Below are 43,393 nucleotides of genomic sequence, written 5' to 3' on the forward strand. Positions count from 1 at the left end.
CCCATGATCAGCGCGGCTTGCTTTAAAATGTCGTTTTCCATCCGCAGACGCTGAACTTCCTTGCGCAGTGACAGCAGTTCATTTTCTTCCGGTGTGCGATTATCCTTAGCCGAAAAGGATCCTGTCTGCTGGCTTTGGCTAATCCACCTGTCCAGGGCGGAGGCCGTTAAACCATACTCCTTGACGATGCTGGACCTCGATTTTCCGTTCTCGAATAGCTGCACCATCTGTTTTTTAAATTCATCTGTAAAGGTCCTTCTGGGTTGGGACACGGCTCATCCGCTCCTTATCGTTTCATCTATTCTACTCCCCCTCATTTTTTCTGTCCAACTTAGTGTAGACGATCCATTACTAAGCGATTAGAGAAGCAGCTTCCTGAGGGACGGGGATTTCGAATGAAAGGAAAATGGGAACGCCTGCTTGAGGTGATTCCTGAGCCGAGGGGATAACGAGGTTAAATCAAGCAAGCAGATGAGAGCTGCCGCCTGAGGAAAAAGGATATCGACGGATAAGCGGATGAAGGACTGCCGGCAGCAAGGCAGCTCCACGAGCAAAAAAAGACGAACCCCTGCGCAAGCGCAGAAGGTTCGTCTTTATTGCCGTGTTCCGATTATTTGAAGTCGCGCAGGTTGTAGAACGCCTTCTTGCCCGCGTATTGGGCGGTGGAGCCGAGGCGGTCTTCCAGGCGCAGCAATTGGTTGTACTTCGCGACGCGGTCCGTACGGGACGGAGCGCCGGTCTTGATCTGACCCGCGTTCGTAGCGACCGCGATGTCGGCGATCGTGCTGTCCTCGGACTCGCCGGAGCGGTGGGAGATGACGGCCGTGTAGCCGGCGCGCTTCGCCATCTCGATCGCGTCGAACGTCTCGGTCAGGGAGCCGATTTGGTTCACCTTGACGAGAATCGAGTTGCCGATGCCCTTCTCGATGCCGGCAGCCAGACGCTCGGTGTTCGTGACGAACAGGTCGTCGCCGACGAGCTGGATCTTGCCGCCGAGACGGTCGGTCAGCAGCTTCCAGCCTTCCCAGTCGTCTTCGGAGCAGCCGTCTTCGATCGTGATCAGCGGATACTTGTCAACCCAGCTGGCGAGCAGGTCGACGAACTCAGCCGAGGTGAAGGACTTGCCTTCGCCTTCGAGATGGTACTTGCCGTCCTTGTAGAACTCGGTGGACGCGACGTCCATGCCCAGGAACACATCGACGCCCGGCTTGTAGCCGGCCTTCTCGATCGCTTCGATGATCGTCGACAGCGCTTCTTCGTTGGAGCCGAAGTTCGGAGCGAAGCCGCCTTCGTCGCCGACGGCCGTGTTCAGGCCCTTGGATTTCAGAACGCTCTTCAGAGAGTGGAAAATTTCCGCGCCCGTGCGCAGAGCTTCCTTGAAGGAAGGAGCGCCGACCGGCAGAACCATGAACTCTTGCACGTCGACGTTGTTGTCGGCGTGAGCGCCGCCGTTCACGATGTTCATCATCGGAACCGGCAGCGTCTTGGCGTTGAAGCCGCCCAGGTAAGCGGACAGCGGCATGTCCAGCGCGTCGGCCGCGGCGCGGGCGACGGCGATGGAGACGGCGAGGATCGCGTTGGCGCCCAGCTTGCCTTTGTTCGGCGTGCCGTCCAGCTCGATCATCTTGCGGTCGATCGCGACTTGGTCGAGCGCGTCGTAGCCGATGATTTCCGGAGCGATGATGCTGTTGACGTTCTCGACTGCCTTCTCGACGCCTTTGCCGAGGTAGCGGTTCTTGTCGCCGTCGCGAAGCTCAACGGCTTCGTGAGCGCCGGTGGAGGCGCCGGACGGAACGATGGCGGAACCGAAGCCGCCGGATTCGAGGGTAACTTCCACTTCCACGGTCGGATTGCCGCGGGAGTCCAATACTTCGCGTGCGTACACGTCGGAAATAATCGTCATGAGTAAACATCTCCTTTTGGAAAAATAAATGGGGTTAAACGTTGCGAACCTTTGCGTTTACTTGATCAACGACTTGCCGGTCATTTCCTTCGGCTGCGGAAGCTCGAGCAGCGTCAGCAGCGTCGGCGAGACGTCGGCCAGAATGCCGCCGTCTCGCAGCGTTACGCCTTGCTTCGTCACGATGCACGGCACCGGATTGGTCGTATGCGCCGTGAACGGACGGCCCGCATCGTCGATGACCATGTCGGCGTTGCCGTGGTCGGCGATGATGACGGCCACGCCGCCCTTCGCGAGGATGGCGTCGACGACTTTGCCCAGGCATTCGTCGGTCGCTTCGACCGCCTTGATCGTCGGCTCCAGCATGCCGGAATGGCCGACCATGTCCGGATTCGCGAAATTGAGGATGATCGCGTCGTGCTTCTCCGCCTCGATCTCCTTCACCGCGGCGTCCGCGACCTCGTAAGCGCTCATCTCCGGCTGCAGGTCGTAAGTCGCGACCTTCGGCGAGTTGATGAGGATGCGCGTCTCGCCCGGAAGCTGAACGTCGCGTCCCCCGCTGAAAAAGAACGTCACGTGCGGATACTTCTCGGTCTCGGCGATGCGAAGCTGCGCCTTGCCCTGCTGCACCAGCACTTCGCCCAACGTGTTGTCGAGCTCCTTCGGCTTGTAGGCGACATAGCCGCCGACCGTCTCGGAGAACAGCGTCAGGCAGACGAAGTACAAGTTCTTCGGGAACTTGTCTCCGCGTTCGAAGCCGCGGAAATCTTCGTTGGTGAATACGTTGGACAGCTGAATCGCGCGGTCCGGGCGGAAGTTGAAGAACACGACCGCGTCCTCCGACTCGACCAGTCCGACCGGCTTGCCGTCCGCTCCGACGATGACCGTCGGCACGACGAACTCGTCCATGACCGATTGCTCGTAGGAATCTTTAACGGCCTTAATCGGATCCGTATAGGCAGGTCCTTCGCCGTAGACCATCGCGCGGTACGACTTCTCGACGCGGTCCCAACGCTTGTCGCGGTCCATGGCGTAGTAGCGGCCTTGAACCGTCGCGATGCGGCCGACGCCGAGCTCCGTGATTTTCTCCTGCAGCTGCGTCAGATAGCCGATCGCGCTGTCCGGCGCGACGTCCCGGCCGTCCAGGAACGCGTGGATGTACACTTCGCCGAGCCCTTCCTTCTTCGCCAGTTCCAGCAGGGCGAAGCAGTGGGCGATGTGGCTGTGCACGCCGCCGTCCGACAGCAGACCGTACAGATGCAGCTTCTTGCCGTTCTGCTTGGCGTGGCGAACCGCGCCGAGCAGCGTCTCGTTCGTGAAAAAGTCGCCTTCGCGGATCGACTTCGTAATCCGGGTCAGATCCTGGTAAACGATGCGGCCCGCGCCGATGTTCAGATGGCCGACCTCGGAGTTGCCCATCTGCCCTTCCGGCAGGCCGACCGCTTCCCCTTGCGCCGTCAATTGCGTGTGCGGATAGGTCGCCCACAGACGGTCGAAGTTCGGCTTGTTCGCTTGGGCCACGGCGTTGCCGTGCGTCTCCTCGCGCAAGCCGAAGCCGTCCAGGATGATCAGCGCGACCGGTTTCGGTGCCGCCATCTTACTTCGCCCCCTCGACCAACGCCACGTAGGAAGCCGGTTCCAGGCTGGCGCCGCCTACAAGGGCGCCGTCGATGTCGGATTGGCCCATATACTCGGCCACGTTGTTCGGCTTTACGCTGCCGCCGTATTGAATGCGGATCTTGCCCGCGACTTCGGCGCCGTACAGCTCGCCGACGACGCTGCGGATGTAGGAGATCGCATCGTTCGCATCCGTCGCCGTCGAGGACTTGCCCGTTCCGATCGCCCAGATCGGCTCGTAAGCGATGACGACTTGGGATGCTTGCTCTGCGTTCAGTCCGGCCAGCGCCGCGACCGTCTGCGTGCGGTTCACGTCGTTCGTCTTGCCGGCTTCGCGTTCTTCCAGCTTCTCGCCGACGCACAGGATCGGCGTGAGGCCGTGCTTGAACGCCGCATGCAGCTTCTTGTTCACCGTCTCGTCCGTCTCGGCGAAATACTGGCGGCGCTCCGAGTGTCCGACGATGACGTAGTCGACGCCGAGGTCCTTCAGCATGATGCCGCTGATCTCGCCGGTGAACGCGCCGTTGTCTTCGAAGTGAAGGTTTTGCGCGCCGACCTTCAGCGACGTTCCCTTGACCGCTTCCACGAGAGCGGGAAGCGCGGTGAACGGAGCGCAAATGACGCTCTCGACGCCGGCCACTTCCGCCTTGCCCTTCACTTCGCCGACGAATGCGACGGCCTCCGCCGCGGTCTTGAACATTTTCCAGTTGCCTGCGATAATCGGTGTTCTGCTCATCGTCTACCTCCGCCTCACTTGTCGTTCAGCGCCACGACGCCGGGAAGAGCTTTGCCTTCCATAAATTCGAGAGAAGCGCCGCCGCCGGTGGAAATATGGTCCATCTTGTCGGCCAGGTGGAATTTCTCGGCCGCCGCCGCGGAGTCGCCGCCGCCGATAACCGTATAGGCGGAAGTGTCGGCGCAAGCTTGCGCCACCGTGCGCGTGCCGTGCGAGAACGGCTCGATCTCGAACACGCCCATCGGTCCGTTCCAGACGACGAGCTTGGAGTTCTTGATAACGTCCGCGTAGATCTCGCGGGTTTTCGGCCCGATGTCGATGCCTTCCCAGTCGGATGGAATGCCGTCCACTCCGACGATATTCGTGTTCGCGCTCGCGCTGAAATCGTCGGACACGACCACGTCGACCGGCAGATACAGCTTCTTGCCGAGCTTCTTCGCCTTCTCGATGAATTCCAGCGTCAGATCCAGCTTGGAATCGTCGCACAGAGATTGGCCGATCTCGTAGCCTTGCGCTTTGAAAAACGTATACGAGAGGCCGCCGCCGATCAGGATGTTGTCGGCGATCTCGATCATTTTGTTAATGACGTCAATCTTGTCTTTGACCTTGGAGCCGCCGACGATGGCGGTGAACGGACGGTCCGGATTGTTGAGCGCTTTGCCGAGCACGTCCAACTCCTTCTCCATCAGCAAGCCGGATACGGCCGGCAGGTGGTGGGCGATGCCTTCGGTGGAAGCATGCGCGCGGTGAGCGGCGCCGAACGCGTCGTTGACGAACACGTCCGCCAATTCGGCGAACGCCTTGGCCAGCGCCGGATCGTTCTTCTCTTCGCCTTCATAGAAACGGACGTTCTCCAGCAGCAGAACGTCGCCTTCGTTCAGGGCGTCAGCTTGCGCCTTCACCGCTTCGCCCGCGGCTTCGTTCGCCTTGGCGACCGGCTTGCCGAGCAGCTCGGACAGGCGGGCCGCTACGGGAGTCAGGCGCAGCTCTTCGACGACTTGCCCATTCGGACGGCCGAGGTGGCTGGCGAGAATGATCTTGGCGCCTTTCTCGATCAGGAAGCGGATCGTCGGCAGCGTCTCGCGGATCCGCGTATCGTCAGTGATGGCCCCGTTCTCGAGGGGCACGTTGAAGTCAACGCGGACAAACACTTTTTTGCCTTTGACGTCGATGTCTCGTACGCTTTTCTTATTCATGGTCGGCTCTCTAACCTCCTGCTAAATTCGTCTGGCGCAAAAACGGATTTAAAGAGGAGCGCGAAGTCTCCTCTTTAATGTTCCGGATATGATTCTGAGGCTTAGAGGCCTTTGCTGGCGACGAAAGCAGCCAGGTCGACGACGCGGTTGGAGTAGCCCCACTCGTTGTCGTACCAGGAGACGACCTTGACCATGTTGCCTTCGACGACCATCGTGGACAGCGCGTCGATCGTGGAAGAAGCCGGATCGCCGTTGTAGTCGCTCGATACGAGCGGCTCGTCGCTGTAGTTCAGGATGCCTTTGAGCGGGCCGTCCGCAGCGGCTTTCAGCGCGGCGTTCACTTCTTCGGCGGTGACGGATACCTTCAGCTCGGCGACGAGGTCCGTAACGGAGACGTTCTTCGTCGGCACGCGCATCGACATGCCGTTCAGCTTGCCCTTAAGCTCCGGCAGCACGAGGCCGATCGCCTTGGCAGCTCCCGTGGAGGACGGGATAATGTTCTCCGCGGCAGCGCGAGCGCGGCGCAGGTCCTTATGCGGCAGGTCCAGCACTTGCTGGTCGTTCGTATAGGAGTGAACCGTCGTCATCATGCCCTTGACGATGCCGAATTGGTCGTTCAGCACTTTGGTGAAAGGAGCGAGACAGTTCGTCGTACAGGAAGCGTTGGAGATGATCGTGTGTTGAGCCGGATCGTACTTGTCGTTGTTGACGCCCATAACGATCGTGATGTCTTCGTTCGTTGCCGGAGCGGAGATGATAACCTTCTTCGCGCCGCCCTTCAGGTGAAGCTCGGCCTTCTCCTTCGCGGTGAAGATACCGGTCGATTCGACGACGATCTCGGCGCCGACGGAAGCCCACGGCAGGTTGCCCGGGTCGCGCTCCGCGAATACTTTTACCGTCTTGCCGTTGACGATCAGCGCGCCTTCAGCGACTTCCACCGTTCCTTTGAGGCGTCCGTGCGTCGTGTCGTATTTGAGCAGATGAGCCAGCGTATTTACGTCCGTCAGGTCGTTGATGGCGACCACTTCGACGTTCGGGTTGTTCAGGGAAGCGCGGAAAACGTTCCGGCCGATGCGTCCAAAACCATTGATACCGATTTTCACCATGATGGTTTCCTCCTTGAAGATCAATGTTTTATTTTGATCTATAGCAGGCGCAAGGATGCGCCAAGACCACTTGTTCCAAGAGGAAGCGTCCGCCGCTACGAGCGGCGAAGCACTTCCTCGGCGGCGGCTTCGTCGGTGACCAGCACGTCGTCGTGCCCGAACCGCATGACCGCCGCGATCGCTTCTCCCTTGCTGCGGCCGCCGGCCAGGCCGATGACGGTCCCGGCGGCTTCGATATCTTCGAGCCGCAGCCCGGCGGTCGCCATGCGGTGCACGACGGCGCCGTCCCGGTCGAAGTAATAGCCGAACGCTTCCGCCAGCGCGCCGTCCTTGACCAGCTCGCGCAACGTGTCTTCGTCGAGCTTGCGCCGTCGCGCCATCGTCGCCGCGTCCCCGATGCCGTGCACGACGATGCGGGCGCCTCGGATCATGTCCACGACTTCCCGCACGTTGGGCTCCTGCATCATCGTCTGATAGGCTTCCTCGCTCAGGTGATCGGGCACGTGCAGCATCCGGTACCGAGCCCCCGTCCGTTTCGCGAGCTCGGAAGCGATCGTGTTCGCCTGATACTCGACGCTCTCGCCCAATCCGCCTCTGGCGGGGACGAACCAGTTGTCGGCGAGCGGCGCGCTCACCTTGAAGTGGGACGCCATGCGGGCCATCGTCGTTCCGCCCATGACGGCGACGATGTCTCCCGGGGACAGCGACTGGCTCAGCACGCGGCTGCCCGCCCGGCCCAGCTCGCGCTTGACCTCGTCCGAGACGTCCGAGTCGCCCGGCACGACGACGACCTTGCGCAAGCCGAAACGGCAGCGAATCGCCTCTTCCAGCTCGGACAGGCCGAACAGGTCCTTGACGATCGGCTCCATCTCTTCGAGCAGCCGCCGGCCCGCTTCGGTAAGCGTCATGCCCGCCGTTCCGGCGTCGAGCAGCCCCTGCTCGCGAAGCAGGTCGAGTTCCGCGCGAAGCGTCCGCTCCGTCAAGTCGAGGCTTGTCGCCAGCGCCCGGCGCCCCATCGTGCCCGCGACCAGGATGCGATGCAGAATATCGTAACGTTTCTGCAGCACCTGCAGCACGTCGGGCACCAGCTGCTTCTGAATGTGAAGGATATTCCGCAAAGTTTGGGCCTCCCTGATGCCGGTTGGCCTCGGCACGATTGCGGGCGGATTGGCTGGACGTGAAACGTCCCGCTACATCCATTTAAGTCCCACGCCTTTATTTTAGCGAAAGTCGCCGCTTCTTGCAAGGGCACATGGTTCAAAATATTGCCGCGATTCCTTTGCGGTATGGGCTTGCTTTTTCCTTCCGTATCCCCTATAATAACTCTTGCTGTCGCATTATCAGTCATGCGCCCGTGGTCCAACGGATATGACGCAGGCCTCCGGAGCCTGAGATTGGGGTTCGATTCCCTACGGGCGCGCCATATGGATTAGAAACCGAAGCGGCTTGATCATCAGGTCGTTTTTTCTTTTGCCGCTTGTTTGACTTTCTTTGACTTTTAAAGACCGATCCATTAGAATGAAGTCACCCCATTATCAAAAGGAGGAATCGCCGCATGAGTTTCGTCCCTATGGTCATCGAACAGAACAACAGGGGAGAACGCGCTTACGATATTTATTCCCGTCTCCTCAAGGACCGAATCATTTTCCTTGGCACGCAAGTCAATGACGTCGTCGCCAACTCGATCATCGCCCAGATGCTGTTCCTGGCGGCGGACGATCCGGAGAAGGATATCAGCTTGTATATCAACTCGCCCGGCGGGTCGATTACGGCTGGCATGGCCATTTACGATACGATGCAATTCATTAAGCCGGACGTCTCCACCATCTGCGTCGGCATGGCCGCGTCCATGGGCGCTTTCCTTCTGACGGCGGGCGCCAAGGGCAAGCGGTATGCCCTGCCCAACAGCGAAGTAATGATCCATCAGCCGCTGGGAGGCGCGGAAGGCCAGGCAAGCGATATCGAGATTCGCGCCCGCCGCATTCTCAAGATGCGCGACAAGTTGAACCGCATCTTGTCCGAGCGCACCGGCCAGCCGCTCGAGAAGATCGAGAAGGATACGGACCGCGACAACTTTATGGAAGCCGAGGAAGCCGTCAAGTACGGACTCGTCGATAAAGTGATCGAGAAGCTGTAAGGAAGCGCGGAAAAAGAAGCGCAGCAACTCAGGGCCCCTTGCCGCTTTAGCCGGCGAGGGGCCTTACCACACCTTGGTCGTCGTGTCAACAGAAATTCGAAAATCTGAATCCCCCCTCTGCGAGACGGCCGCGACATGGTATGCTGGTTTTGGAGAGATTCCATATACAACCATATCTAGCTACGGACTAGAAATCCCGCGAAAGGGGGATCTCCTCATGAGCCGTCTACAATCGATTCGCCTGGTTCCGTCTTCGAAGAGTGCCGGCAACCGAATCCCTTTGGACCAACCGAATATGATTTCCGCCCGCAGCCTAAGCGACAAAGCGTCGTTGCTCCGTCCCCTGAAGGACGAGCATCTGCTGGAAGTATATCGGGAAGCGAAGAGAATGAACCTGTCCGCCGAATTCATCGAATTACTGGAGGACGCGATCGAGCTTCGCCAGCTGGAGCATCCTCTTAAGGCATAAGCAAGAAAGCCGACACCATCCACGCGCCCCCATCGAGGGAGGCGCTTATTTGTTTTTCGACAATAATCTTGCGTTTCTCTCACCATTATACTAATTAACTTAGTACGTTAGAAATATTTACATATAATTTGGATTTAACTAGAATGGACTCACATAACCTTTCTATTTTATGTTAGGTTTTTGTGAGAAGAGAGGAGGATCGATACTTAACAGACTGACGGATAGAAGGTCACCTTTGCTGCCGAAGCAAACGGGATTATCGAGATGTCGAAGGAGGAGCTAAGCTAAAGATGATAAAGAATCGGCATTCATCGTTCGTCTTCCCAAACCGCCTATCGCTCGCACTCGTTCTCACCCTCGCCTTCACCCTGCTGTTCCCGCTAGCCTCGGCCAATGCGGCCGGAACGGCCTCGTCGTTCCCGTTCGAAGAGATTACGCTCGATGAGCTTCAAGCCGGCTACAAGAACGGCGATTATACGACCGAACAGGTCGTGCAGGCTTATCTGGATCGAATCGGCACTTACGAATCGAACTATAACGCCTTCACGACGATGAACTCCAAAGCGCTGGAGGAGGCTCGGGATATCGATCGGCGCCGCGCGGCCGGCGAAACGCTCGGATCGCTGGCCGGCGTGCCGATCGTCATCAAGGAAGCGGTGGACATGGCCGGCTTCCCTTCGACGATGGGCTGGGCGCCGCTCAGCAAGGAGAAAGGCGGCATCGAGCTCATTCCCGAGAAGGACGCTCCCGTCGTCGCACGCCTCAAGGCCGCCGGCGCGATCATCATCGGCCGGACGAACATCCCCGCCTTCAGCAGCTCCGGCACCAGCGCATCGACGAGCTGGGACGGCGATACGTACAACGCCGTCGACCGCAAGCTCGTCCCCGGCGGCAGCAGCAGCGGCACGGCGACGGCCGTCTCGGGCAACTTCGCGATGCTCGGCATCGCGGAGGAAACCGGCGGCTCGATCCAGAATCCCGCCGCCGCGCAAAATCTGGTCGGCATCAAGCCGACGTTCGGGCTTGTGCCCAATGCCGGAGTCGTGCCGCTCGGCGGAAGCACGCGCGACGTCATCGGCACGCATGCCCGGACCGTGCGCGATGCGGCCTTGATGCTGAATGTCATTGCCGGCTACACGCATGAGGATCCGAAGACGGTTGCGTCCATCGGCAACATTCCGGAGGACGGTTACACGTATAAGCTGAACAATGAAGAACTGCAAGGCAAGCGAATCGGCTTGTACGGACCGGGCTGGCGCGATCAGAGCCTGACCCCGGAGACGGAGGCGCTCTACGATCGCGCCATCGAGGAATTGAAGGCGCAGGGCGCCACCGTCGTGACGAATCCGTTCGCCGGCACCGACTTCGCCGCGACGGTAAAATCGGCGGCCAACGGGATCGACTCCGTCTATTACGACATGGAGGACTACTTGAAGCGGCTAGGTCCGAACGCCGCGATCCATTCGGTAGAGGAACTGATCGAGAAGACCGGCGAGACCCCTTCGGTATTCGACCGCTACAAAGGCAAATTGCCGGATCCCGACAGCCAGCCGGACCTGTCCGCCTTCATCGATACCCGTACCCAGCTGCTGCAGATCATCGACGACGTCATGGACAAGTACGATCTCGATGCGTTCGTCTATCCGCAGATGTTCAAGGAAACGCCGCTCCTCTCGAGCAAAGACAACATCGGCGCCACGACCGTCTCCGAGATCAACTTGGCCGGCGTGCCGCTCGTCACCGTCCCGGCCGGCTATTATAAGAGCGGCGCTCCGTTCGAGCTGGCGTTTACCGGCAAGATGTGGAGCGAGGCCGATCTTCTCGGCATGGCGTACGATTACGAGCAAGCGACGAAGTACCGCAAAGCGCCTGTCCTCGTGAAAAAGCCGTAACAAAAAAAGAAACCTCTCGCGAACCGGCCGCCCGTCAGGGCGGAACGAATCGCGAGAGGTTTTTTTGCAGCGTAACCTTCCGGCAAACCGCCCGCCGCTACTTCATCTCGTATTGAACCGTTACTTTGGCATTCACTTCGATCTGGCCCGCCTGCACCGACGTCGAGGCGGCGGAATCGGCCGAGGCCGCGACTTTGGCCATCGCTCCGTACTGAACGACCGGAACCGTATCGGCATCGCCCTGGACGACGTTCAGCACGACGCCAAGCTGCCGGTTGGCGGATGACGCCAAAACCCCGGCCTTCGCGGCGGCGTTCGCCATCGCGTTTTTGAGCGCGTCCAGCTCGTACTGGTCCCGCTTCTCCGTATCGAACGTCACGCCGTTCATCCGGTTCGCTCCGGCCGCGGACAGCGCGTCCATCAGCTTCCCGACGTCTTCCAGCTTGCGATACGTTACCTGCACGTTATGGTCGGCCACATAGCCTTTGAGCACCTGGCCGTCCTTGTCCGTGTAGTTATACTCGGGCTGCACGTTGAAGCCGGTCGTCTGCACGTCCTTCTTATCGATGGAATAGGTCGTGTACAGCACCTTCTCCACCGATGCGAATGCATCCGCGTTCGCCTGTTGCGCTTCCTGCGCCGTCTTGCCTCTCGTCTCGACCGTGAAGTTCACGTAAGCGACGTCCGGCTCCACCTTGACGGAGCCTTCCGCGCCGACCGTGATCGTATTGACCGCCGAGCCTGTCACTCCCGCCATGGCGGACGCCGCTCCCGCGTTCGTCGTCTCCGCCGACACCGTACCGACCTCCCCTTTGCCGCCGCCTCCGAATCCAAGCCAGCCGACCAGCACGGCCGCCAGCACGATCGCCGGCGCTTGCCATCCGAGTTTGCGCATGCTTTTCCCAATCCCCTTTCCATGTTTTGTCTACCCGACGCAAAGGGACGGCCCAATGTTGCAGCCTCCGCCGCAAAACTGCAAAAAAAATGCAAAAAGCCCCCTGCGGGAGCTTAGAGCGGCTTCAACAGCTTTATTGATTCTCGAGTTCTTCCTTGCTGACCAACTGGACCAATGCCGTTACGGCCTGCTCGGCGTCGGACCCTTCCGCGCTGATGGCGACCTCGGTACCCGAACTGATCGCAAGGCTCATGATCCCCATGATGCTCTTGGCGTTGACTTTCTTGTCGTCCTTCTCCACAAAGACGTCGGAGGAGAATTTATTGGCTTCTTGCACGAATAAAGCCGCCGGTCTGGCGTGAAGCCCCGTTTTAAGCCGAACAACCACCGGCTGTTTCGTCATGGAACGGATACCCCCTATCTTTCATTCATTTTCCGCTTAAGGTCTGTCACCTATTATAGCATTGTTGACAACGTTTACGCCAGACGCTTATGCTCCGCCGTTCCGGATTTTTTCCGCCCACTCGTCGATCTTGCGCAAGCGGTGGTTTACCCCGGACTTGCTCACCTGGCCCTTTAGCATATCTCCGACCTCTTTGAGGTTCAGATCGGGATGCTTCAGCCGGATCTCCGCCACCTCGCGCAGCTTGTCCGGCAAGTTTTCCAAGCCGACTTCCTTCTCCAGCAGCTTGATGTTGTCAATCTGCCTCACGGCCGCCCCGATCGTCTTGTTCAGGTTCGCCGTCTCGCAGTTGACGATGCGGTTGACGGAGTTGCGCATATCGCGCATGATCCTTACATCCTCGAACTTGAACAACGCCTGGTGCGCGCCGATGATGCTCAGGAATTCGATGATCTTCTCGCCTTCCTTGATGTAGAAGATGAAGCCTTTCTTCCGCTCGATAAACCGGGCGTTCAGATGGAACTTGTTGGCCAGATCGACAAGCGCTCGGCAATGCTCCTCATACATCGAAGCGATCTCCAGATGGTACGAGGAACCCTCCGGATTGTTGACGGATCCGCCGGCGAGGAACGCCCCTCTCAAGTACGCCCGCTTGCAGCAGGGCTTGCGAACCAGTTCCTTGTCGATGGACGGGTGGAACTGGAAGCCGGAGCCGGCGATCTCCAGTTCCTTCAGGAGCGGCTCGACGCCGGCCGGAACCCGAACCACATACACGTTGTTCTTTTTCAAGCGCATTTTCTTGCGGACCAACAGCTCCGTCGGCACGTCATGATGCCGCTTCAGCAGCGTATAGATCCGCCTGGCGATCGCGGCATTCTCGGTCGAAATATCCAGCACGATTCGCTTGTTGGTGAGCTGAACGGCGCCGTTCATCCGAATCAGCGCCGACAGCTCGGCTCGCTCGCAGCAAGGCTCCGCGTCCACCAGCGTCAGCTCTTTCTTGGTTTGCGCCGCGAAGGACACGGGCACTCACCCCTTTCTTTCCATCCAATCCGACACCAGCTGATAAATGTGTTGACTCAGCTTGGAAGCGTCGTGCCGCAAGTAAGTTCGGAACAGCACGAGCGTATCCGCGATCACTTTGTAGCCCCGGCGGGTCACTTCATCCATGTCGACATGGACGGCTTTGGAACCCTGCTCGGCATACATCGTGTGTACCTGGGTCGGAATTTCCCCGTCGTTGACGATGACATAATCGAATATTTGATGCCCGATATGCGCCTGAATGGCGTCAAGATGATTGCTTACCGTGTAGTTGTCGGTCTCTCCCGGCTGTGTCATCACGTTGCATACGAAAATTTTGACGGCGCAGCTGCGAACGATCGCCGCGGCAAGCTTGGGCACGAGCAGATTGGGAATGATGCTGGTGTACAAGCTGCCCGGCCCCATCAGAATCGCGTCCGCCTGCTCGATCGCTTCCACCGCTTCCGGAAGCGGCTCCACTTCGGCCGGCTCGATGAACACCCGGGCGATCGAACCGCCCGCCTTGGGAATGGAAGACTCGCCGGTCACGACCGTCCCGTCCGCCATCTCGGCTTTGAGCACGATCGCCTGGTTCGCCGCGGGCAGCACGCGCCCCCGGACGGCCAGAACCCGGCTCAACTCCCGAATCCCGGTCACGAAATCGCCGGTAATGTCGGTCATCGCTGCCAGAATCAGGTTGCCCAGACTATGGCCCGCCAATCCCTTCCCGTTGTTAAAACGGTAAGAAAGCATGTCGGCCAGCAGAGGTTCGGCTTCGGCCAGGGCCGCCAGCACGCTGCGTATGTCCCCCGGCGGCGGCATCTGCAGCTCCTCTCGCAGAATGCCGGAGCTCCCTCCGTCGTCGGCGACGGTCACGATCGCCGTAATATCGAGAGGTTTCTGCTTGAGTCCTCTCAGCATGACGGACAACCCGGTTCCGCCGCCGATCACGACGATACGGGGTACCCGTCCCTTGGATTTCGTCAATCCCATCCCCTCACCTCAACCATGTCGCTCGCGATCGGAATCGCGGTGGCTCACCCGCACCGTCTCGGTCTCGCTCGTTCCGAGCATGCGGCCCAGATATTCCGCCAGCGCCACCGACCGGTGCTTGCCTCCGGTGCAGCCGATGCCGATGACGAGTTGGCTCTTGCCTTCCTTATGGTATAGCGGGATGAGGTACTGGAGCATATCGAGCAGTTTTGCCAGGAACGTCTGCGTCTCCGGCCATTTCATGACGTAGTCGTACACGTCCGGATCCTGACCGGTCAGCGGCCGCAGGTTCTCGACGTAGTGCGGATTGGGCAGGAAGCGGACGTCGAAGATCAGATCGGCGTCGATCGGAACGCCATACTTGAAGCCGAAGGAAATCACGTTGATCGAGATCGTGCTGCGGTCCAGGTTGGAGAAACGCGAGATGATCCGTTCCTTGAGCTGGGCCGGCTTCAGATTGCTCGTATCGATGATTTGGGTAGCCCAGCCTTTCAAGTCCTCCAGCAGCGTCCGCTCCAGCCGGATGCCCTCGAGCGGCATTCCTTCCGGAGAAAGCGGATGGCGCCTGCGGCTTTCCTTGTACCGCTGAACGAGCACCGAATCGGTCGCGTCCAGGAACAGAATCTCGCTATGCAGCGTGTAGTGCTCCCGAATGTAGTTGAGCGATTCGGATAAGGCCGTAAAAAATTCGCGTCCCCGCAGATCGATCACGAGGGCGACTTTGCCGATGCGGCCCTGCGATTGGTCGATCAGTTCCGCGAATTTCGGGATCAACACCGGGGGCAGATTGTCGACGCAGAAGTAACCCAAATCTTCCATGCTCTGAACGGCGATCGTCTTGCCGGCGCCGGACATGCCCGTCACGATAATCAGCGTCGGTTTGGCGTTTAACGGTTCCATGCTTTCTCCTCCCTGCCGACAGGCTGCCTTCAAAACGCCCCGCAAAGCGGCGCTAAGCTTCGAAGTTTTACTCAGGTACTTTGCGGGGGCCCCGGAACTATTGATTCTTAAAATAAAGCGCCTGTCCGCCGGCGGTCGGGCGGCTCAGGCGCAGCTTCGTCACGCGCGAAGGAACAGGCCCGCGGCGCCGACGATTCCCGCGTTGTTGCCGAGTTCCGCGGCGACGATATCGACCCCTCTGCTCGCCACTTCCGGGGTCAGCTTGACGAACACTTCCCGGATCTGGTCGAACAGATAATCTCCGGCCTTGCTCACGCCGCCGCCGAGAATAAAGCGCTGCGGATTGACGACGACGGCGATGGCCGCCATCGATTTGCCCAGGTAGTACGCCGCCCGGCTGACGATCCGCTGAGCCGCTTCGTCCCCATCCTTGGCCGCGTCGAACACTTCCTTCGCCATGATGTTCTCGACGTACGCAAGCGAAGTCTTATCGCCCCGTTCAACGGCATCCTTCGCCATCCGGATAATGCCGGTCGCGGAAGACACCGTCTCCAGGCAGCCCATCTGGCCGCACCCGCACTGGATCGCTTCCAGGTCCGGCACGACCGACATGTGCCCGAGCTCGCCGGCCATTCCGCTGAACCCTTCGATCAGGCGTCCGTTCAAGATGATTCCGCCGCCTACGCCGGTGCCCAGCGTATAGCAGACGCAATTATCCACCCCGCGTCCGGCGCCGCCCCAAGCTTCTCCAAGGGCGGCCACGTTGGCGTCGTTGTTGATCTTGACCGGTTTGCCGAGCTTCTCCTCCATAATCTGCTTAGCCGGCACGTCCCGGAAGGGAAGATTCGCCGAGAATTGAATGATGCCGTTCGGAATATCCAGAAATCCGGCGATTCCGATTCCGACACCCGCCACGGCTTCCCACTCCGGCGTGCCGGGAGGAACGAGCTCTTTCACATATGCCGCGATATTGTTAAGAATCGTTTCCGTTCCTTGTTCCGTTTGGGTCGGACCTTCGAATAGGCGAAGCAGATCCCCCGCGGCATTGCACAAACCGACCTTGATGGCGGTACCGCCCAGGTCGACGCCAACGTATAAAGCTTGGGACATGATGATGACACCTCGAAAATGGAATAATGAAACTTGGTCCGAGAAACGCCCCGGACCGCTCTCTCCGGGTCGAAGGGGCTTATCCGAGCGAAACGCTCCAATCCTGAACCATCGAGCCTTCCAGGAACTTCTCGCAGTCCAGAGCGGCCATGCAGCCGCTCCCGGCGGCGGTGATCGCCTGGCGATACTTCGTGTCCTGCACGTCGCCGCAGGCGAACACGCCCGGCACGTTCGTCTCCGACGAGCCCGGCTTGGTCACGATGTAGCCGTGCTCGTCGGTCTCGACCTGGCCGCCCAGGAACTTCGTGTTCGGCGTGTGGCCGATCGCGATAAATACTCCCTGCGCGTCGATGACCTCTTCCTCGCCCGTGTCATTGTTTTTCACTTTGAGTCCGGTTACGCCTTGGTCGCCCGCTATGACTTCAAGAGGCGTGCGATTCAGGCCCCAGCTGATCTTCTCGTTCTCGCGAGCCCGATCCTGCATGATCTTGGAGGCGCGAAGCTCTTCGCGGCGGTGCACCAGCATCAGCTCCGAAGCGAACCGGGTCAGGAAATTCGCCTCTTCCATGGCCGAGTCGCCTCCGCCGACGACGATAATCTTCTTGTTGCGGAAGAAGAAGCCGTCGCAAGTCGCGCAGGTGCTGACGCCTCTGCCGACGTTGTCCTTCTCCCCGGGAATGCCGAGATACTTGGCCGAAGCGCCGGTCGAGATGATGATCGACTCCGCCTGCAGCGTCTCTCCGCCTTCCAGCAGCAGCTTGAACGGCCGTTTGGCGAGCTCGACCGAGTTCACCCATCCCGTCCGGAACTGGGCGCCGAAACGCTCCGCTTGCTTGCGCATATTGGTCATGAGCTCCGGACCCATTATGCCCTCGGGAAAGCCCGGAAAGTTCTCGACTTCCGTCGTCGTCGTCAGCTGACCGCCCGGCTCCGGTCCTTCGATGACGAGCGGGTTCATATTCGCCCGAGCCAGATAAATGGCCGCCGTCAGTCCGGCAGGCCCCGTTCCGATAATGATGCTCTTGTACATAGTTTCTGCTCCTCCTTAAGCCCCTGAAGCCACGCCCTAGCGGGACGCCAAGCCCATGCCATGATAAAAATAGAACGGTTGCGCGAAGCGCGCCCCCTATCCTTGTTCGTTGAACAAAGACAGGTTCAGCGACATCTTCAGTTTCTCCCGGATGCCGCACGCTTCGTCGATCCGGTTCGCGTACCGGCTGATGCTCGCCTGCGAAGCGCCGTAACGGCGGACGAGGTCGGAGTACGTGATCGTCTGCCGATGCATCTTCGCCGTCCAGTATTCGAGCGCCGCGGCCCAGCCTTCGGCGTTGCGCAATTTGGGCACCTGCGGATAGACGCGGGACAGATAATCGACCCACAGCGTCATCATGTCATGCTGCTGCACGACGTCGTAGAGTCCTGACATCTGCTCCATCGCTTTCTCCAGCACGTGCTGCCAAGCCGTATCCCACACCGGAAGCCGGGCCGTTCGCCGGCGGGCTTCCAAGGTCAGCGTCCGGCCGCTGAACGCGACGGTGAGCGGATCCTGAAGCCCGATCGAGCGGAGCACCAGCACGGCGACGCGTTTGATCTCGTCGTCCTCTCCGGGATCGACGAGGAACGCCTTGAGCGCGTCGATCACTTCGTCGTCGGCCACGAGGCCGAGCGCCTGAATGACCTGCGTCTTCGTGCGGCGGTCGCCGTGCCGAAGCGCCCAGAAGAAGGACGAGCGGATCAGCGGGTCCCGCTTCAACGCTTCGGACACCATCTCCGGCGACCTCTCCCACTTCCGGAACTGTTCGTCGAACGGAAGGTGGAAGTGATAATGCGTAGGCGGAGTTTCCTCGCCGGTTCGGATTCGCTCCAGCTTCCGCAGGTAGAACGGAGGCACCTCGGACTCCGGATCGAGACGCTCCGCCTGCTGCCAGAACCGCTGCGCCTCGTCGTAGCGGCCGATGTTGGCGGCGGCGACAGCGGCGAAATGGTGCAAGCTCGGCTCGCCCGTCAGCTCCCCGGTCCGGAGCAGCCTGCGGAAATGGCGGTACGCCGCGTGATGCTCCCCTACGATGCCAAGCGTCGTCGCCAGCTTGAACACGTGCTCGGGGTGGAAAGGCACCGTCTTGCGCAGCACTTCCATCAAGCGGGCCAGCTGCTTCGCTTTATTCGAATGCTGATAAAAGATCGCCAGATTGCAGAGCGCGTGCAGATTGCCCGGCTCCGCCTCGAGCACCTCGGAGATCGTCTGGACCGACTTGTCGAACAATCCCATGTAGTAGTATGCCAATCCGAGATTGTTCCGGGCCGCGAGAAAGTCGGGCTGACGGACGATAATATCTTCCAGCAGGCGAACCGCCTCCGAGAACCGGCCCGCTTCCAGCAGCTCGCGCGCCCTGTCGTGGTCGAACAGGTTCTCCTTGGACTTGATCGTCGACAGCTTCGTCGGCCGGTTCAGCTCGTAATGGAGCAAGTCGAGCAATTCGTCGGCCTCTTCGAGAAACTGGCCTTCGGCATCGTTCTCGAGGTAGCGGACCAATGCGTCTTCCGCCGCCTCGTACAGTTCCATGTTGGCGTAGTTGTTCGCGAGATAATAGTAGCACTCGGTCATGTCCGGATCGATCCGGTCCAGCACGGAACGGAGCACGTCGTTGGACTCCTCGTAGCGCCCCATCTCCGACAGGATTCCGGCCATGTTGCAGTGGTTGACCGGATTGTCCGGCTCGTATTCGACCGCGCGGCGGAAATACTTCAGTGCCTTGTCGTAATGGTAACGGTCCAGCGACTGAACGGCCCTTTCAAAGAAAAATGTCGCGTCCAAAGAAAAAGGAATCACCTTCGGACGTCGGGTTTTCATCGCATGCTTACGTTGACTCACAGGCAAGGCACCTCCCCGGTTGGTCGTTCTTCCGTTCTTTCTCTTCGTGCATAAGCCCGTTCAAAAATGCCGGCTGCGCCGGTCGCGTCATTCCGATTATAACACAGCGCGAGCGTTCCTTAAAACAAAAAGACCGACAGGGCTTGCCTAGGCAACGGCGTCAGGCGGCGCCCTAAAGATAAAAAGCTCCCCGCCCGCTCGGTAAATAAGCGGCGCGGAGAGCGAAGTCTCTCCATAAGGCGCTATGCTGCGGTACGGGAAGCAATCACAGGTTCACACGCCCGCGTTCTTGAACAGCGTGCTGATCGAGCCGCCTTCCATGATGATGCGGATCGCTTCCGACAGCATGGGGGCGACGGACAGCGTCTTGAACCGCGGCGAGCGGTCGTTCGGCAGCAGGATCGTGTCGGTGACGACGACCTCGCGAATGCTCGGGTGGTCGAGCTTGCGCAACGCGTCTCCCGAGAACAGCGGATGCGTCGCGCAGACGTACACGTCTTCGGCGCCGCGTTCCTTCAAGCCTTCGACGACATTGACGATCGTCGTACCCGTATCGATCAGGTCCTCGATAATGATCGGCGTCTGCCCCTGGACGTCCCCGATGACGTGGGTAATGACCGACTCGTTATGCGCCGGCCTTTTCTTGATCATGATCGCGAAAGGAGAATCGAGTTGGTTCGCCAGCTTCTCCGCCGTAGAGGCGCGTCCGGCGTCCGGCGAAACGACGACGGGATTCGGGATGTTCTTCGCCTTGAGGTAATCGCTGATGAGATCGAGCGCGGTCAGGTGATCGACGGGAATGTTGAAAAATCCCTGGATCGCCGCGGCGTGCAGATCGATCGTCACGATCCGGTGCGCGCCTACCGTCGTCAGAACGTCCGCCACCATCTTCGCCGAGATCGGCTCGCGAGGCGCCGCCTTGCGTTCCTGCCGGGCATAGCCGTAATACGGCAGCACGACGTTGATCGTCCGCGCCGACGCCCGCTTGGCCGCGTCGATCATGACGAGCAATTCGACGAAGTAATCGTTGATCGGGTGGGAAAAAGACTGCACGAGGAACACGTCGCAGTTGCGGATCGTCTCCTCGTAATGGACATAAACTTCCCCGCTCTTGAAACGGGAAAGCTTGATTTTCCCAAGCGGCAATCCGAGATGGCTTGCGATGTTCTCGGCCAGAAGCGGATTGGACGATCCTGAGAAAATGCGAAGCTTGCTGCTGGTGTACATGCGCCCCTCCAAAAAAGTTCGGTACTCGTCACGTTCTACCGAAATTCGACTTTATTATACCATGAGACGGGGGGATAATTAAAAGCTCGTCTCGCCCAATTTGCGGCGATCGAACGTCCCCGCGCGCGTAAAACCGGCTTCTCGCGGCGCCGCTTCCGCATCTTCTCGCCGCCGCGCCGTCCGCGTCAGTTCTTCTTGACCGGCTTGCGGTGGCGGAATTCAAGCTCCCGCAGCACTTCGTCCAACGGGATGTCCTGCTGGCGCAGCAGCACCATCAGATGGAAGATCAGGTCGGCCGCTTCGGAGCGGATTTCCTGACGGTCGCCGTTTTTGCCGCCGATGATGACCTCCGCCGATTCCTCGCCGATCTTCTTTAAGATTTTGTCCAGCCCTTTGTCGAAAAGATACGTCGTATACGAGCCCTCGGGCCGTTCCGCCTGCCGCTTCGCGATCGTCGCTTCGAGCCCGCCGAGCGCCGCGAACCGGTCCGGCTGCGGCCGCGTCTCCTCGGGCAGCTCGCCGTCCGCGTCGCGGTAGAAGCAGCTGTACGCCCCGGTGTGGCAAGCCGCGCCGTTCTGCCTCACCAGCGCCAGGAGCGTATCGCCGTCGCAATCGTAGCGCAGCGATTCGATGCGCTGCGTGTGGCCGGACGTCTCGCCCTTGTGCCACAGTTCTCCGCGCGAGCGGCTCCAGAACCAGGTCTCCCCGCTGTCCAGCGACTTTTGCAGAGACTCGCGGTTCATGTAGGCCAGCATAAGCACTTCCTTGCTGACAGCATCCTGTACGATGACCGGCACGAGGCCGTCGGCGCTCCATTTGATTTGTTCGATTAGATTCGATGAGGTCATCTCACGTTCACTCCTTCCGCCCGCAGCGCGTCCTTGACGTCCCGGATCGTGACTTCCTTATAGTGGAAAATACTCGCGGCCAGCCCGGCGTCCGCCCGTCCGTCCGTGAACACTTCCGCGAAATGCCGCGCGCTCCCGGCGCCGCCCGAGGCGATCACGGGAATGCCGACCGAGCCGGAGACGGCCGCCGTCAGCGGCAGGTCGAAGCCGTCCTTCGTGCCGTCGGCGTCCATGCTCGTCAGCAGCAATTCGCCCGCGCCCCGACATTCGGCTTCCTTCGCCCATTCCAGCGCCTTGATGCCGGTCGAATTACGGCCGCCGTGCGTGAACACTTCCCATTCGCCCCATTCGGCGTTGAACTTGGCGTCGATGGCGACGACGATGCATTGGGCGCCGAAGATCCGCGCCCCGTCCGTGACCAGATCGGGATGGCGGATCGCCGCCGTGTTGATGCCGATTTTGTCCGCTCCCGCCCGCAGCAGCCGCTTCATGTCGTCCGTAGACGAGATGCCGCCGCCGACCGTGAACGGGATCGTGATCTCACCCGCCGTACGCCGGACGACCTCGATCATCGTCGCCCGCCCCTCGACGGACGCCGAGATGTCGAGAAAGACGAGCTCGTCCGCGCCTTCGCGGTCGTAAAGCGCCGCCAGCTCGACCGGATCCCCGGCGTCGCGGAGGTTGACGAAATTGACTCCCTTGACGACTCGCCCGTCCTTGACGTCGAGGCACGGGATAATTCTTTTGGATAACATGGGATTGCCTCCTTCTGCGGTTCAGCGGTCACGGGAGCCGCCGGCAGTAGTTCACGACTTCCCGGTAAGCGAGCGCTCCGCCGAAGATGTCGAGCGCACTGCCGATCGTAATGTCCAGCCGGCCGCCGGTGATCGCGCGAAAACGTTCCAAATCCGCAAGCGAGCGCGCCCCGCCGGCATATGTCGTCGGAATGCGGACCCATTCGGCCAGATGGCGCGCCAACCGTTCCTGCACGCCTTCCCGCTTGCCTTCTACGTCAACGGCGTGTATAAGGAATTCGTCGCAGCTGTTCTCCAACTCCCGAATCGAGGCCTCGTTCAGCTCCAAGTCGCTGAAGCGCGTCCATTGGTTCGTCACGACATACCACTTGCCGTCCCGTTCCTTGCAGCTGAGGTCCAGCACCAGCCTCTCCTTGCCGACCTCCGCCACGATCTTGCGAAGGTTGTCCGTGTCGAGCCGGCCGTCGCGGAATACGTAAGAGGTGACGATAACGTGCGACGCCCCCTCCTCCAGATACTCCGCCGCGTTCTCGGCCGTAATGCCGCCGCCGATTTGCATCCCTTCCGGATACGCGCGAAGGGCTTGAACCGCCGCCTCGCGATTGCCGCCGCCAAGCATGATAATATGTCCGCCGGTCAGCCCGTCTTCTTTGTACATCTTAGCGTAATGGCCGGGATCCTGGGCGGAGACGAAGTTCTCGACGACCTTCGAGGCGTCCTCCTGCAGGGTCTCCCCGACGATCTGCTTCACCTTGCCCTGATGGATGTCGATACAAGGTCTGAAACGCATGCCGCATCTCCATCCTTCGATTGATAGAGTTTAGAGTATTTATAAAGATCGGGCCGGCACCAGTCGGGTAAAATTGCGGAGCAGCGCCATTCCGAGCTCCCCGCTTTTCTCCGGGTGGAACTGCATGCCGTACAGCGAACCTCTCCCGACGATCGCCGTCACCGGCTGGTGATAATCCGTCGTCGCCAGCAAATCCTCGCGCTTCTCCGGCAATGCATGGTAGGAGTGCACGAAATAAACGTATCCCGGCTGCAAGCCCTCGAACAGCGGATTCGACGCCTGCGCGAAAGTTAGCTCGTTCCACCCCATATGCGGAACTTTATAATCCCCTTCGAAGCGGACGACCCGCCCGGGCAGAAGCCCGAGCCCTTCGTGCCGGCCGTGCTCCTCGCTCTCGTCGAACAGCAGCTGCATGCCCAGGCAAATGCCGAGCAGCGGCTTGCCGAGCGACGCGAATTCCTTCACTGTGGCATCCAGCCCCGTCTCGCGCAGGTTGCGCATCGCGTCGCCGAACGCGCCGACACCGGGCAGTACCGCCCCGTCCGCCGCCAGGATCTCCTCCGGCGAAGAGGTAACGGCCGTCTCGCAGCCGAGCCGCTCCAGCGCCTTGCTCACGCTGTGCAGGTTGCCCATGCCGTAATCGATGATCGCGATCATGCTACAGCACTCCCTTCGTCGAGGGCACGCCTTTCACGCGGGGATCGATCAAGGTCGCCTCGTCCAGCGCGCGGCCGAGCGCCTTGAACACCGCTTCGATCATATGGTGCGTATTGTGTCCATAATGGACGATGACGTGCAGCGTAATCCGCGCTTCCAACGCCAGCTTCCACAGAAACTCATGAACGAGCTCCGTGCTGAAGCTGCCGACATGCGCCGACGGATATTCCGCCCGATATTCGAAATGCGGCCGGTTGCTGATGTCGACGACGACCTGGGCCAGCGCCTCGTCCATCGGCACGAACACGCTGGCATAGCGCTTGATCCCCGCCTTGTCTCCCAGCGCCTCCCGCAGCGTCTGCCCGAGGCAGATGCCGATGTCCTCCACCGTGTGGTGGTCGTCGATGTCCACATCGCCCCGCGCCTCGACGCTAAGATCGAATTGTCCGTGCTTCGCGAACAGGTCCAGCATATGATTCAGAAAAGGAACGTCCGTCTCGATGTTGACCGACCCCGTGCCGTCCACGCCGAACGACAGCTTGATGTCCGTCTCGTTCGTTTTGCGGGCTACCTCGGCCGTGCGCGCTCCAACCGTCATTTCGCTTCTCCACCTTCCAATCGGATTTCGACCGCCCGGGCGTGGGCTTCCAGCCCTTCGTGCCGGGCCAGCGTCGCGATGCCCGCCGCATCCCTGTGAAGGGCTTCGCGGCTGTAGCGGATCAGACTCGATTTTTTCAGAAAATCGTCCACGTTCAGCGGAGAAGAGAACCGGGCGGTTCCGTTCGTCGGCAAAATGTGGTTCGGTCCGGCGTAGTAGTCGCCTACCGGTTCCGGGCTGTACGGTCCGACGAAGATCGCGCCGGCGTTCTCGATGCCCCCGATCAGCTCCATCGGGTTGTTCGCGATCACTTCCAGATGCTCCGGCGCCAGCTTGTTGACGACCGCGAGTCCCTCGGACATGTCGGCCACCGTCAGTATCGCGCCGTACTGCCGAAGAGACGCCTCGGCGATCTCCCGCCGCGGCAGCGTCGCGACTTGGCGCTCCAGCTCCGCCTCGACCGCCTTCGCCAGCTCCTCCGACGTCGTCACCAGCACCGCCGACGCCATCTCGTCATGCTCCGCCTGCGACAGCATATCCGCGGCCACGTACCGCGGATCGGCGCAATCCTCGGCGAGCACGACGATCTCGGTCGGCCCCGCGATGCTGTCGATGTCGACCGCGCCGAACACGGCGCGCTTCGCCAGCGCCACGTAGATATTGCCGGGCCCGCACACCTTGTCGACGGCGGGAATGCTCTCCGTCCCGTAAGCCAGCGCGGCGATCGCCTGCGCGCCGCCGATCCGGTACATCTCGGTCACGCCCGACTCGGCGGCCGCGACCAGAATGTACGGATCGATGCCTTCGCGCCCGCCGGTGGACGGCGGCGTGACGAGAACGATCTCGGGCACGCCCGCGACTTTGGCCGGCAGCACGTTCATGAGCACCGACGACGGATATGCCGCCTTGCCTCCGGGAACGTACAAGCCGACCCGCTTCAAGGGGCGCACCACCATGCCGAGTACCGTTCCGTCCGGCTTGGAGTCCATCCAGGACGTTCGTTTCTGCTTCTCGTGGAACGCGGTCACGTTCGCCGCCGCCTGGCGAAGCGCCGCCAGAAAATCCGGCTCCACCTTGTCGTACGCCGCTTCGATCTCCTCGCGCGTCACCCGCAGTTCCTCCGGCCGCAGCTTCACCTTGTCGAGCCGTTCCGTGTAGCGCAGCAGCGCGGCATCTCCCTCTCGCCGCACCGCTTCGACGATCTCGCGAACCGTCTCGTTCTGCTCGGGCGTTCCGTACTCGTTCTCCCGCTCCAAGCGGAACCCTTGCGCCGAACCGATGTACATGGCCATGTCCTCCTTCTTTGCTTATATGCAGCTTACATCCTGCCGCATGCTTCTCCTTGCAACTCGACTCACTCGCGCTATTCAGCCGAATTTCGCTCTATGAATTACATTAACTCGACTTTTCCGCGTTACTCAGCCGATTTTCGCTCTTGGAGCCACACTAACTCGGTTTTTCCGCTTTACTCTGCCGCACTTCGCTCTTTGAGCCAAACTAACTCGGTTTTTCCGCTTTACTCTGCCGCACTTCGCTCTTTGAGCCAAACTAACTCTACTTTTCCGCGTTACTCAGCCGATTTTCGCTCTTTGAGCCAAACTAACTCGACTTTTCCGCGTTACTCTAACCGCCTCCCGGCATGCCCGCGTCCGAAGACCGCCGGCTACCTTCCCACCGAGAGCCGCTGCCCCAGCCGGTCGCACAAGTCCTGGATCGCGTCGTTCTTCAGCCGGTAGCTGACCCGGTTGGCGATAAGCCGGCTCGTGACCGAGAACATCGTCTCCATCTCGACCAGCCCGTTCTCCTTCAGCGTCTGCCCCGTCTCCACCATATCGACGATCCGGTCCGCCAGGCCGATCAGCGGGGCCAGCTCGATGGAGCCGTTCAGCTGGATCACTTCCACCTGCTGGCCGCGCTCGCGGAAATACTGCGAGGCGACGTTCGGGTACTTGGTCGCCACGCGGGGATGAATGACGGGCTTCCAGCCCGGCAGGCCGATCACCGACATCCGGCACTTCGCGATGCCGAGGTCCAGCAGCTCGTAGACGTCCTTGCTCTCTTCCATCAGCACGTCCTTGCCGACGATGCCGATATCCGCCACTCCGTATTCCACATACGTCGGCACGTCGACCGGCTTCGCCATGATGAACGCCATGTTCGCTTCCGGCACCGGGATGATCAGCTTGCGGGAATCGTCGAAGTCCTCCGGAATCGGCAGCCCCGCCTCGCGGAACAGCTTGCTGGCCTGCTTGTAGATGCGGCCCTTGGGCATCGCCACCATCAGCGCGCCGTTCTCCGTCATGCTTTCTCCCCCTCTCCCATACCGTATACGAGCAAGCTGTCGTACCAGGCGTCCCGGAACGCGAACGTCTCCGTCCGGGACGCGTTCTCCCGCAGCTCCGCCCAATCCGGCGAGTCTGCCGCCAGCGCCAGCGTCGTCACCGCCAGCCCGTCGGCGCGCATCCGCTCCGCTTCGAGCAGCGCGTCGCGGCGCTGCTCGCGCGTGTACGCGACGAGCGTCCGGCCGGCGCCTTCCGGCTCTTCCTTCTCCGCGATGTCGAGAATCCGCGTCGTCTTCAGCGCGAAGCCCGTCGCCGCGGCCGGACGTCCGAACTGCGCGAGCAGGTTGTCGTAACGGCCGCCGCTGCATACCGGGAATCCGAGATGGGACGCGTACCCTTCGAAAGTCATGCCCGTATAGTACGAGAAGTCCCCGATCATCGTCAGGTCGATCATCACATGCTGCTGAAGCCCGTAAGCCCCAAGTGCCTCCCACACCTCGAGAAGCTGCCGAATGGCCGCGCGGGCATCCTCGCTGCCGCACATCTGCAGCGCCTGCTCGCCGGCTTCCGCTCCTCCCCGCAGCCGCAGAAGGCCTTCCAGTTCGGCGCGGACCGCATCCTCCAGCTCCAGGCGACGCAAAGTCTCCCGGTAGCCGACGTAATCCCGCTGAAGCAGGCACGCCTTCAGACTCTCCTGCTCCTCAAGCCGGCCCGGCAGCGCCTCTCCGAACAACCCGTTCAGGAAGCCGACATGGCCGACCGCGATTTTGAAGGACGGCACGCCCGCCGCCTGCAAGGAAGCGATGGCCAGCGCGATCACTTCCGCATCGGCTTCCGAGGAAGGATCGCCGATCAGCTCGACTCCCGTCTGGAAGAACTCCGCGTCGCGGCCTGCTTCTTCCTCGAAAGCCCGGAACACGTTGGCATGATAGCTGAGCCGCAGCGGAAACGGACGATCCTTCAGCAGCGACGCCGCCACGCGCGCGATCGGAGACGTCATGTCCGAACGGAGCACGATCGTCGTTCCTCGCTGGTTCAACAGCTTAAAAAGCTTCTGGTCCGAAGTGGCGCTGGCCACGCCGACCGTATCGTAATATTCCAGGGTGGGCGTCATGATCTGCTCGTATCCCCACCGCCGCATGCATTCCAGCACGTCCCGCTCGATTCGCCGCAGCCTGGACACCGCATGGGGCAAATAATCCTTCACGCCGACCGGCTTCTCGAAGCCCTTCGGTTTGGACATCGCGATCTCACCTCTTTTATCGATCCACACTGCTTTATTATATTAAAGTACTACCATGTTACCATGCTGCCAAAATAAAGACTTTTCTGTACTTTACCATGAAAGGGGTAGAGCGTCAACCGCCCGTCAAACGGAGGTCTTGTCCGTTTTTCCGGCACATCGGCATCTTCCGATTCGCGCAGCGGAACGAGGCTTTCCAGGACGAGAAAAAGCCGGGATCGAGCGGAAGAGACGGCGGCGCCCCGATCCCGGATATCGCCGCCTTCGTCTCCCATTCGTCCCGGCTTTCTTTCCCCCATGCTCCCGTTTATGCCGCCGCCTGAGTCCGTTGGCTCTTCGCGGGAGGAATCGCCTTCTCCATGTCGCTCAGCAGCGCGGCCGGATCGTCCGCCATGCCGCCCGCGTTCACGCGGTATCCGTTCCAATCGCGGGGACCGTTAATCCCTCTCTTGACCGTAAACGTCACATCGATCCCCAGTTGGCGACACACTTTCAATAGATCCGGCGAATAGTCTCCATACGGGAAGGCGAGCGCCTCGCGCGAGTTGCCCAGCTCCTGCTGAAGCTTCCGATCCGCCTTATCCAGGTCGGTCGTGATTCTCGCCAAATATTCCTGGCGCGTCTCCGTCCGTTTGACCCCGTTCTTCGGTCCGTAGACCGGAGCGGCGAGAATGCCTCTGACCCGCTTGCCGCTCGCGGAGACGGGCATCTCTATGTGCGAGTAGTAAGAGTGGCTGTAAAACGCCAATCCGTTCGCCTGCATCTCCTTGACCTGATCCCACGTCACCTTCGGGATGCCCTTGACGGCCGGATTGCCGACCGTCTCCACGATCAGGAAGCTGACCGCCGGAGCATGGTACTTTTTGAGAAGCGGATAGGCATACCGGTAAAGCGATTCATACCCGTCGTCGAACGTGAGCAGCACCGCATTGTCCGGTACCGGCTTCCCCTTCGTCATGAAGTCGAGATACTGGTCCATCGTAATCCAATGGAAACCGGCGTCCTTCATCATCTTCAGCTGCGTCTCGAAGCGGTCGACCGTCAGCGTCTTGTCGTTCAGCGGCTTGGGAGAGACGTCGTGGTACATCAGAACGATCACTTTGCCTGAATAATACTTTTTCGACCGGTAGGCGGCCGGCTGCAATCGCGTCCAAACGTGATGGGCCGCTCCCGCGTTCGCCGGACGAACCGCCCAACCCCAAATCCCGTGCAGCATGAGGCAGGCCGCCAGCAGCAGCCCCCCGCATAAGGCGTACGCCAACGATTTGCGAATCTTCATCCCGCTCCCGACCTTCCTTCAATCGTTAACGCCATCTTCGCGGGCCGGACCGAGATCCCTCAGCGGATTGCCCCCGACCCGCGCATTCGCCGGCACGTCCCGGTGCACGACCGCTCCGGCCGCGACCACCGCGCCGTCTCCGATCGTGACGCCGGGAAGAATCGTCACGTTGGCTCCGATCATCACGTTCGAGCCGATCCGGATCTCGCCGAGCCGATACTCCTTGATCAGGTACTCATGCGTGAGCAGCGTCGAGTTGTACCCGATGATGCAGTTGTCCCCGACCGTGATTTTCTCCGGAAAAAACACGTCCACCATCACCATCAGCGCGAACGAAGTCGTCCGCCCCACCTTCATGCCGAGGACGCGCCGGTAAATCCAGTTTTTGACCGACAGCTCCGGACAATATCGTGCCAGATGGATGAAAACGAAGTTGCGGACCGCTTTCCAGCGGGATACCGTCCGGTACACTTGCCACAGCGCATTGGGACCGTCCACCGGATAGCGTTCCACCCGTCTCACCCCGGCATCTTCTCCCATCCGCATAGTGTCAGCAGCTGTCTCATGTCTTGCACCACGTGCTTCGCTCCCGCCTCTCTCAGCACCGCTTCTCCCTTGAGCGACCAAGCGACGCCGACGGGAATCGCGCCCGCGCTTGCCGCCGATTGGATGTCGGCCGCGCTGTCCCCCAGCATAACGGTGGCGGAAGGGTTCGCGCCGAGCGCCGCGATCGCCTTGAGCACCGGCTCGGGATGAGGCTTCGGATGCTCCACGTCGTCCAGCGTGACGATGACGTCCATCGCCGAACGAATGCCGAGCAGGCGCAGCGCCCTGTCCGTCGAGTCGCGCATCTTCGTCGTCACGACCCCAAGCCTGAATCCGCGCTCCTTAAGCGCGGACACCGCCTCCGCCACACCCGGGAACAGCGTCACCATCTCGTCATGCCGCCGTAAATTATATTCCCGATACGCCCGAACCAAATCTTCCACCTGCTCCCGCCCGGAAAACTGCTGCATCTGATAGACCAGCGTCATCCCCATATACGGGATAATCTGCTCCCTCCCGAACGCTTCGGGAACGATGTCCTTCAGCGCGTGCAGGAACGATTCGATGATCAATTCGTTCGTATCGATTATGGTTCCATCCAAGTCGAACAGTACGGTATCGATGTTAGTCTCTGCTGCCATGTTCTCTCCAATCCTTGAATTCCCGGTCTTTCTTGCTATCCGAATGCTCCTCCGAGTCCCGCTTACTCGTAATCCTCGTCCGCGATCGCTTCCGTCAGCTTATTCGTGAATTGCAAGGCGGCGTTGTATCCCATGCGCTTGAGCCGGAAATTCATCGCCGCCACTTCCAGGATAACCGCCAGGTTCCGTCCGGGGCGTACGGGGACGGTAACGAGCGGTACTTCCGCTTCGATGATCTTCGTCGTCTCTTCGTCCAGGCCGAGGCGGTCGTACTGTTTTTCCTGCTGCCAATTTTCCAGCCGGATGACGAGACTGATCTGCTTCTGCGTGCGTACGGCGCCGGCGCCGAACAACGTCATCACGTTCAGGATGCCGAGGCCGCGAATTTCCAGCAGGTGCTGAATCAGCTCGGGCGCGCTGCCGTACAGCAGGTTATCGGCCGTCTGCCTGATTTCCACCGCGTCGTCGGCCACGAGACGATGACCGCGCTTGACGAGCTCCAGCGCCGTTTCGCTTTTGCCGATGCCGCTACCTCCCGTAATCAGCATGCCGACGCCGTAAACGTCGACCAGTACCCCGTGGATGGTTGCGGTAGGAGCAAGCTTCTTCTCCAGGAATGTCGTAATCCGGCTCAGCAGAATCGTCGTGGCGACGCTGCTGCGCAGTACCGGGAAGCTGCGGGAGTCTGCCACCGAGACCAGCTCGTGCGGCGCGTCCAGTCCGCGCGTGATGATGATGCACGGCGTCTCGTCCGTGCAGATCCGTTCCATTCTCTCCAATCTCTCTTCGGAAGAGAGAGTCTCCAGGAATGCCAGTTCCGTCTTGCCGAGAATTTGCGCGCGTTCAACTGGATAATAATCGTAATAACCGGCCATTTCCAGGCCCGGCCGATTGAGGTCGTCCGTCACGATCGCCCGGCGAAGCCCATCCCCTCCGGCGACCACTTCCAATTGAAATTGCTGCACGAGCTCGGATACTCTCACTTTTTTTGCCATCGTACAGCTCCCTTCCCGTAGTCATCTTCATCGTATCTAAAAAAGCATCGGAAATCAACGAAAAGCCTCCCCGGCAAAATAACCCCGCAAAGCGGGGCTTAGCTTCGAGGCTTATTCAGGTACTTTACGGGGGCCCCGAACAAAAAACGCCCGGCCATTAGGCCAGGCGTCTTCTATATTAAGAATTAATTCTCGAGAATGTTAAGCTCCGATTCCGTGTCGAACACATGAATCTTGTTCATGTCGATCGCCAGTTTGACGTTCTGGCCTTCTTGCAGGCCGGAGCGGCCGTCGATACGGGCAATGACGCTGTCCTTGCCCAGACCGTTCAGATACAGGTACATCTCGTGACCGAGGTTCTCGGACACTTCGATGCTGGCGTTGACGATCGATTTCGGAGAAGCTTCGATGAACACCGGCTCTTCGTGCAGGTCTTCCGGACGAACGCCGATGATGACTTCGCGGCCGATATAGCCTTTGGAGCGAAGAACCTTAGCCTTGCCTTCCGGAACTTCGACGTTGACGCCGGTCGCCTTGAAGTGCACGCTGCCGCCTTCTTCCACCAGTTGGCCGGTGATGAAGTTCATGGCCGGAGCGCCGATGAAGCCAGCGACGAACAGGTTGATCGGATGGTTGTAAAGCTCTTCCGGCGTAGCGGCTTGTTGAATGAAGCCGTCCTTCATGACGACGATGCGGTCGCCCATCGTCATGGCTTCGATCTGATCGTGGGTTACGTAGATGCAAGTCGTCTCCAGACGCTTCATCAGCTTGGAGATGTTCGCGCGCATCTGCGTACGGAGCTTGGCGTCCAAGTTGGACAGCGGTTCGTCCATCAGGAACACTTGCGGTTCGCGGACGATAGCGCGGCCCAAGGCGACGCGTTGGCGTTGACCGCCGGAAAGTGCCTTCGGCTTGCGGTCAAGCAGGTGCTCGATCTCGAGCGTGCGAGCGGCTTCGCGAACGCGACGGTCGATCTCGTCTTTGCGGAACTTGCGCAGTTTCAGACCGAATGCCATATTTTGATAAACGTTCATGTGCGGATACAGCGCGTAGGACTGAAACACCATCGCGATGTCGCGGTCTTTCGGAGCGACGTCGTTCACGACGCGGTCGCCGATGTACAGCTTGCCTTCGGAAATTTCCTCAAGGCCCGCGATCATCCGCAGCGTCGTCGACTTGCCGCAACCGGAAGGTCCGACCAGAACGAGAAATTCCTTGTCTTGAATGTCGAGGTTAAAGTCCGTTACCGATGCTTTGTCGGAACCCGGGTATTTTTTATAAACATGTTCCAAACGTACGCCTGCCATGTATAAGTTCCCCCTAACTCTTCGTTTAAGGTACAGCAATATCTTACCGCAGAGGGGCGGCGAATGACTATGCACAAAGCGTACAAAAAATTCATTTCCTTTTCGTAACTTTGTACAATAGCAGCATGATTCGGACAAGCACCGCGTCGTTGAAGGAGCGAACGTCGAGTCCCGTTTCCTGCTTCAGCTTATCGAGCCGGTACAGCAGCGTGTTGCGGTGGATAAACAATTTCTTGGCGGTCTCGCTGACGTTGCAGTCCATGGCGAAAAAAGCGTCCAGCGTCGTAATCGTCTCCGGCTCCGTGAACAGATCGGGGCGCCCCATCATCTCTTCCATGAACCGCGCGCGCGTCGATTCCGGGATGCCGCTCAGCAGGCGCTCCAGGTGCACCATCCACGGCAAATGAACTTGCATGCCGATATGGAAGCGCCTACCGAGATAGACGGTTTCCCGCAGGGTCGATACCGTCTGGACAAGGCTCTCCGTCGGAATGATCGGCATGCCTACGGCGACATGGCATTCCCCGCCCCACTCCTCGGTGAACATCTGGTGCAGCCCGGTCGCAAGCGAATAGAGCACTTCCTTCGTCTCATCCTGCTCCGGGGCGTCTTCCTCGGGAGAATCGACTTCCGCGAGCAGCCGGTCCGAGCCGAGTACCAGCCATTCGCGCTCCCGCAGCGGAACGAGGAACATGTCGTCGGAGATGAACGACCGGAATACTTTCTCCAATTCCGCATAGGAAGGCTCGCGATCGTCCGCCTGCTCGTTCTGAAGCAGGAACGGAATCATTCCGTCGAACAGCCGGTTTCGCAGCTCGAATTGATTCGGCACTTCGGCCCTGACGTCTCCGGCCGCGATGCACTGCTCGATCCAATCCCCAAGCTTGCGGGCCTGCCGTTCGGAGTCCGACGCTCCGGCTTGCGGCTTTGCGTTCACGGGCTTGAGCGCCCAGCCCAGCAATTCCCGCTCCAGCGGGGTCAACTTCGCGCGGATGTCGATCACTTTGAACTCGGAGCCGTCCGCCTTCGCCAGGAGCCAGCTTGAATCGGCCCGTTCCAGACAGTCGCCGGTCTCGGGATGCTTGCTTCCTCCCGCTTGCTCCCATTCAGTTCTCGGAATGACGCGAACTTCAACCGGTGCGCCCACCAATTGCTGCAGCCGTTGCAACTTTGACTTGTTCATGGCAGCACGCCCTTCGTCCGTGGTTATCCACATTGTAGCATAATCCAACGGGAACGGGGCAAGACGGCTATTTTAGGATGAGCACAATGACGATAGACATCAGTGAGAACACCGCCGCGATCAGATAAAGGAACGAGACGGTCTGAACCTGGGTCAATCCCCATTTCATCAGGCTGTGATGCGTATGCAGGTTGTCCGCCCGGTGCAGCCCCTTGCCTTCCCACAGCCGCCGCGAAAAAACGATCACCGTATCGAGAATGGGCACTCCGAGCGCAAGCACGGGAACGAACAGCGACAGGAAGGTCGCCCCCTTCAGCGTTCCTTCGATCGCCGTAACCGCCAACGTATAGCCGAGGAAGGTCGCTCCGGCGTCTCCCATGAAGATTCGCGCCGGATGGAAGTTGTAGGTAAGGAAGGCCAGGCATGCTCCCGCCAGAGCCACCGCGATGACGGCGATCGCGCCCTGGTTGCCGAGGATGGACGCCGCGAACAACGTCAGGGAGGAGATGACGCAGACGCCGGAGGCAAGGCCGTCGATGCCGTCGATGAAGTTCATCATGTTGACCAGGGCGAACACCCATAACGCCGTAAAAAAGGCGGTCCACCCGTCGGAAAACAAGATCATCGCCGACCGGGACGGCGCCGAGATCCCCTCAATGGAGACGCCGAACGCCAAGGGAAGCAGGGAGACGAGGATGTAGAGCAGCAGCCGGGGCCAGACCGGGAACTCCTTCCCGAACGACTTGAAGGCGTCGTCCGTCAGGCCGATGGCGACGAGCAGGCCGCCTCCGATCGCCAAGGTCCGAAAGAGCGGATTGTTGCCGAGGAACAAAAAGACGGTAAGGATCACTCCGATATAAATGACCAATCCGCCGCTGAGGGGGATCGGGGACGTATGGACCTTGCGGTGCGTGGGGCGATCGACGAACCCGATCCCGAGCGCGATCCTTCTTGCGACGGGAACCAGAATCAGGACAAGGAAAAAGGAATAGCCGAGCGCGTAAAGGTAAATCATCCGCAGCTCCTCCAGTCGGCCGAATCGGCGATTTACCCTTTACGATTCCCAAAAAAGAACAAAATCACTATCGCCTGTCGTAACGGATCATCTCCTCTTCCTGAATGCGGATCGCGCGATCGATTCCGAGCGAGCGGATCTCGGCGGCGTATTCGTCGTAGCTGTCCAGCGGCTCGAGGCCGAAGATGATTTTCAGGGACATCTCGTCCACCAAAGCGTCGACGTTCTGCATGATCGCCGACAGTTCCGCGTTCTCTTCTTCGGTCATGGAGATCGGCGGCAGCTGATGAAGCGCCGCGTCGGTATCGGACCAGATTCGGACCGCATCCTTCTGCTCGGGAAGAACGAAATACTGCTCCAAGTAGCGGACGTCCTGGACGAAGGGTCCGAAGTAATTGGCCCGCGTATACATCGCGAGCGCCTGCGAAGGAGGAAGCTTGTCCGGGTTGTCCATGATCAGGCCGGTGTATGTCGGGTACCCGTTCCTCATCTCGTAGGTTTTGCCTTCCACGCCGAAGTTGAACAGCAGATGGCCCTCCGGGCTATAGCCATAGTCGAGCATGCGGGCCGCCTCTTCGACGTTCGGGCTCTTGGCCGAGATGGCCACGCCGGCGCTGCCGCCGTAAGGATAGCTGCGCTGCCCGAACTTCGGGCGTTCCCCTTTGTTCAATACCGGGTAGGGAGCCGGCGCGAACCGCGCGGCCGGGTCCTTCCGCTGGACGAACGGCTGCCAGGTGCCGATTCCCGCTCCGGCGTTCCAGATCGTGGCGCCGCTTCTTCCCGAGAGCATGTTCGTATCCATCGTCTCCGTATCGACCGTTGCGATGTTCGGATCGATCAGTCCCTCCTCGTACCATTCGCGGAACAGCGCCAGGAATTGCTTGTACCCCGGCTCGATCGGCCCGAACTTGACGCGGCCGTTGTCTGTATAGAAGCCGTTCCGGACGCCGAATGCGCCGGTGAACGCGCCGCCGTCCAGCCCGAACAGCGGCGAAGGTACGCCCAGGAACGTCAGCGGCGCTTTCACGCCTTTTCGTTCCTTGAACGCCTTCAGCATGGTATGCCATTCGTCGATCGTCTCCGGAATCGGCAGACCGAGCTCGTCGAGCCAATCCTTGCGGACGATCGGTCCCTGGAACGTAAGCAGCCGATCGTCTCCGCGGATGAACGGGAAGACATAGTAGTTGCCGGAGCCGGTCTTGACCATCTTATCGATGTCCGGATGCTCGTTCAGGTAATTCCGCAAATGGGGCGCGTAACGGTCGATCACGTCGTTCAGCCGGAGAATGTACCCGTCGGCGATCGCCTTGTCCGGTCCGCCGGGGAATGTGTCCCATTGGAACTCCATCATATCGGGTAGATCTCCGGAAGCAAGCAGGACGTTCATCGATTCGTTCGCCTGGTTGGCAGGAGGCTGGAGGAACGTCAGATCGACTCCCGTCCGCCGCTGCCATTCCTGGAAGAACGGAATCTCCTGAAACGTCGGTTTGATGCTGGCCGCATTGCTGTTCAGCTCGGCCCAGTACGTCAGCCGGTTCGCTTCGGCCCGTCCGCCGTCCGAGTCGCCGGTACCGGCATGAAGCATGAGGGTCGGCCGGGAGCAAGCGCTCAGCAGCAGCAATAGTCCGACGGCGGCCAGCAGCCGGGCCGGCGCCGCCGAAGCCCCCTTCGTCTTCATCCGATGCTCCCCCTTGTCGGTTCCAAGATGCACTCCGCACCGATCATTTCCTTGAACTTGCCGGGCGTTACGCCCTCGTATTTCTTGAAGACGCGAATGAACGTCGCCGCTTCGTTGTAGCCGACGAGCCGCGCGATTTCGCCGATGGAACATTGCCTGTCCCGGATCATTCCCTTCGCCCGCTCGATCCGGAATTTATTGATGTAATCCGGCAGGCCTTCGCCCGTCTCGTTCTTGAACAGCTTCGACAGATAGCTCCCCTTCAGATTGAACTTCTCGCCGATCGAGTTGACGCCCAGGCTCGCGTCGCCATATTCCTCCTCGATATGCCGAATGACCCGGGCCGCCAACTGACGCAGCGACGCAGCGCGTTCCTCGGAGACGTTCTTGTCCCGCTTGGCTTCCGCGAACGCGCAGACTTCCTTGAGCAGCGCGAACAGCTCCCGCTGCATCTCCTGGATCGTATCGCAAGCGATAATTTTGTCCATCCACAGCGGATTGCCGCCCAGAACGCTGCTCTCTCCGCCGCCGATCTCGTTGATCGCTTTGACCATCGTGCCTACCAAATTGAAGATCAGACACCGGGCCAGCGTCAACGATCCGACCGGCTTGTTGAAGTTCCGCCGCATGATCTCGTCCATCGACCGGGACGCCTGATCGAACTCTCCGGCCTTAATCCAGTTGATGATCTGCTGTTCCAGCTGCAGCGGATAATAGTAGCCGAACTGAAGATTGTCGGCGGGATCGATGCGGATATCGTCGTATGTAATAATCTCCCGCTTGCCCAGGATCATCTTGTACTCCATCGCGTCGACGGCTTCGCGATAAGCTTCCGCAATGCCGGAGAACGATTCGTGAACGCCTCCGATCGAGATCGTCAGGTCGGTCCGGAAACGAAGGAGGAACAATTGCGCTTCCGTTGCGATGGCATATAAGTCTTCCTGGAACCGGGCCGGTTCGGTGTCGGCGAAGTTGACCAGGCATACTATCATATCGTCAATCTCCGCCACATATCCGGCATGCTGGCGGCGTCCCGCGAGCTCCTCCACCACGTTCGTGATGATGAACTGCGTCAGCTTGGTCCGCCCTTGGCCATCTATCCCCGGCAAACCCGAAGAGAGCGGATCGGCGTTCTCCACGACCAGCAAAATGACCGCGAAGCGATTGGACAGCAGCTTCATGCCGAACGATCGGAACGCTTCTTCGTAAGGGATCGGCGAATCCATTCTTCCCTTCATCAAGCGATTCAGCATGTTGGAGCGCAGCGCGTGCTGGTGGATCTGCAGCTGCAGCGCCATGCTCTCCTTCTCGTCGCGCTCCTGCGAGATGGCTCGCTGGATAAAGCTAAGCTCGTTCCCGTAGGTTCGCTCGGCATTCGCGCTTTTATCGGAGACGGCCTGCACGAGCTCCTGAATCGGCGAATAATTGCGCCGCACGAAAAACCAGGTGAGCACGCCCGCCCCGAGCAGACTGATCGCGATGCTGGCATACGCGAACTTGCGGACGTATTCCGCCTTCTCCCAATAAATGCGGCTGGGTATGACCAAAGCGTACTTAAGGTCGGAGACGGAAGAAGGAATCGAGAACAGTTCGTAATCGCCGTCCTGCATCATGCCGTCGCCGTCAGCCAGCCGTTGGACGAGCCGGGCCTGATCGACCGTAGCCGGCAGGTTGGACAACAGCACCTCGTTCTCCCGATTCAGAATGAGTACTTGGGCCCCGCTGAAGCCGGAGATGCTCTCGATCGCTTTCTGAAAGCGGGAGACGTCCGCCATGACGACGACCGTTCCCGTCTCTCTGCCGTTCAAGTCTTTGGGCAGATGGGTCAAGTAGGCGATTGCAGTTTGCGGCGAGGCCGAATCCATGCGGGGAAGCAGCAGAAACTGGTTGCTCTCCGAATGACGGATCGTATCGATCCATTGATCGTAGGTCATCGCGCCCGTATCGTGAATCGTCGCGAAAGCGGTTTCCAAATCGCGGACGTTGCCGGCGCGCAGCACCGCCGCTTCCTTCTCCCACATAACATAGAATTCGTCGATCGAAGCATAGGACGTTTGATAAGTGAGCAGGTCCCTCGTAAGCTGATAGGCGGTAAATTGAGCGTCCCCCTGGGACTTGGTCGTATACATGAGATTCTGCAGTTTGATATTCCAAGTGATTTCCATGTTGAGCCGTTTCATCAGATCGATCTGCGTATCGATCGTGTAACGCGCCTGCTTCAGCAAAGAATCGTTCGCCCGGGTGATCTCGCTTCGAAGCGCGTCGCTGGACTGCGAGTAGATCACGAGGCTGATGATCCATGGAACGAACAGAACGACGCTGTAAGAGACGATCCACGTAAACACCACGCTTTGGCGCTTTTGCCATAAAGACCGCATCTTCATTCGGCTCTCCTCGCATTCGTCGATTCTGGAGCGACAGGAGACGGCCTCCTTCGGGTTTCTCTATTATAGCCCCCTCCCGATTCGCTGCACATGGCGAAAATGTACAATGCCATTGACGAAATCGTCCACGAAAAGCCGGTTCCGCGGCGCGCCCGCAGCCCGGACGGTTAGAGCCGTCCGGGCTGCGGGCAATCCATATCAAACCGCTCGGGTCCTAACCCTTCAAGGATCCCACCATGACGCCTTTGACGAAGAAGCGCTGCACGAACGGATAGACGCACAGGATCGGCGCCGTCGCGACGACGATCGTCGCGTATTTGATCGTCTCGCCGAGCTGGAAGCGGTCGCCTGCGGCCGCGCCCGCCGACATGCTGTCCGTCGCGTTGGCGATGAGAATCTCCCGCAGCACGAGCTGCAGCGGGAACAGTTCGCGGCTGCGGATGAATACCGACGCATAGAACCAGCCGTTCCACTTGTCGACCGCGTAATAGAGAATCATGACGGCAATGACCGGCATGGAGAGGGGCAGCACGATGCGCGTCAGGATCGTACCGTGGCTCGCTCCGTCGATTTTTGCGGATTCCTCCAGACTGTCGGGAATTCCTTGAAACGCCGTACGCATGATAATGAGATTGAACGTGCTGACCGCGAACGGAATGATCGTCGACCATAGCGAATCGAGCAGCCCCACTCCCTTGACGACCAGATAGAGCGGCACGAGCCCGCCCTGGAAAAACATCGTGAACACGATCATGAACATGAAGACGTTGTTCCACAGTACGTTTTTGCGCGACAAGACATAGGCGCCCAGCGCCGTCACGATCAGGTTGAGCGCCACGCCGGCCACGACGATAAAAAGCGTATTGCGGTAGCCGAGCAGAATGCCCGGATTGCGCAGAACGCTATCGAATGCGCTAAGGCTTAACCCGACCGGCCGCCAGAGGAACCCTCGGTGCGCGACGAACTGCCCGGCGTCGCTGAACGACGCGAACAGGACGTAGAGCAAAGGGTAGAGCGTCACGGCCATCAGGCACACAATAATCGTATAGACGATGACGTCGAACGCCCGGCTCCCCAAACCCGCTTCCTTTTTCACAAGCTCACCTCACCATAAGCTGCTGTTGTTGACTCGCCGGCTCACGGCGTTCGCCGTGATCAATAGGGCGAGATTGATGACAGAGTTGAAAAGGCCGACGGCAGAGCTGTAGCTCCAGCCGAACTCGAGCAGGCCCTTCCGATAGACGAACGAAGAGATCACGTCGGCGGTATCGTACGTGCCGGGGTTGTACAGCAGGATGATCTTCTCGAATCCGACATTCATCAGATTGCCCATCCGGAGAATGAGCATGATGGCGATCGTCGGCATGATGCCGGGAAGCGTAATGTAGAACATCTGCTTCAGCCGGCTTGCTCCGTCCATCCTCGCCGCTTCGTACTGTTCCTGATCGACGTTCATCAGCGCCGCGACGTAGATGATCGACTCCCAGCCGACATGCTGCCAGATCTCGGATAACACATAGATAGGTCGGAACAAGCCCGGCTTCTGCAGCATCGCTTGGCCGTCGTAGCCGAAAAGAGTAAAGAGATGATTGATCACGCCATCCGAGTTCGTAAAATCGGTGATGATGCCGCATACGACGACGAGCGAGATGAAATACGGCATGTACGTGACCGTCTGCGCCGCGCGCCGGAACGCTTTGCTGCGGATTTCGTTCAGAAGCAGCGCCAGCAAGATGGGCGCCGGGAATTCGAAGAGGAGCGTGTACACGCTGATCAGAATCGTGTTTTTCAGAATGCGCCAGAAGTAGTAGCTGTGGAAAAAATCGCTGAAATTTTCCAGACCGACCCAATCGCTGCCCAGAATCCCCTTGATCGGGGTGTAATTCTTGAACGCGATTAAGGCGCCGTACATCGGAGCGTAGTGGAAAACGACGTAATAGGCGATAACCGGCACCATCATCAGATACAAATATTTGTTGACGCCAAAATCGCGCGCGAATCGGTTCCTCCGCACGGCGCCCCCGGCCGGCCGCTTGCTTCCCAGCGCTGCTTGCGCATTTGCCATCGGGCGACTCTCCCTCCCTGTTGAATGAAGAGGGGCGGCTTCTTCCGCCCCTCTCTTCCGTTCTCGGTTGTTACCGGCTGTTGTACCGCTTCAGCGCGGCCGTCTCGATCTCGATCGCCCGATCCAGATTGAGCGATTTCATCTTGGCGACATAGCTGTCGAACGAATCGACCGATTCGTCGCCCAGTATGATCTTGAGCGTCATCTCGTCCACGAGCGTATTGATGTCGTTCATGATCGTGGCGAACTCCGAGCTTTCCTCCGGCGTGGGCGTCAGCGGAGGCAGCGCATATTTCGCCTGGTCCGTCTTTTTCCAGACGTCGATGGCATCCCGCTGCGTTTGCAACGCGAAATATTGCTCCGCATAGCGCTTGTCTTGAACGAACGGACCGTTATAGCTGCCGCGAGTGTATAGCGAGATCGCTTGGGCCGGGGCCAGTTTGTCCGGATTCTTCATGAGCAGATCCGTGTATTTCGGATAGCCGTCCACCATGTTGTAGCTGACGCCTTCCGTGCCGAAGTTGAAGAACATTCGGCCTTCGTCGCTATAGCCGTAATCCAGCAGCTTCACCGCCAGGTCGGGATCCTTGGTCTTCGTCGTGACGGCGACCATGCCGCCGCTTGAGTACGGATTGTCGCGCTGGCCGAACTTCGGCGTATCGCCTTTGTTCAGGACCGGATACGGAGCCGCGACCAACTCGGCTTTCGGGTCCTGCGCCGCCACGAGAGGCTGCCATTTGCCGATGCCTCCGCCCGCGTTCCCGATGGACGCCCCTGTCTGGCCGGAAGCCCAATTGCTGTCCACCGCCTTGGAGTCCGCCGTCGCGATATTTTTATCGAGCAGCCCTTCTTTGTACCATTGCTGAAACAGCTTCAGGTAATCCTTGTAGCCGCTTTCGGCCGGCCCGAACTTGATCTGGCCGTCTTCCTGATAGAAGCCGCGGTTCACGCCGAACGCGCCGATGAACGCGCCGTTGCCTCCATCGTTGAAAAACCGGGGCTTGCTGTTGAACGTAAGGGCAGCCGTCGCCCCTTTCTTCTCTTTAAAGGCCCGCAGCGTTGCCGTCCAGTCGTCGATCGTCTCCGGAATCGGCAGGCCCAGTTCGTCGAGCCAATCTTTGCGAATAATCGGCCCCTGATAAATCTGCAAGTACTCGTCGCCGCGAATGAACGGGAACGCGTAATAGCTGCCTTGATCCGTCTTGATCATCTTGTCGATATCGGGATGCTCCTGCAAATATTTCTTCAAATTCGGAGCGTCCTTGTCGATCAGGTCGTTCAGCTTCAAAATATAGCCGTCGTTGATCGCCTTCTCCGGTCCGCCCGGGTAGCCGTTCAGAAAGTCATACTCGATCATGTCCGGCAGTTCTCCGGAAGCCAGCATGATGTTCAGCGTCTGCTGAGCCTGACCGGCCGGCGGAGACGTGAACTTGAGCTTGACTCCCGTCTTCTTCTGCCAATCCTGGAAGAACGGCACCTCGTCCAGAGCCGCTTTCGTGCCGACGATGTTGCCGTTCATTTCAGCCCAGTAGCTTAATGTCTTGTCTGTCTGAATCGGATAGGCGCCCGTGCCCGTTCCTTCGCTTGCGCTCGCCCCTGCCGTTGCAGAAGCCGCCGAGCCGCTCGGCGATCCTTGCGCGTCCCCTTTATTTTCGTTGTCGCCATTGGAAGAACATGCGTTTAACAGCGTGCCCGTCATGATAGCGATCAGGGTAGCGGTTAAAAGTCTTCTCATTTCCCAACCTCCGCCAGTCGAATAGTGAGATGCATCTCGCCTTCAGACTAACGGACGTTGGGACTGGGGGGATATGGACAATATCAGAAAACGAATGGCGAAAATCCGCTCTGCGGACCGACGATTTCTCCAAAAGCGTTGACAATATCTCCATTCGGCAATAAAAAAACGCCAAGGCGTCTCCCTTGGCGTTTCGATCTAATGCAACAAAAAACAGACGCCCCGGCGTCTGTGCTTGTTTGGGTGGTGAGCCATGAAGGACTCGAACCTTCGACACCCTGATTAAAAGTCAGGTGCTCTACCAACTGAGCTAATGGCTCGAAATTTGAGATGAAATGGTGGAGGGTGATGGATTTGAACCACCGAACCCGAAGGAAGAGATTTACAGTCTCCCGCGTTTGGCCACTTCGCTAACCCTCCACAAAGCCCGCCGGTAGCATGCGCATAACGCCGCCTGCTTATACCGGATCAAACAAATGGTGGCTCGGGACGGAATCGAACCGCCGACACGAGGATTTTCAGTCCTCTGCTCTACCAACTGAGCTACCGAGCCATACATGGAAATGATTTTTAAAATAAAATGGCGGAGCCGACGGGATTCGAACCCGCGATCTCCTGCGTGACAGGCAGGCATGTTAGGCCTCTACACCACGGCTCCGCGAGGTGAAGCAAGATGCTGCATAAAGATGGTGGAGGCTGAGGGGATCGAACCCCCGACCCTCTGCTTGTAAGGCAGATGCTCTCCCGGCTGAGCTAAGCCTCCATAAAGGGGATATGAGGTTGGTAGCGGCGGAGGGGATCGAACCCCCGACCTTTCGGGTATGAACCGAACGCTCTAGCCAGCTGAGCTACGCCGCCAAGTCCGACTGCTTGTCCTCATGTTGCCGCAAAAACGCTCAAAGCTTGCACCTTGATA

At 59.6% G+C, this 43,393-nt stretch carries 39 protein-coding genes, 7 tRNA genes and 1 pseudogene; 4 read left to right on the forward strand and 43 right to left on the reverse strand.

Annotated elements, in window-relative coordinates; translation table 11 throughout:
- From H7C18_RS30950 to H7C18_RS30980, 7 genes and pseudogenes are all read right to left on the reverse strand, one after another.
- Positions 1 to 227, reverse strand: a pseudogene (locus tag H7C18_RS30950) (transposase); the annotation flags it as partial.
- Positions 228 to 610: 383 nt separating this feature from the next.
- Positions 611 to 1,903, reverse strand: coding sequence for a phosphopyruvate hydratase (eno, locus tag H7C18_RS30955; protein WP_185133000.1), 1,293 nt, complete (start codon positions 1,901 to 1,903; stop codon positions 611 to 613).
- 57 nt (positions 1,904 to 1,960) lie between these two features.
- Positions 1,961 to 3,496 (reverse strand): 2,3-bisphosphoglycerate-independent phosphoglycerate mutase, encoded by a 1,536-nt coding sequence (gene gpmI, locus H7C18_RS30960; RefSeq protein WP_185133001.1) that lies wholly within the window; start codon positions 3,494 to 3,496, stop codon positions 1,961 to 1,963.
- 1 nt (position 3,497) lies between these two features.
- Complete coding sequence (gene tpiA / locus H7C18_RS30965) at positions 3,498 to 4,253, reverse strand: triose-phosphate isomerase (RefSeq protein ID WP_185133002.1); 756 nt, start codon at positions 4,251 to 4,253, stop codon at positions 3,498 to 3,500.
- Between the two features lie 14 nt (positions 4,254 to 4,267).
- Positions 4,268 to 5,449, reverse strand: a complete 1,182-nt coding sequence (locus H7C18_RS30970; protein WP_185133003.1) for a phosphoglycerate kinase — start codon at positions 5,447 to 5,449, stop codon at positions 4,268 to 4,270.
- A 101-nt stretch (positions 5,450 to 5,550) separates the two neighbouring features.
- A complete protein-coding gene (gene gap, locus H7C18_RS30975; RefSeq protein ID WP_185133004.1) occupies positions 5,551 to 6,555 on the reverse strand; it encodes a type I glyceraldehyde-3-phosphate dehydrogenase in 1,005 nt (334 codons plus the stop codon).
- 95 nt (positions 6,556 to 6,650) lie between these two features.
- A complete protein-coding gene (locus H7C18_RS30980) occupies positions 6,651 to 7,673 on the reverse strand; it encodes a sugar-binding transcriptional regulator (protein WP_185133005.1) in 1,023 nt (340 codons plus the stop codon).
- A 230-nt stretch (positions 7,674 to 7,903) separates the two neighbouring features.
- On the opposite strand from H7C18_RS30980, the gene H7C18_RS30985 reads away from it, so the two are divergent.
- The 4 genes from H7C18_RS30985 to H7C18_RS31000 all read left to right on the forward strand — a co-directional run bounded on the left by H7C18_RS30985 (position 7,904) and on the right by H7C18_RS31000 (position 11,053).
- Positions 7,904 to 7,978, forward strand: a tRNA-Arg gene (locus H7C18_RS30985).
- A 132-nt stretch (positions 7,979 to 8,110) separates the two neighbouring features.
- Positions 8,111 to 8,692 carry an ATP-dependent Clp endopeptidase proteolytic subunit ClpP gene (clpP, locus tag H7C18_RS30990; RefSeq protein WP_185133006.1) on the forward strand — a complete coding sequence of 194 codons (582 nt, stop codon included), beginning with the start codon at positions 8,111 to 8,113 and terminating at the stop codon, positions 8,690 to 8,692.
- A 217-nt stretch (positions 8,693 to 8,909) separates the two neighbouring features.
- Positions 8,910 to 9,161 (forward strand): sporulation histidine kinase inhibitor Sda, encoded by a 252-nt coding sequence (gene sda / locus H7C18_RS30995; protein WP_238358090.1) that lies wholly within the window; start codon positions 8,910 to 8,912, stop codon positions 9,159 to 9,161.
- A 290-nt stretch (positions 9,162 to 9,451) separates the two neighbouring features.
- Positions 9,452 to 11,053, forward strand: a complete 1,602-nt coding sequence (locus H7C18_RS31000; protein WP_185133007.1) for an amidase — start codon at positions 9,452 to 9,454, stop codon at positions 11,051 to 11,053.
- Between the two features lie 97 nt (positions 11,054 to 11,150).
- Here H7C18_RS31000 and H7C18_RS31005 read toward each other — a convergent pair whose 3' ends face one another.
- The 36 genes from H7C18_RS31005 to H7C18_RS31180 all read right to left on the reverse strand — a co-directional run bounded on the left by H7C18_RS31005 (position 11,151) and on the right by H7C18_RS31180 (position 43,335).
- Positions 11,151 to 11,948, reverse strand: coding sequence for an SIMPL domain-containing protein (locus tag H7C18_RS31005; protein ID WP_185133008.1), 798 nt, complete (start codon positions 11,946 to 11,948; stop codon positions 11,151 to 11,153).
- 133 nt (positions 11,949 to 12,081) lie between these two features.
- A complete protein-coding gene (locus H7C18_RS31010) occupies positions 12,082 to 12,351 on the reverse strand; it encodes an HPr family phosphocarrier protein (RefSeq protein WP_185133009.1) in 270 nt (89 codons plus the stop codon).
- A gap of 87 nt (positions 12,352 to 12,438) precedes the next feature.
- Entirely contained in the window at positions 12,439 to 13,374 is a 936-nt protein-coding gene (whiA, locus tag H7C18_RS31015) for a DNA-binding protein WhiA (protein ID WP_185133010.1), read from the reverse strand.
- Positions 13,375 to 13,380: 6 nt separating this feature from the next.
- Positions 13,381 to 14,361, reverse strand: coding sequence for a gluconeogenesis factor YvcK family protein (locus tag H7C18_RS31020; RefSeq protein WP_420481896.1), 981 nt, complete (start codon positions 14,359 to 14,361; stop codon positions 13,381 to 13,383).
- Between the two features lie 15 nt (positions 14,362 to 14,376).
- Positions 14,377 to 15,267 (reverse strand): RNase adapter RapZ, encoded by an 891-nt coding sequence (gene rapZ, locus H7C18_RS31025; RefSeq protein WP_185133012.1) that lies wholly within the window; start codon positions 15,265 to 15,267, stop codon positions 14,377 to 14,379.
- 159 nt (positions 15,268 to 15,426) lie between these two features.
- Entirely contained in the window at positions 15,427 to 16,377 is a 951-nt protein-coding gene (locus H7C18_RS31030; RefSeq protein WP_185133013.1) for an ROK family glucokinase, read from the reverse strand.
- A 79-nt stretch (positions 16,378 to 16,456) separates the two neighbouring features.
- Positions 16,457 to 17,407 (reverse strand): thioredoxin-disulfide reductase, encoded by a 951-nt coding sequence (trxB, locus tag H7C18_RS31035; protein ID WP_185133014.1) that lies wholly within the window; start codon positions 17,405 to 17,407, stop codon positions 16,457 to 16,459.
- A 96-nt stretch (positions 17,408 to 17,503) separates the two neighbouring features.
- Positions 17,504 to 19,249 (reverse strand): tetratricopeptide repeat protein, encoded by a 1,746-nt coding sequence (locus H7C18_RS31040; RefSeq protein ID WP_420481897.1) that lies wholly within the window; start codon positions 19,247 to 19,249, stop codon positions 17,504 to 17,506.
- 273 nt (positions 19,250 to 19,522) lie between these two features.
- Complete coding sequence (locus H7C18_RS31045) at positions 19,523 to 20,476, reverse strand: ribose-phosphate diphosphokinase (RefSeq protein WP_185133015.1); 954 nt, start codon at positions 20,474 to 20,476, stop codon at positions 19,523 to 19,525.
- A 185-nt stretch (positions 20,477 to 20,661) separates the two neighbouring features.
- Entirely contained in the window at positions 20,662 to 21,324 is a 663-nt protein-coding gene (hisIE, locus tag H7C18_RS31050; protein ID WP_185133016.1) for a bifunctional phosphoribosyl-AMP cyclohydrolase/phosphoribosyl-ATP diphosphatase HisIE, read from the reverse strand.
- Complete coding sequence (gene hisF / locus H7C18_RS31055; protein ID WP_185133017.1) at positions 21,321 to 22,079, reverse strand: imidazole glycerol phosphate synthase subunit HisF; 759 nt, start codon at positions 22,077 to 22,079, stop codon at positions 21,321 to 21,323. Before hisF ends, hisIE begins: the two co-directional genes overlap by 4 nt.
- Positions 22,080 to 22,107: 28 nt before the next feature.
- Positions 22,108 to 22,869, reverse strand: coding sequence for a phosphoribosylformimino-5-aminoimidazole carboxamide ribotide isomerase (gene hisA, locus H7C18_RS31060; RefSeq protein ID WP_185133018.1), 762 nt, complete (start codon positions 22,867 to 22,869; stop codon positions 22,108 to 22,110).
- 39 nt (positions 22,870 to 22,908) lie between these two features.
- Entirely contained in the window at positions 22,909 to 23,526 is a 618-nt protein-coding gene (gene hisH / locus H7C18_RS31065; RefSeq protein ID WP_185133019.1) for an imidazole glycerol phosphate synthase subunit HisH, read from the reverse strand.
- A 1-nt stretch (position 23,527) separates the two neighbouring features.
- The gene (gene hisB / locus H7C18_RS31070; protein WP_185133020.1) at positions 23,528 to 24,124 is read right to left on the reverse strand and encodes an imidazoleglycerol-phosphate dehydratase HisB; all 597 of its coding nucleotides are present in this window, start codon (positions 24,122 to 24,124) and stop codon (positions 23,528 to 23,530) included.
- A complete protein-coding gene (gene hisD / locus H7C18_RS31075; RefSeq protein ID WP_185133021.1) occupies positions 24,121 to 25,410 on the reverse strand; it encodes a histidinol dehydrogenase in 1,290 nt (429 codons plus the stop codon). Before hisD ends, hisB begins: the two co-directional genes overlap by 4 nt.
- 377 nt (positions 25,411 to 25,787) lie before the next feature.
- A complete protein-coding gene (gene hisG / locus H7C18_RS31080) occupies positions 25,788 to 26,426 on the reverse strand; it encodes an ATP phosphoribosyltransferase (protein WP_185133022.1) in 639 nt (212 codons plus the stop codon).
- A complete protein-coding gene (locus tag H7C18_RS31085; RefSeq protein ID WP_185133023.1) occupies positions 26,423 to 27,649 on the reverse strand; it encodes an ATP phosphoribosyltransferase regulatory subunit in 1,227 nt (408 codons plus the stop codon). The genes hisG and H7C18_RS31085 overlap by 4 nt, the downstream gene beginning before the upstream one ends.
- A 50-nt stretch (positions 27,650 to 27,699) precedes the next feature.
- Positions 27,700 to 27,924 carry a hypothetical protein gene (locus tag H7C18_RS31090; protein WP_185133024.1) on the reverse strand — a complete coding sequence of 75 codons (225 nt, stop codon included), beginning with the start codon at positions 27,922 to 27,924 and terminating at the stop codon, positions 27,700 to 27,702.
- Positions 27,925 to 27,956: 32 nt separating this feature from the next.
- Positions 27,957 to 28,928: a polysaccharide deacetylase family protein gene (locus H7C18_RS31095; protein ID WP_185133025.1), complete on the reverse strand. Its 972-nt coding sequence runs from the start codon at positions 28,926 to 28,928 to the stop codon at positions 27,957 to 27,959.
- Positions 28,929 to 28,946: 18 nt separating this feature from the next.
- A complete protein-coding gene (locus H7C18_RS31100) occupies positions 28,947 to 29,450 on the reverse strand; it encodes a DapH/DapD/GlmU-related protein (protein ID WP_185133026.1) in 504 nt (167 codons plus the stop codon).
- The gene (gene ppaX, locus H7C18_RS31105) at positions 29,447 to 30,115 is read right to left on the reverse strand and encodes a pyrophosphatase PpaX (RefSeq protein WP_185133027.1); all 669 of its coding nucleotides are present in this window, start codon (positions 30,113 to 30,115) and stop codon (positions 29,447 to 29,449) included. The genes H7C18_RS31100 and ppaX overlap by 4 nt, the downstream gene beginning before the upstream one ends.
- A gap of 62 nt (positions 30,116 to 30,177) precedes the next feature.
- Positions 30,178 to 31,110, reverse strand: coding sequence for an HPr(Ser) kinase/phosphatase (hprK, locus tag H7C18_RS31110; RefSeq protein ID WP_185133028.1), 933 nt, complete (start codon positions 31,108 to 31,110; stop codon positions 30,178 to 30,180).
- Between the two features lie 185 nt (positions 31,111 to 31,295).
- A complete protein-coding gene (locus H7C18_RS31115; RefSeq protein ID WP_185133029.1) occupies positions 31,296 to 32,417 on the reverse strand; it encodes an ABC transporter ATP-binding protein in 1,122 nt (373 codons plus the stop codon).
- A gap of 91 nt (positions 32,418 to 32,508) precedes the next feature.
- The gene (locus tag H7C18_RS31120; RefSeq protein ID WP_185133030.1) at positions 32,509 to 33,600 is read right to left on the reverse strand and encodes a PucR family transcriptional regulator; all 1,092 of its coding nucleotides are present in this window, start codon (positions 33,598 to 33,600) and stop codon (positions 32,509 to 32,511) included.
- A gap of 67 nt (positions 33,601 to 33,667) precedes the next feature.
- Positions 33,668 to 34,615 (reverse strand): MraY family glycosyltransferase, encoded by a 948-nt coding sequence (locus H7C18_RS31125; RefSeq protein WP_185133031.1) that lies wholly within the window; start codon positions 34,613 to 34,615, stop codon positions 33,668 to 33,670.
- 67 nt (positions 34,616 to 34,682) lie between these two features.
- The gene (locus H7C18_RS31130) at positions 34,683 to 36,293 is read right to left on the reverse strand and encodes an extracellular solute-binding protein (protein WP_185133032.1); all 1,611 of its coding nucleotides are present in this window, start codon (positions 36,291 to 36,293) and stop codon (positions 34,683 to 34,685) included.
- Positions 36,290 to 38,671, reverse strand: a complete 2,382-nt coding sequence (locus H7C18_RS31135; RefSeq protein WP_238358091.1) for a helix-turn-helix domain-containing protein — start codon at positions 38,669 to 38,671, stop codon at positions 36,290 to 36,292. The genes H7C18_RS31130 and H7C18_RS31135 overlap by 4 nt, the downstream gene beginning before the upstream one ends.
- Positions 38,672 to 38,891: 220 nt before the next feature.
- Positions 38,892 to 39,773: a carbohydrate ABC transporter permease gene (locus tag H7C18_RS31140; RefSeq protein ID WP_337913965.1), complete on the reverse strand. Its 882-nt coding sequence runs from the start codon at positions 39,771 to 39,773 to the stop codon at positions 38,892 to 38,894.
- Between the two features lie 9 nt (positions 39,774 to 39,782).
- Positions 39,783 to 40,742: an ABC transporter permease gene (locus tag H7C18_RS31145; RefSeq protein ID WP_185133034.1), complete on the reverse strand. Its 960-nt coding sequence runs from the start codon at positions 40,740 to 40,742 to the stop codon at positions 39,783 to 39,785.
- A 70-nt stretch (positions 40,743 to 40,812) separates the two neighbouring features.
- A complete protein-coding gene (locus H7C18_RS31150; protein ID WP_185133035.1) occupies positions 40,813 to 42,477 on the reverse strand; it encodes an extracellular solute-binding protein in 1,665 nt (554 codons plus the stop codon).
- A 244-nt stretch (positions 42,478 to 42,721) separates the two neighbouring features.
- Positions 42,722 to 42,797 (reverse strand) — tRNA-Lys (locus H7C18_RS31155).
- 16 nt (positions 42,798 to 42,813) lie between these two features.
- Positions 42,814 to 42,897, reverse strand: a tRNA-Tyr gene (locus tag H7C18_RS31160).
- A 57-nt stretch (positions 42,898 to 42,954) separates the two neighbouring features.
- Positions 42,955 to 43,030, reverse strand: a tRNA-Phe gene (locus H7C18_RS31165).
- A 28-nt stretch (positions 43,031 to 43,058) separates the two neighbouring features.
- Positions 43,059 to 43,135 (reverse strand) — tRNA-Asp (locus tag H7C18_RS31170).
- Between the two features lie 29 nt (positions 43,136 to 43,164).
- Positions 43,165 to 43,240: transfer RNA gene (locus H7C18_RS31175), tRNA-Val, on the reverse strand.
- Between the two features lie 18 nt (positions 43,241 to 43,258).
- Positions 43,259 to 43,335, reverse strand: a tRNA-Met gene (locus H7C18_RS31180).
- Positions 43,336 to 43,393: the final 58 nt, after the last annotated feature.

The sequence above is a fragment of the Cohnella zeiphila genome, assembly GCF_014212055.1.
GTDB lineage: Bacteria > Bacillota > Bacilli > Paenibacillales > Paenibacillaceae > Cohnella > Cohnella zeiphila.

Coding starts and splice junctions, on each gene's coding strand:
- tpiA (WP_185133002.1), bottom strand. CDS start 4,253: ATGAGCAGAACACCGATTATCGCAGGCAACTGGAAAATGTTCAAGACC.
- hisG (WP_185133022.1), bottom strand. CDS start 26,426: ATGACGGAGAACGGCGCGCTGATGGTGGCGATGCCCAAGGGCCGCATC.
- rapZ (WP_185133012.1), bottom strand. CDS start 15,267: ATGGAACCGTTAAACGCCAAACCGACGCTGATTATCGTGACGGGCATG.
- H7C18_RS31000 (WP_185133007.1), top strand. CDS start 9,452: ATGATAAAGAATCGGCATTCATCGTTCGTCTTCCCAAACCGCCTATCG.
- H7C18_RS31145 (WP_185133034.1), bottom strand. CDS start 40,742: ATGGCAAATGCGCAAGCAGCGCTGGGAAGCAAGCGGCCGGCCGGGGGC.
- hisF (WP_185133017.1), bottom strand. CDS start 22,079: ATGTTATCCAAAAGAATTATCCCGTGCCTCGACGTCAAGGACGGGCGA.
- H7C18_RS31130 (WP_185133032.1), bottom strand. CDS start 36,293: ATGAAGACGAAGGGGGCTTCGGCGGCGCCGGCCCGGCTGCTGGCCGCC.
- H7C18_RS31095 (WP_185133025.1), bottom strand. CDS start 28,928: ATGAAGATTCGCAAATCGTTGGCGTACGCCTTATGCGGGGGGCTGCTG.
- sda (WP_238358090.1), top strand. CDS start 8,910: ATGAGCCGTCTACAATCGATTCGCCTGGTTCCGTCTTCGAAGAGTGCC.
- clpP (WP_185133006.1), top strand. CDS start 8,111: ATGAGTTTCGTCCCTATGGTCATCGAACAGAACAACAGGGGAGAACGC.
- H7C18_RS31030 (WP_185133013.1), bottom strand. CDS start 16,377: ATGTCCCAAGCTTTATACGTTGGCGTCGACCTGGGCGGTACCGCCATC.
- H7C18_RS31135 (WP_238358091.1), bottom strand. CDS start 38,671: ATGCGGTCTTTATGGCAAAAGCGCCAAAGCGTGGTGTTTACGTGGATC.
- gpmI (WP_185133001.1), bottom strand. CDS start 3,496: ATGGCGGCACCGAAACCGGTCGCGCTGATCATCCTGGACGGCTTCGGC.
- gap (WP_185133004.1), bottom strand. CDS start 6,555: ATGGTGAAAATCGGTATCAATGGTTTTGGACGCATCGGCCGGAACGTT.
- trxB (WP_185133014.1), bottom strand. CDS start 17,407: ATGTACAAGAGCATCATTATCGGAACGGGGCCTGCCGGACTGACGGCG.
- hprK (WP_185133028.1), bottom strand. CDS start 31,110: ATGGCAAAAAAAGTGAGAGTATCCGAGCTCGTGCAGCAATTTCAATTG.
- H7C18_RS31125 (WP_185133031.1), bottom strand. CDS start 34,615: ATGATTTACCTTTACGCGCTCGGCTATTCCTTTTTCCTTGTCCTGATT.
- H7C18_RS31045 (WP_185133015.1), bottom strand. CDS start 20,476: ATGTACACCAGCAGCAAGCTTCGCATTTTCTCAGGATCGTCCAATCCG.
- H7C18_RS31085 (WP_185133023.1), bottom strand. CDS start 27,649: ATGTCCAAACCGAAGGGCTTCGAGAAGCCGGTCGGCGTGAAGGATTAT.
- hisH (WP_185133019.1), bottom strand. CDS start 23,526: ATGATCGCGATCATCGATTACGGCATGGGCAACCTGCACAGCGTGAGC.
- hisB (WP_185133020.1), bottom strand. CDS start 24,124: ATGACGGTTGGAGCGCGCACGGCCGAGGTAGCCCGCAAAACGAACGAG.
- H7C18_RS31150 (WP_185133035.1), bottom strand. CDS start 42,477: ATGAGAAGACTTTTAACCGCTACCCTGATCGCTATCATGACGGGCACG.
- hisIE (WP_185133016.1), bottom strand. CDS start 21,324: ATGACCTCATCGAATCTAATCGAACAAATCAAATGGAGCGCCGACGGC.
- H7C18_RS31005 (WP_185133008.1), bottom strand. CDS start 11,948: ATGCGCAAACTCGGATGGCAAGCGCCGGCGATCGTGCTGGCGGCCGTG.
- eno (WP_185133000.1), bottom strand. CDS start 1,903: ATGACGATTATTTCCGACGTGTACGCACGCGAAGTATTGGACTCCCGC.
- H7C18_RS31120 (WP_185133030.1), bottom strand. CDS start 33,600: ATGAACAAGTCAAAGTTGCAACGGCTGCAGCAATTGGTGGGCGCACCG.
- H7C18_RS30970 (WP_185133003.1), bottom strand. CDS start 5,449: ATGAATAAGAAAAGCGTACGAGACATCGACGTCAAAGGCAAAAAAGTG.
- H7C18_RS31010 (WP_185133009.1), bottom strand. CDS start 12,351: ATGACGAAACAGCCGGTGGTTGTTCGGCTTAAAACGGGGCTTCACGCC.
- H7C18_RS31115 (WP_185133029.1), bottom strand. CDS start 32,417: ATGGCAGGCGTACGTTTGGAACATGTTTATAAAAAATACCCGGGTTCC.
- ppaX (WP_185133027.1), bottom strand. CDS start 30,115: ATGGCAGCAGAGACTAACATCGATACCGTACTGTTCGACTTGGATGGA.
- H7C18_RS31090 (WP_185133024.1), bottom strand. CDS start 27,924: ATGGGAGACGAAGGCGGCGATATCCGGGATCGGGGCGCCGCCGTCTCT.
- hisD (WP_185133021.1), bottom strand. CDS start 25,410: ATGTACATCGGTTCGGCGCAAGGGTTCCGCTTGGAGCGGGAGAACGAG.
- hisA (WP_185133018.1), bottom strand. CDS start 22,869: ATGCGTTTCAGACCTTGTATCGACATCCATCAGGGCAAGGTGAAGCAG.